This is a genomic window from Streptomyces sp. NPDC104814 (genome assembly GCF_055583185.1).
Map to the genome: position 1 here is coordinate 218400 of NZ_JBVJOL010000002.1, position 56597 is coordinate 274996.

Here is a 56597-nt window from a genome sequence, read left to right on the forward strand (position 1 = left end):
CCCCGTCCCCGCTGAGGGCAGCGTTCCTCTCGGGAAACAGGGGGGAACCCGACGGGAAACACCCGCACCGCACGCTCGGTGGCATGACCTCGAAAACGCGTGTGGTGGTGATCGGCGCCGGGCTCGCGGGCGTACGTCTCGCCCGGCGGCTCGGTGAGCTGGGCGTGGCCGCCACGCTGGTCGGCGAGGAGGAGCACCGGCCCTACAACCGGGTGCTGCTCGCCGAGGTGCTGGCCGGGCGCTACAGCCCCGACGTGATCACCCTCCCCGCGCCCGCCGGCCTGGTCCGCGCCCGCGTCACCGGCATCGACCGCGCCGAGCGCACCGTGCGCTGCGCCGACGGCACGCAGATCGCCTACGACACCCTGGTGCTGGCCACCGGCTCCAACTCCGTGCTGCCCCCGCTGCGGGGACTGTTCACACCGGATCGCGAACTGCCCGCCGGCGTACACGCCTTCCGCACCCTGGACGACTGCCTCGGGCTGTCCGGGGCCGTACGGCCCGGCGTGAAGGCCGTCGTCATCGGCGGCGGGCTGCTCGGCGTGTCCGCCGCCCGCGCGCTCGCCGTCCGCGGTGCGCAGGTCGTCCTCGCCCAGCAGGCCGAACGGCTCATGGAACGCCAGCTCGACCCGAACGCGTCCGCGCTGGTCCATCGGCACCTGACCGGCCTCGGCGTCGAGGTGCACACCGAGTGCCGGGTGCGCGACGTGCGCTGCGTCGGCGGCGCGGTGCGCTCCGTGGAGATGGCCGACGGCTTCGCCCTGGACGCCGAACTCGTCGTCCTCGCCTGCGGGGTGCACCCGCGCGTCGGGCTCGCCAAGGACGCCGGGCTCGCCGTGGACAAGGGCGTCCTCGTCGACGACCGGCTCCGCACGTCCGATCCCCGTATCCACGCCCTCGGCGACTGCGCGCAGCACGACGGCACCGTCTACGGTCTCGCCGCTCCCGCTCTCGAACAGGCCGACGTCCTGGCCGAGTCGATCGCCGGGGACGGCAGTGCCCGCTACGCCGGCACCCGTTCGCTGACCCGTCTCACCCTCGCCGGTCTCGACCTCGCCGCGTTCGGCGAGCCCGTCGCACTGCCCGGCGACGACGTCGTGCAGCTCGCCGACGCCACCCGCGGCACGTATCGCAAGGTCGTCGTCCGCGACGACCGCCTGGTCGGCGGGGTCCTCGTCGGCGAACTCGGCACCGTCGGCGCGCTCGCCCGCGCCTGGGAGGGAGCAGAGCCGCTCCCGACGAACGGCGGCCCCCTGCTCCACCTGCTCACCCATGACGGAGGCTCCTGAATGACCGCCAACCCGGGGCCCACGCCCACGAACACCCCCACGAACACCCCCGCGAACACCGCCACGGACACCCCCACCGTCGTGCTCGTCGGCCACGGCATGGTCGGCCAGCGCTTCCTCGAAGCGCTCGCCGAGCGCGGGCTGACCGCCACCCACCGCGTGGTCGTGCTGTGCGAGGAGCCGCGTCCCGCCTACGACCGCGTCGCCCTCACCTCGTACTTCTCCGGCCGCACGCCGGACGACCTGTCCCTGACCGACCTGGAGTTCATCGCCACGCACGGCATCGAGCTGTACGTCGGCGACCCCGCCGTCACCGTCGACCGCCAGGCGAAGAAGGTCACGTCCAGGTCGGGGCAGGTCTTCGGCTACGACACCCTCGTCCTCGCCACCGGCTCCTACCCCTTCGTCCCGCCCGTCCCCGGCAAGGACGCCACCGGCTGTTTCGTCTACCGGACCATCGAGGACCTGCTCGCCATCGAGGAGTACGCCGGCAAGAAGGCGTCCACGGGCGCCGTCGTCGGCGGCGGGCTGCTCGGTCTGGAGGCCGCCGGCGCGCTCAAGGGGCTCGGCGTCGACACACACATCGTGGAGTTCGCGCCGCGGCTGATGCCCGTGCAGGTCGACGACGGCGGCGGCGCGGCCCTGCTGCGCACCATCGCGGACATGGGGCTCACCGTGCACACCGGCGTGGGCACCCAGGAGATCCTCGCCGGTGACGACGGCGCGGTCACCGGCATGAAGCTGTCCGACGGGTCCGAGATCGCCACCGACATGGTGATCTTCTCCGCCGGTGTCCGGCCCCGCGACCAGCTGGCCCGCGACTGCGGGCTGGCCGTCGGGGAGCGCGGCGGCATCAGTGTCGACGCCCAGTGCCGTACCGTCACCGACCCGGATGTCTTCGCGATCGGCGAGTGCGCGCAGGCGGTCGACGGGCGGGTGTACGGGCTGGTCGCGCCGGGGTACGAGCAGGCCGAGACCGCCGCGGCGACCATCGCCCGGGACGAGGCCGCCTTCACCGGTGCCGACCTGTCAACCAAGCTCAAGCTGCTCGGCGTCGACGTGGCCTCCTTCGGCGACGCGCACGGCACCGCCGAGGACTGCCTGGACGTCGTCTACTCCGACTCCCGCGCCGGCCTGTACAAGAAGCTGGTCATCGGCCGCGACGGCACCCTGCTGGGCGGCATCCTGGTCGGCGACGCGGAGGCGTACGGCACCCTGCGGGCGCTGACCGGCTCCGTCCCGCCCGTCGCTCCCGAGTCCTTGGTGCTGCCCGCCGGCGCCGGCTCGGGCGCCCAGCTCGGGCCCTCCGCGCTGCCCGACGACGCCATCGTCTGCTCCTGCCACAACGTCACCAAGGGCACCATTCGCGGTGCGGTCACCGACCACCGGTGCACGACCGTGCCCGAGGTGAAGAAGTGCACCAAGGCCGGTACCGGCTGCGGCAGTTGCGTCAAGGTGCTCGGACAGCTGGTCACCGCCGAGCTGGAGGCGTCCGGCGTCGAGGTCGACAAGGGCCTGTGCGGCTGCTTCTCCCAGACCCGCGAGGAGCTGTACGAGATCGTCCGCGCCCTGCGCATCCCCTCGTACCAGGAACTCCTCGACCGCTACGGCCGGGACGGCGCCCGGGGCGGCGACGGCTGCGAGGTCTGCAAGCCGGCCGTCGGCTCGATCATCGCCTCCCTCGCCCCGGCGATCGGCGCGAGCGGCTACGTCCTCGACGGCGAACAGGCCGCGCTGCAGGACAGCAACGACCACTTCCTCGCCAACCTCCAGAAGAACGGCTCGTACTCCGTCGTACCCCGCATCCCCGGCGGTGAGATCACCCCGGAGAAGCTCATCGTGATCGGGGAGATCGCCCGCGACTTCGGCCTCTACACGAAGATCACCGGCGGTCAGCGGATCGACATGTTCGGCGCCCGCGTCGAACAGCTGCCGCTGATCTGGGCGCGCCTGGTGGACGCCGGCTTCGAGTCCGGGCACGCCTACGGCAAGGCGCTGCGCACGGTGAAGTCCTGCGTGGGCTCCACCTGGTGCCGCTACGGCGTGCAGGACTCCGTCCGCATGGCGATCGACCTGGAGCTGCGCTACCGGGGCCTGCGCTCCCCGCACAAGCTGAAGTCGGCGGTCTCCGGCTGCCAGCGCGAGTGCGCCGAGGCCCAGTCGAAGGACTTCGGCGTCATCGCCACGGCGGGCGGCTGGAACCTGTACGTCGGCGGCAACGGCGGCGCCACCCCGCGCCACGCCGACCTGCTCGCACAGGACCTGTCCGACGCCGAACTGGTCCGTCTGATCGACCGGTTCCTGATGTTCTACATCCGCACCGCCGACCGGCTGGAGCGCACCAGCACCTGGCTGGAGCGCATCCCTGGCGGCCTGGACCACGTACGGGACGTGGTCGTGCACGACTCGCTCGGCATCTGCGACGAGCTGGAGGCGCTGATGCGGGCGCACGTCGCGCACTACCGCGACGAGTGGGCCGAGACCGTCAACGACCCGGAGAAGCTCGCCCGGTTCGTGTCCTTCGTGAACGCCCCTGACACCCCCGACCCGGTGGTCGCCTTCGTCCCCGAACGCGACCAGATCAAGCCCGACCTGCCGCTGCTGACCCTCGGCATGCGGCCCCCCGCAGACCATGCAGACGTCCTGGAAGGAAGCGCCCAGCGATGACCCTGGCACTCGAGACCACCGACCTGAAGGTCCAGCTCCGGCTCGCCGACGACTGGTTCACGGTGTGCGACCTGAGCGCCCTGATCCCGGGCCGCGGAGTGGCGGCGCTGCTGCCCGACGGCCGGCAGGTGGCCGTCTTCCAGGACCGCTCCGGCACGCTGTACGCCGTCGACAACCGCGACCCGTTCACCGGTGCGGCCGTCCTCTCCCGCGGCCTGACCGGCACCCACCAGGGCCGCCCCTTCGTCGCCTCCCCGCTGCTCAAGCAGCGCTTCGACCTGGCGACGGGCCAGTGCCTGGACGACGAGACGGTCCGTGTGACGGCCTACGAGGTCCGCTCCCGCTGACGGGGCGCGTGCCCGCGGGTCCGGGGGTGGGGTAAACCGAACCCCCGGGTTCCGTGGCAGCACCCTCGTTCGGGACGCCTCCGGGCGGGAGGCTGGACGCACCGCATCCAGCAGCCCTTCCGGAGGCATCCGTCATGGCCTACGCGCATCGCACCCCCTCCGCCGACTCCGCCGCCGCGCTCGTGTGGCGCGTGGTCCGCGAACCCTTCACGGCCGCGACCTGGCGGCGCAGCGCCTACGCGCTGCTCGCGCTGCCGGCCGGCCTGGTCTGTGTGCCGCTCGCCCTGCTGGGCGCGCCCACCGGGCGTCTGCAGCGGGCTCTGCTGCGCCGTCTGCTCGGCGCCGACCTGCCCGAGGGCTCCCGGGCGGGCCTCGCGCACGCCCTGCTGTCCACCCCGCTCAATCTGCTCGTCGCCGCCGTCACGTTCTACGGCTGGTCCCTCGTGCCGATGAACCTGCTCTGGCCGCTGCGCGCCGGTGACGACTACGCGGGCGCCTGGGGCGGTCCCACCTTCGCCGGGGCCTGGGCCTTCCACGCGGTCGCCGGCGGGATCGGGTTCCTGCTGCTGACGCCCTGGCTCGTGCGCGGGCTGACGGCGGTGCAGCGCCGTCTGGCCGCCGCGCTGCTCGGCTAGATTGGGCTTCCGTGATCCCCGTGCGCGCCCAGGTCGCCGCCACCTTCGGGCGCCGTGCCCTGACCGCGCTGCTCTACGCGCTCGTGTCCTTCCCGCTCGCCCTCGCCGGTTTCCTGCTCACCCTGGCGGGCCTGGTGGTGGGCGGCCTGCTGTCCGTGACCACGCTCGGCCTGTGGGTCATGGCCGGAACGGTCCGTGGCGCGCTGGCACTGGGCGCGCTGCAGCGGGCCCTGGCCCGTGCGCTGCTCGATCTGGACATCGAACCGCCGGAGGGCGTGGGGGCGGGCGGCCCGCTGCGGTGGCGGCGGGCCGTACTGGGGGAGCGGACGGGATGGCGGGCCGTGGGGTCCGCGCTGCTCACCCCGTTCACCGCCGTCCTCGGGCTCCTGGCCGTCCTCATCGGATACGTCTACGGTGTCCTGCTCACGCTCCATCCGCTGCTCGCGCGCGTCGACTACGTCACCGTGCACCGGCCGGACGGCACGACCCGGCATGTGTCGCTGGAGCTCTTCGGCATGCAGGTCGACACCTGGCCGCGCTGGCTGCTCCCCGTCGCCCTCGGACTGCTCCTCCTGGCCGCCGCGCCCCACCTGGTACGGCACGCCCTCGCACCCCACCGCGCCCTGCTGGCCGCGCTGCTCGGACCCGACACCGCCGCCCGCCGCATCCGCACCCTGGAGGAGACCCGGGCGCACGCCGTCGAGGACGCCGCCGCCACCCTGCGCCGTATCGAACGCGATCTGCACGACGGCACGCAGGCCCGCCTGGTCGGGGTCGCCATGCACCTCACCCTGATCCGCGAACTCATCACCGCGGGCGCCGGCCCCGACCGCCTCCTGGCCGCCGTCGGCACCGCCCAGTCCCACGCCACCCAGGCCATCTCCGACCTGCGCCACCTGGTCAAGGGCATCCACCCGCCCGTCCTCGACCAGGGCCTGGACAAGGCGCTGGCCACGCTCACCGCCGACAGCCCCCTGCCGGTGCGGCTCACGACGCGTCTCGCCACCCGGCCCGGCCCCGCGGTCGAGTCCATCGCCTACTTCTGCGCCGCCGAACTGCTCGCCAACGCGGCCAAGCACAGCGGCGCCGAGGCCGTCGAGGTGAGCGCCGGCACGGACGGGGAGCGGCTGCGGCTGACGGTCGCCGACGACGGGCGCGGCGGCGCGGTGATCGGCGCCGGCTCCGGGCTCACCGGCCTGCTGGCCCGGGTACGCACCGTCGACGGCACGCTCGTCTGCGACAGTCCGCCCGGCGGCCCTACCGTGGTCACCGTCGAACTGCCCCTGTGACGGAGGTCGGATGCGCGTCGTCATCGCCGAGGACTCGGCCATCCTGCGCGACGGACTGGTCCAGCTGCTCCAGCTGCGCGGCGTCGAGGTGGCCGCCGCGGTCGCCGACGCGGACGCCCTGCTCACGGCCGTCGCCGGGCACACCCCGGACGTCGCCGTCGTCGACATCCGGCTGCCGCCCACGCAGACCGACGAGGGGGTGCGGGCCGCCGTACGGCTGCGTGAGGAGCACCCCGGCACCGGGGTGCTGCTGTTCTCGCAGTACGTCGAGACGGCGCACGCGGCGCGACTGCTGGGCAACCCGTCCGGGGTGGGCTATCTGCTGAAGGAACGGGTCGTCGACATCGGCGAGTTCGTCGCCGCGCTGGAACGGGTCGCGGCCGGCGGCACCGCGCTCGACCCGGAGGTGGTGGCGCAGCTGTTCGGCGCGAGCCGCCGCCGCAGCGCGCTGGACGCGCTCACCCCGCGCGAGCGGGAGGTACTGGCGCTGATGGCTCAGGGCCGCACCAACCACGGCATCGCCACGGCCTTCACGGTCTCCGAGCGGGCGGTGGAGAAGCACGTGGCGAACATCTTCACCAAGCTCGGCCTGCCGCCCTCCGAGGCGGGTCACCGCCGGGTACTGGCCGTGCTGCGCTATCTGGAGGACGCCGGCTGACCTGCGCGGGGGCGGCGCGGCCAACCGCAGAAGCCCCTCAGACGCATGGACGCCACACCTTTCGCAGACCCCGCTCGGGTCGGCCGAGACGCACCGCAACTCGAGGCCGGCCAGCGGCCCCTGGTTCAGGCGTTCGTGCGCAGCAGGTCGATCAGGCCCGTGGTGCCCTCGTCGCCGTGCCCGTCCTCGAGGCGGCGCCGCATCAGGGCCAGGACCGGGGTGAGCAGTTCCGCGCTGACGTGCTGCTCCTTCGCGGTCCGCAGCAGAGTGGCGCTGCCGGCGACCTGCATGGCGAGCTGGGACACGACGCCGGTGCGGTAGTCGCCGCTCGCCAGCTGCTCCGCCGTCTGGTGCGCCATGGGGGCCATCGCGCCCAGCCACGACACCAGCAGCGGCGCGAACTCCTTCGGTTCGACGTCCTCCTCGCGGATCAGCGCGAAGGCGTGCGTGATCCCGGCGAACATGCCGTACATCGCGCTCAGCAGCGCCACGTCGTGCAGTGCGGCGAAGCCGGGGTCGGCGCCGACGTACGCCGTGCCGGCGGGGACGGCGAGCGCGTCCCGGTGCTCCTCGAACAGCTCGGCCGAGCCGCTGTAGAAGACGTAGGCGCCACTGTCCGGCAGGCCGATCATCGGCGGTACGGCCATGATGCCGCCGTCCAGGAAGCGGGCGCCGCGCTCCTTCGCCCACCGTGCGCGGGAGCGGGCGTCGGCCGGGGTGCCGGTGGTGAGGTTCACCAGGTCGCGGCCGGTGAGGTCGGCTTCCTCGAGGGCCTCGCCGACGGAGGCGTCGTCCAGCAGGCAGGCGACGACGAGCCGGCCGGCGGCCACCGCCTCGGCGGCGCTCGCGGCGACGGCGGCGCCCTCGGCGGCCAGGGGTGCGGTGCGGGCGGAGGTACGGTTCCAGACGGTGACGGGATGGCCGGCGGCGAGCCAGGCGCGGGCCAGTGCGGTGCCCATGTCGCCGGTGCCGAGCAGGGTGATCGGGGAACGCTTGGGGTCGGTCATGACGTCAAGGCTGGTGGGAGGGGACACCGCGCTCAAGTACGTACTTTCGAGTGGGTGGTTACCACCGGGAAAGCGACCAGGCAGGAAAGGGGAAGGCATGCCGATCGGGCGGCGGCCGGGGGCGTACCAGTGCGGGATCGACGCGGCGATGGATGTCATCGGCGGGAAATGGAAGGTGCTCATCCTGTGGGCGCTGGAGCAGCGCTCGCACCGTTTCGGTGAGCTGCGCCGGGCGCTGCCCGGGGTGACGGAGAAGGTGCTTGCCTCGCATCTGCGGGAGCTGGAGGCGGACGGCATCGTGCACCGCGAGGAGTACGACGAGGTGCCGCCGTGCGTGGAGTACTCCCTGACGGCGCGCGGAAAGGCGCTGAACGCCGCGCTGGCCCCGCTGGGCCTGTGGGGCAAGGAACATGTGCTGGGGTCAGCGGCGGCTTCCGGTCAGGTGGGCGAAGACGACCACGTTGCCCTGGTAGCCGGTGGCGCGGGAGTAGCCGCCGCCGCAGGTGATCACGCGTAGCTCGGGGCGGTGGGCGGCGCCGTAGACCTTCTCGTCGGGGAAGTCCTTGTCCTGGTAGACCTCGACGGCGTCGACGGTGAACACGGCGGTGCTGCCGTCGCGCCGGTCCACCTCGATGGCGGCGCCCTTCTTCAGCGCGCCGAGGTCGTAGAAGACGGCGGGGCCGTCGGCGTTGTCGACGTGCCCGGCGACGATCGCGGTGCCGCGCTCGCCGGGGCTCGTCCCGGCCTCGTACCAGCCGGCGAGGTTCTTGCGGCCGGCGGGCGGGACGTCGAGACTGCCGGACGCGGTCAGGGCCAGGCCCATCAGCGGGGCGTTCACCCGGATCGACGGTATGCGGATCCGGTCGGGCGGGGACGGCGGCAGCGCGGGTGCCGCGGAGCCCTCGGCGCCCGGGTCGGCTGACGCCTCGGCGGCCGACGGCTGCGGCGGGGCGTGCCCGGCGGTGCCGCTGTGCAGCAGCCAGGCACCGGTGCACAGGGCGGCGGCGGTGACCGCCGCTATCGCGGTGTTGCCGACCCGACGCATGTCAGACCCCTCTCGACGAAACGGCCGCGGACGCGCCGGCGGCATCAACGAACCGGTGGCCTGCGCGGGGTGGTGAGCAGACCTCGCCCCCGGAGGGACATCGCCCCGTGCCCCCCTCCGGGCCGCGAGGGGCGTCGGACCCGGAGGGGGAGGGGACCTGCGGTACCGCGGACGGACAGCGGAGGGTGTCCGTCAGATCCCGTCGCCTCTCGCCCGGCGATGCAGGAGCCAGGTACCGCCCGCGGCGGCGACGGCGAGAGCCGCCACACCTGCCGCGGTCTGTACGGGGTCGGGGCCCAGTGCGCCGCCGACCCCCGTCTTCACACTTCCGTGCGGCTGCAGCTGCCCGCGTTCGGGCGTCAGCGCCACCATCAGGTCGCCCCGGACCACGCGGTCGCCCTCCGCGCACGTGGCGACGATCTCGTACGTCCCCGGCTGCGCGCTCGGCGGCACCCGGAACTGCCCGATCGCCTCGCCCTGGTGCGTGCTCGGCGCCAGCGTGAACCGGCCGGCGCCGACCGCACCGGCGTCACCCGCCGCCACGCCGCCGTCGCCGCACGCCGCGGTGTTCACCGTGACGTCGGCGCCGGGCGCCACGGTGGTCGGGTACACCTCGAGGCCGCCGGCGTCCGCCGCGTACCCGGGCGCGGCGAGTGCGCCCAGAGCGGTGGCGGCGAGCGCGGCAGCGGTCAGCACGCGGACGGTGCGTCGCATCGGTGCTCCTTCGAGCGGTTCGGTTGCCCCTGCCCTTTCGAGGTAAGGCCCCGCACGCCGCGCCCGCTCTTCGAGGCCCTGCCGAAAACGCGGCGAACGGGTGCCCGCGAGCGCCTCCCCGGGCCCGCTGCCGAGGTCGTTTCAGCAGGTCAGCGACGGGGTGAGGGGGTGTCGTACAAGTGCACCCCGATGGGCGTGGCCCACAGGTGTGAACGGGTGAGCCGACGACATCGGCGACGACGGCGGCTCGCCCTCCCGATCGCCCGCCCGGCGCCACGGCCGGTCCGGGCACGCGCGACGGCCGCCCCCGCAGGGGCGGCCGTCGGTCCGGGCTCGAACGCCGTGAGGTCAGTTGACGTTGACGGCACTCCACGCCGCCGCCACCGCGTTGTACTCCGCGCTGCCCGCGCCGTAGAGGTCCTTCGCCGCGTTCAGGGTCGCCGTCCGCGCGCCCGCGTAGTTCGTCGACGACGTCATGTAGACGGTCAGCGCGCGGTACCAGATCTTGCCGACCTTGTCCCGCCCGATCCCGGTCACGGCGGCGCCGTTGTACGTCGGCGAGTCGTAGCTGACGCCGTTGATGGTCTTCGCGCCGCTGCCCTCGGCGAGCAGATACGCGAAGTGGTTGGCGACGCCGGACGAGTAGTGCACGTCGAGGTTGCCGACCGTACTGCTCCAGTAGTCCGCGGAGTTGCCGTCCTTGGAGGGCTTGTCCATGAAGCGCAGGGCTGCCTTGCCGAAGCCGGGCTTCACGATCTTCTCGCCGATGAGGTAGTCACCGGTGTCGGAGGCGTTGTTCGCGTACCACTCCACCATCGTGCCGAGGATGTCCGAGGTGGCCTCGTTGAGCCCGCCGGACTCCCCGGAGTAGGTCAGCGCGGCCGTCTTCGAGGTGACGCCGTGGGTCATCTCGTGCCCGGCGACGTCGAGGGCGACCAGCGGACCGAAGGTGGTCCCGTCACCGTCGCCGTAGGTCATGCAGAAGCAACTGTCGTCCCAGAAGGCGTTGTTGTACGCGTTGCCGTAGTGGACGCGGTTGTAGGAGCCCTTGCCGTCACCGGCGATGCCGTTGCGGCCGTGCACGTTCTTGTAGTAGTCCCAGGTCTCGTTGGTGCCGTACTGGGCGTCGACGGCGGCCGAGGCGCGGTCGGCGGTGGCGCCGGTGCCCCAGTGGTTGTCGGCGTCCGTGAAGACCGTCGAGGGCGCCCGGCTGAAGCAGATGTTGAGGAAGCACACGTCGGTCTTGTTCGCCGCGTCACCGGTGTAGGTGTTGCCGCGGGTGGCGTCCTTGAGCTGGTACGACGAGCCGGACTGGGTGGTCTCCAGCGGGACCGTGCCGCTGTAGAGCGACTTGCCGTCGCCGCTGATGTGCTCCAGGGAGTCCCAGGCGTCGATCTGGGTGCCGCTGGTGGCGTCGGTGAGGACGGTGCGGGCCACCGGGTTGCCCTGGGCGTCCTGTGCGACGGCGTTGGTGCGCCAGGCGAGCTTCGGCGCGCCGTGCAGGGCGTCGACGACGAGTTCGGGCTTGGCGGTCAGCTTGCGCAGGGTCTCGCCGAGGTTCACCGCGCGCAGCGCGTTCGCCGCGAGGTCGGCGGCCTTGGGTCCGGCGACCTTCGGGGTGACGGTCGGCAGGGAGACGGTGGACCTCGTCGCCCGGGAGGCGCTGCGGTAGCTGCCGTCGGGGGCGAGGTGGACCACGAAGTCGCCGCCCAGTACGGGCAGTCCGTGGTAGGTGCGGTCGTAGCGCACGTGCTGGGTGCCGTCCCTGTCCACGATCACGTCGCGGACGGTGGTCCTGACGGCGCCGGTCAGGCCGAGGGCGGTCGCGTGGGAAGCGAGGACGTCCGTGGCGTGGGCGATCGCGGTGGCCCGGCTGGGACGGTCGGCCGCCTGCGCGGCGGGGGAGAGGGCGGCGGCCAGCAGGGCCGCGGTGGTGGCGGCCACGCCAGCGGTGGCGAGACGGGATCTGCGGGAGCTGCGGTGGGTGCGGGACTCCGGGTCGTGCTGCCGTATCCGACTCATCGTTCTCCTCGGAAAGGCGCCTGGGGGCGCGTGGGGGCGGCGCAGATGCTGACCCAGATTTAAGAGGCCATGACATGTCATGTCCATAGCGCGTACGGGGAGGTGTGTGAGGAGTCAGAATCGTTTCTGTGACCCTCCCGCCCCCGCCGCACCTCCCGTTCTTCGTCTACGGCACCCTGCGCCCCGGCCAGCCCAACCACGATCTGTTCCTGCACGGCCGCACGGCGAGCGAGGAACCGGCACGGATGACCGGCCTGAGGCTGTACGACGGACCCGGCTACCCGTACGCCGTCGAGGAGCCCGCGGGCGCGGTGAGCGGCGAACTGGTGACGGCCCGGCCGGAGGTCTACGGTGAACTGCTGCTCGCGCTGGACCGGTTGGAGGACTGCGTCCCGGGTGACCCGCGCAGCCTGTACGACCGCGTCGCCAGGCAGGCCGTGCGGGAGAGCGACGGCACAGCGGTGCGTGCCTGGGTGTACGTCGCCGCGCCCGCGGTCGCGGCACGACTGCGGGCGCGGGGAACGCCGATCGAGAGCGGGGACTGGCTCGCCCGCAGGTGAGCTACGCGGGCCCGTCCGCCTCCAGCCGTGCGGGGCCGTCCGCTTCCCACTGTGCGGGCCCGGCCGCTTCCAGCCGTACCGCGCACACCTTGAACTCGGGCATCCGCGAGGTCGGGTCGAGGGCCGGGTTGGTCAGCGTGTTGGCGCGGCCCTCGCCCGGCCAGTGGAACGGCATGAACACCGTGTCCGGGCGGATCGCGGTGGTGACCCGGGCCGGTGCCACCGCCCGCCCGCGCCGTGACACCACGGCCACCGGGTCGCCCTCCGCCGCGCCCAGCCGGGCCGCGAGCCGCGGGTGCAGCTCCACGAACGGCCCCGGCGCGGCCCGGTTCAGCTCCTCCACCCGGCGGGTCTGCGCGCCCGACTGGTACTGGGCGACGACCCGGCCCGTGGTCAGCAGCACCGGGTACTCCTCGTCCGGCTCCTCCGCCGCCGGCCGGTGCGACACCGGCACGAACCGGGCCCGGCCGTCGGGCGTCGCGAACCGGTCGAGGAACAGCCGGGGCGTGCCCGGATGCGGGCCGGGCACCTCGCGGGCCGGGTCGTCGTCCCGCAACGGCGCGTCGGCAACGGCGTCCTCGCCGTCCTGGAGGTCCGGCGCGTCCTCGCCCGGCGCCGGACACGGCCAGAACACGCCGTCCTCCTCGGCCAGTCGCCGGTAGGTGATCCCGGAGTAGTCGGCCGGCCCGCCCGCACTCGCCCGGCGCAGCTCCTCGAAGACCTCCTCCGGGTCGGCCGGGAAACCCTTCTCCACCCCGAAGCGGGCCGCCAGTTCGTGCAGCACCTCCAGGTCGCTGCGCACTCCCTCGGGCGGTGTGAGCGCCCGCCGGCGCAGCAGCACCCTGCCCTCCAGGTTCGTCGTCGTGCCGGTCTCCTCCGCCCACTGCGTCACCGGGAGCACGACGTCCGCCAGGGCCGCCGTCTCCGACAGCACGACGTCGCACACGGCCAGGAAGTCCAGCGACCGCAGCCGCTCCTCGATGTGCGCGGCACGGGGCGCCGACACCACCGGGTTGGAGCCCATCAGCAGCAGGGCGCGGATGTCGGTGCCGAGCGCGTCCAGCAACTCGTAGGCGCTGCGCCCCGGTCCCGGCAGCGTGTCCGGGTCCACGCCCCACACCGCGGCCACATGCCGCCGGGCCGCCGGATCGTCCAGCTTGCGGTAGCCGGGCAACTGGTCGGCCTTCTGGCCGTGTTCGCGCCCGCCCTGCCCGTTGCCCTGCCCGGTCAGACACCCGTACCCGGACAGCGGCCGCCCCGCCCGCCCCGTCGCCAGGCACAGGTTGATCCACGCGCCCACCGTGTCCGTCCCCTTGGACTGCTGCTCCGGGCCGCGCGCGGTGAGCACCATCGCCGCCTCGGGCTCGCAGAACATCCGTACCGCCTCGCGCAGTTCGGGAACGGACACGCCCGTGAGCCGCTCCACGTACTCCGGCCAGTGCGCCATCGCCGCGGCGCGCGCCTCCTCCCAGCCCGCGGTGCGTTCTTCGACGTACGCCTCGTCGACGCGTCCCTCGGCGACGACCAGGTGCAGCAGTCCCAGCGCCAGCGCCAGATCGGTCCCCGGTCGGGGCGCCAGATGCAGGTCGGCCTGCTCGGCCGTGCGTGTGCGGCGCGGGTCGACGACGATCAGCGTCCCGCCGTTCTCCCGCAGCTCCTGGAAGTACCGCAGCGCCGGAGGCATGGTCTCGGCGAGGTTGGAGCCGACGAGGATCACACAGCCGGTCTTCGGGACGTCCTCCAGCGGGAACGGCAGCCCCCGGTCCAGACCGAACGCCTTCGTCCCGGCAGCGGCCGCCGACGACATGCAAAAACGCCCGTTGTAGTCGATCTGGGAGGTCCCCAGCACCACCCGCGCGAACTTGCCGAGCGCGTACGCCTTCTCGTTCGTCAGGCCGCCCCCGCCGAACACGCCCACCGCGTCCGGACCGCTCCGCACGCGTGCGTGGCGCAGCGCCCCGGCGATCCGGTCCAGCGCCTCCTCCCAGGAGGCGGGCACCAGCGTGCCCCCGGCGGAGCGCACCAGGGGCGAGGTCAGGCGCACCCGGGAGGACAGCACGGCCGGCGCGGTGCGCCCCTTGCCGCACAGCGCGCCCCGGTTCACCGGGAAGTCCGCGCGCTCCGTCACCTCCACCGTCCCCTGCGGGGTGGGCGTCAGATTCATCCCGCACTGCAGGGCGCAGTACGGGCAGTGCGTGGGCGTCGCGGTGTTCTGCATGCCCTTCAGGCTGCGTCGGCCGTGTTACGGGCCCGCACGGCGTGGTGTTACACGGCCCGAACGGCGACCTCCCCGCGCCCGACCGCGCACGGTGAGGCGCCCGTCGCGACCGACCGGGCGGGGCGGTCGTGGACCGGGGCGGGCCGGGTGGGGCGCCGGCCGGGCAGGGGAGCGGCGGCCGTCGCCGGCCCGGCAGGCGGCGGGGCGGCGGTCAGCGGCTGCTCGCCAGGGCGCGGGCCACGCCCGGCTCCTTCGGGCCGAGGAAGCGCGGGTCCGGGCGGAACAGGGCGTCCAGCGCCGCCTTGCCGGCCGCGAAGACCTCCCGGGTCCCGCCGTAGTACCAGGTCACGTCGTGCGATTCGTCCACGCCGACGCCGTACGACGTCACCCCCGCCGCCTCGCACAGCGCCACCGCCCGCCGGATGTGGAAGCCCTGGCTGATCAGCACGGCGCGGTGCACCCCGAAGATCTTCCGGGCCCGCACACAGGAGTCCCAGGTGTCGAAGCCGGCGTAGTCGCTGACGATCCGCTCGGTCGGCACCCCGTGCCGGCGCAGATACGCCCGCATGGCGTCCGGCTCGTCGTAGTCGACGCGGCTGTTGTCGCCGGTCACCAGCACGACCTCGATCCGCCCCGCCCGGTACAGCGCGGCCGCCGCGTCCAGCCGGTGCGCCAGATACGGCGACGGCTCCCCGTCCCACAGGCCCGCGCCGAAGACGACGGCGACCTCGGTGCGCGGCACGTCGGCCGCACCGCGCAGCCGGTCGCCCGTGACGGCGTACAACCAGGTCGGCGGAAGCAGCGCCAGCACGCACACGGCCATCACCGCCTGCACCAGCCGGCGCTGTCCGGTCCGCGTACGGGGCAGTCTCCAACGGCGCATCGTTTCTCCGGCCCCTCCTGATCGGTCCCGATCCATCAGGACGCGCCGGCTCCCGATCCGGTTCGCCGACCTCACGCATGGACCGGGTTCGCTCACCTCGCGCACGGGCCCGCCGTGAGCCTGACGAAAAGACAGCCGTCACGGCCTCGCAACAGGGGCGCAACCTCACCCGGCCAGGATCCTTCCATGACGGCGTCGAACCCTTCCCGCGACGAAGCCCGCCTCGACACCACGGCGCACCTGATGACCGCGATCGGCACCGAGCTGGCCGGCCGGCTGCGCCTGGTCCGCCCCGACGGCCGGCGCCGCCCCGCCCCGCCCGCCCTGGTCCTCGTGGCGCACGGCAGCCGCGACCCGCGCGCCCTGGACACCGTCCGGGACCTGCTGGAACGGGTCCGCGAACTGCGTCCCGCGCTGCCCGTGCGCCTCGGCCACATCGAGCTCAACGCCCCCCTGCTCCCCGACACCCTCGCTGCCCTGGGCGACACGGAGGCGGTCCTGGTCCCGCTGCTGCTCACCCGCGGCTACCACGTCAAGCAGGACATTCCCGAGCTGGCGGCCGCCTCCCCGGTCCGCGCCCGCGTGGCGGCCCCGCTGGGCCCCCACCCGCTCCTGGTGGAGACCCTCTACGCCCGCCTCACCGAGGCCGGCTGGCCGGCGCGGACGACGGAGCGCGAGCGCCGGACGAGCGCCGTGGTCCTGGCCGCGGCCGGCTCCCGCGACCCCGGCTCGACGGCCGACACCCGCCGCACGGCCCGCCTCCTCGCCGACCGCCTGGGCGTCCCGGTCGTCGCGGCGTACGCCTCGGCGGCGGCCCCGACCGTGGAGACGGCCCTGCGCGCCCTGCGGGCGAGGGGCCGCCACCGCATCGCCGTCGCCTCCTGCTTCACGGCCCCCGGCCGCTTCGCGACGCAGTGCGCGGCGTCCGCCCCCTGGATCGCGTCCCGGCCGTTGGGGGCCCACCCGGCGATGGCGCGGCTGGTGCTGCGGAGGTACGAGCAGGCGCTGCAGATGCCCGCGACGACGGCCGCCTAGCGTCGCGAGCCGGTGAACCTTTCCGGTCGCAGCACTAGAAATCCGCAGCCGGGAAACTCGGTCGGAGCCCCGACCGCGCCGGACGTCCGCTCGTCGTGCAGGCGGCACCGGTCACCCTGTGCAGGCTGTGCGCGAGGCGTCGAGCGCATAGGTGGTGCCTACAATGGATCTGCATCCTTGTGATCCATGTCACAGCAGGAGACGCACATGAGCACCCCCACCTCCGAACAAGGAAAGATCGCCGACCCCGGTCCGCTCGGCCTGGCCGCCTTCGCCGCGACGACCTTCGTTCTCAGCACCTTCAACGCGAATCTCATCCACGACAAGACACTCGTCGCCGTGGTCCTGCCGCTCGCGCTCTTCTACGGCGGGCTCGCACAACTCCTCGCCGGCATGTGGGAGTTCCGCAAGGGCAACACCTTCGGCGCCACCGCGTTCGGCTCCTTCGGCGCGTTCTGGCTGTCGTACGCCGCCTACGCGAAGTTCGTCGGCCCGGGCCTGCCGGCGTCCACCGCGCACCAGGCGACCGCCCTGTTCCTGCTGGTGTGGGCGGTCTTCACGGTCTACATGACCGTCGCGGCGACCCGCACGACGGGGGCGATCCTCGCCGTGTTCGTCACGCTGTCCGCGACGTTCATCGTCCTCACCATCGCCGAGTTCGCGCAGTCCCCGAACACCACCAAGGCCGGCGGCTGGCTGGGTCTGCTCACGGCGGTGTGCGCCTGGTACGCGTCCTTCGCCGGCGTCACCAACTCCACGTACCAGCGTGCCGTCATGCCGGTCTTCCCGAACCTCGGTGAACACCTGCGGCCGCACCGCACGCACCACCGCGGACCCTTCGGAGCCCACGCATGACCGACTCCGGTGGCGAGACACTCTCCAACCTGCTCCACGAGGAGCGACGCTTCCCGCCGCCCCCGGAGCTGGCCGACGCGGCGAACGCCACCGTTGCGGACTACGAACGCGCCGACGCCGACCGCCTCGCCTTCTGGGCCGAGGCGGCCCGCCGGCTCGACTGGGCACGGCCCTTCGACGAGGTTCTGGACTGGAGCCGTGCCCCGTTCGCCCGCTGGTTCACCGGCGGGCGCCTGAACGCGGCGTACAACTGCCTCGACCGGCACGTGGCGGCCGGACTCGGCGAGCGGGTCGCCTTCCACTGGGAGGGCGAGCCCGGTGACACCCGCACGATCACCTACGCCGACCTGACGGCGGAGGTCTGCCGGGCGGCCAACGCGCTGCTGTCGCTCGGCGTGCGCACCGGCGACCGGGTCGCGATCTACATGCCGATGATCCCGGAGACGGTGGTGGCGATGCTGGCCTGCGCCCGCATCGGCGCCCCGCACACCGTGGTCTTCGGCGGGTTCTCCGCCGAGGCGCTGCGCGGCCGGATCCTCGACTGCGACGCGCACGTGGTGATCACCGCCGACGGCGGCTACCGCAGGGGCAAGCCCTCGGCGCTGAAACCGGCGGTCGACGAGGCGCTGCGCGAGTGCCCCGACGTACGCAGCGTCCTGGTCGTCCGGCGTACCGGACAGGAGGTCGACTTCACCGAGGGCCGGGACGTTTGGTGGCACGACGTGGTGGACGCGCAGCCCGCCGAGCACGAGGCCGAGGCGTTCGACAGCGAGCATCCGCTGTACATCATGTACACCTCCGGGACGACGGCCCGCCCGAAGGGCATCCTGCACACCACCGGCGGTTACCTCACCCAGGTCGCCTGGTCGCACTGGGCGGTGTTCGACGTCAAGCCGGAACGCGACGTGTTCTGGACGGCGGCGGACATCGGCTGGGTCACCGGCCACTCGTACATCGTCTACGGGCCGCTCGCCAACGGCGTCACCTCCGTGATGTACGAGGGCACCCCGGACACCCCGCACAAGGGCCGCTGGTGGGAGCTGGTCGAGAAGTACCGCGTGTCGATCCTCTACTGCGCCCCGACCGCGATCCGCACCTTCATGAAGTGGGGCGGTGACGTCCCGGCCGAGTTCGACCTGTCGTCACTGCGCCTGCTGGGCTCGGTCGGTGAGCCCATCAACCCGGAGGCGTGGATCTGGTACCGCAAGCACATCGGCTCCGACCGCTGCCCGGTCGTGGACACCTGGTGGCAGACGGAGACCGGCGCCCAGATGATCAGCCCGCTGCCGGGGGTGAGCGTCTGCAAGCCCGGCTCGGCCCTGCGCCCCCTGCCGGGCATCGCGGCCGACGTCGTCGACGACAGCGGCAAGCCGGTGCCCGACGGCTCCGGCGGCTACCTCGTCCTGACCGACCCGTGGCCCGGGATGCTGCGCACCATCTGGGGCGACGAGCAGCGCTACATCGACACGTACTGGTCCCGCTTCCCCGGGATGTACTTCGCCGGGGACGGCGCCAAGAAGGACGAGGACGGCGACATCTGGCTGCTGGGCCGGGTCGACGACGTCATGAACGTCTCCGGGCACCGCATCTCCACCACGGAGGTCGAATCCGCCCTCGTCTCCCACCCGATGGTCGCGGAGGCGGCCGTGGTCGGCGCGAGCGACCCGACGACCGGGCAGGGCGTCGTGGCCTTCGTCATCCTGCGCGCCGACGCGGGGCAACCGGGGGACGGCGGGGAGGCCGGTGCACAGGAGGCGGCCGCCGAACTGCGCGCCCACGTCGCCAAGGAGATCGGCCCGATCGCCCGGCCCCGGCAGATCATGGTCGTCGCCGAACTCCCCAAGACCCGCTCCGGGAAGATCATGCGCCGCCTGCTGCGGGACGTGGCCGAGAACCGGGCGCTCGGCGACGTCACGACGCTCACGGACTCCTCCGTGATGGACGAGATCCGCGACCGGCTGCCCTCCGCGGGCTCGGGAGGAGAAGAGGAGGCGTAGGCACGGCGCACACGGCCGTGTCACCCCGGCCGCAGCCGGACCCCGGCAACGGGTGAACCGGACCCCGGCAACCAGAACCGGAAAAGAGAAACTCGGCAGACGCGTAGGCGCACGTTTGTCACACCCCCCGCTTACTGTCGAGACATGCCGTACGACGCGCAGGACACCGAACGCTGGGCCCCCGAACCGGAGAAGCGCCCCGGCCGCACCGCATTCCAACGCGACCGGGCCCGGGTCCTGCACAGCGCGGCCCTGCGAAGGCTCGCCGGCAAGACCCAGGTCGTCACCCCCGGCGGGACCGGTTCGTCCGCGTGGGACGCCAGCCCCCGCACCCGCCTCACCCACTCCCTGGAGTGCGCCCAGGTGGGCCGGGAGCTCGGCGCGGCCCTCGGCTGCGACCCGGACCTCGTGGAGGCGGCCTGCCTCTCGCACGACCTCGGTCACCCGCCCTTCGGCCACAACGGCGAACAGGCGCTGAACGAGTTCGCGCAGGACTGCGGCGGCTTCGAGGGCAACGCGCAGTCCCTCAGGCTCCTCACGCGGATCGAGCCCAAGCGGTTCACCGAGGAGGGCTCCGTCGGCCTCAACCTCACCCGTGCCGCCCTGGACGCGGCCACCAAGTACCCCTGGCCGCGCGGCGCCCACCCCACCGACCCGGCCTCCGGGAAGTTCGGGGTGTACGAGGACGACCGCCCGGTCTTCGACTGGGTCCGCAAGGAGGCCCCCACCACGCGCACCTGCTTCGAGGCGCAGGTCATGGACTGGTCCGACGACGTCGCGTACTCCGTGCACGACGTCGAGGACGGACTGCACGCCGGCCACATCGACCCCGTCTGCCTGCACGCCGAGCCGGAGCGAAGGGACGTCTTCCAGGTCGCGATCGGCCGGTACGTGCCGGCGGACACCGCCCCCGAGGAGCTGGCCGCCGCCCTCGACCGCCTCCAGGACGAGGAGTGGTGGCCGCACGGCTACGACGGCTCGGCCGTCGCCCAGGCCCGGCTGAAGGACGCCACCAGCCAGCTCATCGGCCGGTTCTGCCTGGCCGCCGAGGGCGCCACGCGGGAGGCGTACGGCGGCGGCCGGCTCACCCGGTACGCCGCCGAACTGGTCGTGCCGTGGGAGACGCGGCTGGAGTGCGCGGTGCTGAAGGCGGTCGCCGACCGGTACGTGATGCAGCGCGACGAGCAGGAGCGGCTGCGCGCCGACCAGCGCATCGTCGTCCTGGAGCTGGCCGCGGCGCTCACCGCCCGCGCCCCCGAGGGCCTGGACCCGCAGTTCCGCGCCCTGTTCGACCGGGCCGGCGACGACCGGTCACGCAAAAGGGTGATCGTCGACCAGATCGCCTCCCTCACCGACGCATCGGCGCGTTCCCTTCACGCCAGGCTGACGAGACAGGCGTGACACTGGAAGGCGCATGTGCCGTGGACACCCATCCGTACGCAACCCCATGTGACCCTCCGTGGCCTGATCGGGCCACACCCCCTTCCCCCATCACGCTCCGTGCGGGACGCTCCCCTGTGGCGGCACCCTTACGAGGAGGCATCAAGTGGTCGACGCGGACCAGACATTCGTCATCGTCGGAGGCGGCCTGGCCGGCGCCAAGGCGGCCGAGACGCTCCGGGCGGAGGGCTTCAACGGGCGCGTGATACTGATCTGCGACGAGCGTGACCACCCCTACGAGCGCCCGCCGCTGTCCAAGGGCTACCTCCTCGGCAAGGAGGAGCGCGACAGCGTCTTCGTGCACGAACCCGCCTGGTACGCGCAGAACGACATCGAGCTGCACCTCGGCCAGACCGTCGACGCCGTCGACCGCGCCGCCAGGACGGTCCGCTTCGGCGACGACGGCACCCTCGTCCACTACGACAAGCTGCTGCTGGCGACCGGCGCCGAGCCGCGCCGGCTGGACATCCCCGGCACCGGCCTGGCCGGCGTGCACCACCTGCGCCGCCTCGCGCACGCCGAACGGCTCAAGGGCGTGCTCGGCGCGCTCGGCCGGGACAACGGCCACCTCGTGATCGCCGGCGGCGGCTGGATCGGCCTGGAGGTCGCCGCGGCGGCCCGCGAGTACGGCGCCGAGGTCACGGTGATCGAACCGTCGCCGACCCCGCTGCACGGCGTCCTCGGACCCGAACTGGGCAACGTCTTCGCGCAGCTGCACCGCGAGCACGGCGTCCGCTTCCACTTCGGCGCGCGGCTCACCGAGATCACCGGCCAGGACGGCGTGGTCCTGGCCGCCCGCACCGACGACGGTGAGGAGCACCCGGCGCACGCCGTGCTGGCGGCGATCGGGGCGGCCCCCCGCACCGGCCTCGCCGAGGCGGCGGGCCTGGAGATCGCCGACCGGGCGCACGGCGGCGGGGTCGTGGTGGACGAGCGGCTGCGCACGTCGGACCCCGACATCCACGCGGCCGGTGACGTCGCCTCCTTCCCGCTCGCCCTGTTCGGCACCCGGCTGCGGGTGGAGCACTGGGCGAACGCGCTGAACGGCGGCCCCGCGGCCGCCCGCGCGATGCTCGGCAAGGAGGTCGTGCACGACCGGGTGCCGTACTTCTTCACCGACCAGTACGACCTCGGCATGGAGTACAGCGGCTGGGCGCCGCCGGGGACGTACGACCAGGTGGTGATCCGCGGGGACGCGGGCAAGCGGGAGTTCATCGCCTTCTGGGTGAAGGAGGGCCGTGTACTGGCCGGGATGAACGTGAACGTGTGGGATGTCACAGAGCCCATCCAGAAGCTGATCCGCTCCGGCACGCCGGTGGACCTGGAGGCCCTGGCCGACCCGCACGTCCCGCTCGCGAACCTCGCATCGTGAGTGCCCCCGGGAGTGCCGGCTCGGCCCCGTAGAATCTCCACGTGGCAGGACGGATCAGAGACGAGGACGTGAAGGCTGTTCGGGACGCCGTCCCGATCGACGCCGTCGTCTCGGAGTACCTCCAGCTGCGCAACGCGGGCGGCGGCAACCTCAAGGGCCTGTGCCCCTTCCACGACGAGAAGTCGCCGTCCTTCCAGGTCAGCCCGAGCAAGGGACTCTTCCACTGCTTCGGCTGCCAGGAAGGCGGCGACACCATCGCCTTCGTGATGAAGGTCGACCATCTGACCTTCTCCGAGGCCGTCGAGCGCCTCGCCGGCCAGGCCGGCATCACCCTGCGCTACGAGGAGGGCGGCTACAACCCCGCCCACCAGCGCGGCGAACGCATCCGCCTGGTCGAGGCGCACAAGGTCGCCGCCGAGTGGTACGCCGAACAGCTCGCCACCAGCCCCGAGGCCGACACCGGCCGGATCTTCCTCGCCGAGCGCGGCTTCGACCAGAACGCCGCCCTGCACTTCGGCGTCGGCTACAGCCCCCAGGGCTGGGACCACCTGGTGCGCCACCTGCGCGGCAAGGGCTTCAGCGACAAGGAGCTGCTGCTCTCCGGTCTCGCCCAGGAGGGCCGGCGCGGCCCCATCGACCGCTTCCGCGGCCGCCTGATGTGGCCGATCCGCGACATCGGCGGCGACGTCGTCGGCTTCGGCGCCCGCAAGCTGTACGACGCGGACAACGGCCCGAAGTACCTCAACACCCCCGACACGGCCATCTACCGCAAGAGCCAGGTGCTGTACGGCATCGACCTGGCGAAGAAGGACATCGCGAAGTCCTCCCGCGCGGTCGTCGTCGAGGGCTACACCGACGTCATGGCCTGCCATCTCGCCGGGGTCACCACGGCCATCGCCACCTGCGGCACCGCCTTCGGCAGCGACCACATCAAGATCCTGCGCCGGCTGCTGATGGACAACGGCAGCGCGCGGGTGATCTTCACCTTCGACGGTGACGCGGCCGGGCAGAAGGCGGCCCTGCGCGCCTTCGAGGACGACCAGAAGTTCGCCGCCGAGACCTACATCGCGATTGCCCCCGACGGCATGGACCCGTGCGAGCTGCGCCTGATGAAGGGCGACGAGGCGGTCGCCGACCTGGTCGAACCGCGCACCCCGCTGTTCGAGTTCGCGCTGCGCCAGATGGTCGCCCGCTACGACCTGGACACCCCGGCCGGCCGCGCGGCGGCCCTCGACGAGGCGGCCCCGGTCGTCGCCCGCATCAAGAACAGCGGCGCCCAGCACGAGGTCGCCGTGCAGCTCGCCGGGATGCTCGGCATCCTCGACACGCAGTTCGTCGTCAAGCGGGTCGCCCAGCTGGCCCGCTGGGCCCGCGACCGCGGCGGCAAGGGCCCCGCCCCGGCCGCACAGCCGGACCGCCGGCAGTGGGCGGCCACCGGCGGCCCGGCGTTCTCCGGCCCGGCCCTCACCCTGCGCAACCCCGTCTACGCCACCGAACGCGAGCTGCTCAAGCTCGCCCTGCAGCGCCCCGAACTGGTCTCCCCGGCCTTCGACGCATACGGCGTCGACGAGTTCACCGCCCCGCCCTACGCCGCCGTACGCCAGGCGATCCTGGACGCGGGCGGTGCCGAACAGGGGCTGTCGGACGCGCAGGAGTACCTGGTCCGCGTCCGTGAGGCCGCCCCCGACGACCGGGTCCGGGCGATGGTGACGGAGCTGGCCGTCGAGGCGATCCTGCGCCGCACCGTCGACGAGACCTACGCCGGCACGGTCCTGGTCACCGTCCGCCGCCGTGCCGTGGAACGCCGGATCACCGAGGTCCAGTCCCAGCTGACCCGCCTCGGCGCCGCCGGCGACCCCGCGGCGCTGGCCGCCGTACAGAACGAGCTGTGGGTGCTCCAGCAGTACGACCAGGCGCTTCAGGCGCACGGGGCCGCGGCCCTCTGACCCGGCGCGGCCCCCCGCGGGCGCGCCGCTGCGGCCCCGGCAGGGCCCGGTCCGGCCGCCGCGATCACCAGCCGGTCACGGTGCGAACGCAAAAAGTCATCGCACGCCCCTCGTTTCCGCGATGTGTCGTACTCCACACTGGGGTGCGGTGCCTGAGTCCCCGGAGCGCGGCCGAACCGTCCCCTCGCGTCCCACCCCCGCGCGGTCCGCTCACCTCAGCAGCGTTCCCCCCTGGAGGTCGCACCCGTGCAGACCCAGACCCTCGTCCAGAACGACAGTACCGACGGCGCGGAAGCGGACGCGGAGGCCGGCCTGCTGGCCGCCGTCCCGCCGCAGAACCCCGCCGCGCACCACCCCGAGGCCATGCCCGGTCCCGGCGAACCGCCGGCCGAGGCCCTCGCCGAGGCGGAAGCCGACGTGGACGCCGGGGACGAGACCCCCGCGGTGCCCGCCCGGGCCGAGAGCACCGGACCCTCCGCCGACCTGTTCCGCCAGTACCTGCGGGAGATCGGCCGTATCCCGCTGCTCACCGCGGCCGAGGAGGTCGACCTCGCCCGGCGCGTGGAGGCCGGCCTGTTCGCCGAGGAGAAGCTCGCGAACACCCCGGACCTGGACAGCCGGCTGGCCCACGACCTGGACCGGCTCGTCGTCATGGGTCGCCTCGCCAAACGGCGGCTCATCGAGGCCAACCTGCGTCTCGTCGTGTCGGTCGCCAAACGCTACGTCGGCCGCGGGCTGACCATGCTCGACCTGGTCCAGGAGGGCAACCTCGGGCTGATCCGGGCCGTGGAGAAGTTCGACTACGCACGCGGCTACAAGTTCTCCACCTACGCCACCTGGTGGATCCGCCAGGCCATGTCCCGGGCGCTCGCCGACCAGGCCCGCACCATCCGGGTGCCCGTCCACGTCGTCGAACTCATCAACCGGGTCGTGCGGGTGCAGCGCCGCATGCTCCAGGAACGCGGCTACGAGCCCACTCCCGAGGAGGTCGCCAACCAGCTCGACCTGCCGCCGGAGCGGGTCGGCGAGGTGCTGCGTCTCGCTCAGGAGCCGGTGTCGCTGCACGCGCCGGTGGGCGAGGAGGAGGACGTCGCGCTCGGCGACCTCATCGAGGACGGCGACGCCGCCTCCCCCGTGGAATCGGCCGCGTTCCTGCTGCTCAGGGAGCATCTGGAGGCGGTGCTGTCGACGCTCGGGGAGCGCGAGCGCAAGGTCGTCCAGCTGCGCTACGGGCTGATCGACGGCCGCCCGCGCACCCTGGAGGAGATCGGCCGCCTCTTCGGGGTGACCCGGGAGCGGATACGGCAGATCGAGTCCAAGACCCTCGGCAAGCTCCGCGACCACGCCTTCGCCGACCAGCTGCGGGGCTATCTGGACTGAAGCGGCGGGTCGCCCGGCGCCGGGCGACCCGCCGGACGGTCAGTCGACCTCGGCGACCGCCTGCGCGAACTGCGCCTGGTACAGCCGCGCGTACGCCCCGCCGGCCGCGAGCAGCTCCCCGTGCGAGCCCTGCTCCACGATCGAGCCGTTCTCCATCACCAGGATGGTGTCCGCGTCCCGGATCGTGGAGAGCCGGTGCGCGATCACGAACGACGTCCGGCCGTGCTGGAGCTTGGCCATCGCCTTCTGGATCAGCACCTCGGTACGGGTGTCGACGGAGCTGGTCGCCTCGTCGAGGACCAGGATCACCGGGTCGGACAGGAACGCCCGCGCGATGGTGATCAGCTGCTTCTCACCGGCGCTCACGCCGGTGCCCTCGTCGTCGATGACGGTGTCGTAGCCGTCGGGCAGGGTACGCACGAACCGGTCGGCGTGCGCCGCCCGCGCCGCCTCCTCGATCTCCCCGCGGCTGACCTCGCGCGCCGCGCCGTAGGCGATGTTCTCGGCGATGGTGCCGCCGAACAGCCAGGTGTCCTGCAGCACCATGCCGATCCCGGCACGCAGCTCGTCCCGGGACATCCGGGCGATGTCGACGCCGTCGAGGGTGATCCGCCCACCCGTCACGTCGTAGAACCGCATCAGCAGGTTGACCAGCGTGGTCTTGCCCGCGCCGGTCGGGCCGACGATGGCGACCGTCTGCCCGGGCTCCACCTTCAGCGACAGGTCCTCGATGAGCGGCTTGTCCGGCTCGTAACGGAACTGCACGTGCTCCAGCTCCACCCGCCCGCGCAGCTCGGCCGGCTTCTCGGCCGGCACCGGGTCGCTCTGCTGTTCCTCCGCGTCCAGCAGCTCGAAGATCCGCTCCGCCGAGGCCACGCCCGACTGCACCAGGTTCGCCATCGACGCGACCTGCGTCAGAGGCATGGAGAACTGGCGGGAGTACTGGATGAACGCCTGCACGTCACCGATGGACAGCGCACCCGAGGCGACACGCAGCCCGCCGACCACGGCGACCAGCACGTAGTTGAGGTTCGACACGCACATCATCAGCGGCTGCATGATCCCGCTGTTGAACTGTGCCTTGAACCCGGCCTCGTACAGCGCCTCGTTCTGCTCGGCGAACTGCTGCGCCGACTCCTGCTGCCGGCCGAACACCTTCACCAGGGTGTGCCCGGTGTACATCTCCTCGATGTGCGCGTTCAGCTTGCCGGTGGTGCGCCACTGCTGCACGAAGTGCGGCTGCGAGCGCTTGCCGACGCGGGTGGCGACGACGAACGACAGCGGCACGGTCACCAGCGCGACCAGCGCGAGGATCCAGGAGACGTAGAACATCATCGCCAGCACGCCGATGATCGTCAGCAGCGAGTTGATGAGCTGGCCCATCGACTGCTGGAGCGTCTGCCCGATGTTGTCGATGTCGTTGGTCGCCCGGGACAGCACCTCGCCGCGCTGCCGCTTGTCGAAGTACGACAGCGGAAGCCGCGACAGCTTCGTCTGCACGTCCTCGCGCAGCCGGAACATGGTGCGGTTCACCGCCCGGTTGACCAGACGGGTCGCGACCGCCATCAGCAGACCGGCGATCAGGAACGTGCCGAGCGCGAGCAGCAGGACGTGGCCGACCGCGCCGAAGTCGATGCCCTTGCCCGGAGTGAAGTCGGTGCCGCTGAGCATGTCGGCGATGCCGCCCTGCCCGTGCGCCCGCATCGAGTCGAGGACCTGCTCCTTGGTCGCCCCGGCCGGCATGCGCCGGCCGATGATCCCGGCGAACACCAGGTCGGTGGCCTTGCCGAGGATCTTCGGGCCGACCACGTTCAGCCCGACGCTGACCACCACGCACGCCAGCAGCGTGTAGATGGTGACGCGCTCCGGCCGGAACTGGGAGACGAGCCGTTTGCCCGAGTTCTTGAAGTCCAGCGAACGGCTGTCGGGGCCGCCCCCGGCCATCATCCGCCCCATGGGCCCGGCCATCAGGCAGCCTCCGCTTCCGTCAGCTGGGAGAGCACGATCTCCCGGTAGGTCTCGTTGTCCGCCATCAGTTCGTGGTGGGTGCCGCTGCCGACGACCCGGCCCTCGTCGAGGACGACGATCCGGTCGGCGTCGCGGATGGTCGCCACCCGCTGGGCGACGATCACCACGGTCGCCTCCGCGGTCTCCCGGCCCAGCGCGGCACGCAGGGCCGCGTCGGTGGCGTAGTCGAGCGCGGAGAAGGAGTCGTCGAAGAGGTAGATCTCCGGCCGCTGCACCAGGGTCCGGGCGATCGCCAGGCGCTGGCGCTGACCGCCGGAGACATTGGTGCCGCCCTGCGCGATCGGCGCCTCGAGGCCGCCCTCCAGCTTGGTGACGAAGTCCTTGGCCTGCGCCACCTCCAGCGCGTGCCACAGCTCCTCGTCGGTGGCGTCCGGATTGCCGTAGCGCAGGTTGGAGGCGACCGTCCCGGCGAACAGATACGGCTTCTGCGGCACCATGCCGACCGTGCGGGCCAGCAGCTGCGGCTCGACCTCGCGCACGTCCACGCCGTCCACGAGGACCTCCCCGTCGGTGGCGTCGAACAGCCGCGGGACCAGGCCGAGCAGCGTCGACTTGCCGCTGCCGGTGGAGCCGATCACGGCGGTCACCTCACCGGGCCGGGCGACCAGGTCGATCGCCTTCAGCACCGGCTCCTCGGCACCCGGGTAGCGGAAGCCGGCTGCGCGGATCTCCAGATGCCCGTGCCGGCGCAGCTCGCTGACCGGCGCCGACGGCGGCACGACGCTGGACTCGGTGCCCAGCACCTCCTCGATGCGCTCGGCGCACACCTCCGCGCGCGGCACCATCATGAACATGAAGGTGGCCATCATCACGGACATGACGATCTGCATCAGATAGGCGAGGAACGCCGTCAGATCACCGATCTGCATCCCGCCGCTGTCGATGCGGTGCGCGCCGAACCACACCACGGCGATCGACGACAGGTTCACCACCGTCATCACGATCGGGAACATCAGCGCGAGCAGGTTGCCGGTGCCCAGCGCCATCGCGGTGAGATCGGTGTTGGCCTTGCGGAAGCGCTCCTGCTCGTAGTCGTCGCGCACGAAGGCGCGGATGACGCGGTTGCCGGAGATCTGCTCGCGCAGCACCCGGTTCACCGTGTCCAGCCGCACCTGCATGGCGCGGAACAGCGGCCGCAGCCGGCGCACGATCAGCGTGACGCAGATCGCGAGCACCGGGACCACCGCGACCAGCACCCCGGACAGCGGCACGTCCAGACCGAGCGCCAGGACGATGCCGCCCACACACATGATGGGCGCCGACACCATCAGGGTGAACGTCATCAGGGCCAGCATCTGGACCTGCTGGACGTCGTTCGTCGTACGGGTGATGAGCGAGGGCGCGCCGAAGTGGCCGACCTCGCGGGCCGAGAAGGACTGCACCCGGTCGAAGACGGCACCGCGCACGTCCCGGCCGAGCGCGGAGGCGGTCCGCGCACCGAAGTACACGGCGCCGATGTTGCACACGACCTGTGCCAGCGAGATGCCGATCATCAGGGCGCCGTGGCCGAGGATGTAACCGGTGTCGCCGTTGACGACACCGTTGTCGATGATGTCCGCGTTCAGGGTGGGCAGGTACAAGGTGGCGCAGGTCTGCAGGAACTGCAGCCCCACCAGTAGGGCGATCGGTTTCTTGTAGGGCCTGAGATAGGTCCGCAGGAGTCGTATGAGCACGCTGGGTTCTCTCGGAAGTCGGCGACGGGGGCGGTTCGGTTGCCCGTGGCCCCTATCGTCGGACACTCCCCCTGCGTTACCTCAACCGATTAACCCGAACCGGGCCCGGTCACGGCCGCATCGCCCCCGGATGGGTCTGCTCCCGCACCGACACGTACTGCTGGCGCACCGCCTGGCCCACCGCCAGGTCCTCACCGGGCTCCAGCACCTGCGCCGCCGCGCCGTGCCAGGCCGGGGGATCGCGCGGGTCGAGGGTGCCCTGCGACACCCCGAGCGCCCACGCGGCCTGCCGCGCCGCGCCGATCGCCGCGTAGTCCGCGGGCTGCGGTACGACGACCTGCGCGCCGAACAGCGACGGCGCCGCCGCCTGCACGGCCGGCAGCTCGGCCGCCGCGCCCAGCAGGAAGATCCGCCGCACCTCCACGCCCCGGCCGCGCAGCACGTCGAGCGCGTCCGCGAGCCCGCACAGCATCCCCTCGAACGCGGCCCGCGCGAGATGCTCCGGCTTCATCGACTCGCGCCGCAGCCCGGCGAGGGTGCCCGCGGTGTGCGGCAGATGAGGCGTCCGCTCACCTTCCAGATACGGCAGCAGCACCAGCCCGTGCGCGCCCGGCGTCGACTTCATCGCGAGCTCCGACAGGCCCTCCAGGTCCGCCAGCCCGAGGAGTTCGGCGGTACCGCGCAGGGCCCGTACGGCGTTGAGGGTGGTGACGACGGGCAGGTGCATACCGGTCGCGTCGGCCAGTGACGTGATCATCCCGGTGCTGTCGACCAGGGCCTCGGGGTGGACGGCCATCACGGACCCCGACGCGCCGAGCGAGACGACCGCGTCGCCCAGTCCGATCCCGAGCCCGAACGCGGCCGCCATGGTCTCGCCGGTTCCGGCCGAGATCAGCAGGCCCTCCGGTGTCGTACCGGCCGCCTCGGCGGGGCCGATGACCTCCGGCAGCATCGCCTGGTGGCCGAGCGCCAGCTCGACCAGGTCGGGCCGGTAGGCACCCGTGGCCGCCGACCAGTACCCGGTGCCGGAGGCGCCGCCGCGGTCGGTGGTCCGGCGCACCGGCCGGCCCAGCAGCTGCCACACCAGCCAGTCGTGGGCCTGCATCAGCACCGCCGCGCGGCGCGCGTTGTCGGGCTCGCTGCGGGCCAGCCAGCGCAGCTTGGTCACCGGCTGCGCGGCCTGCGGCACACATCCCACGGCCTGCGCCCACGCCTCGCGCCCGCCGAGGGCGTCGATCAGATCGGCGGCCGCGACCTGCGCCCGCTTGTCGCCGCCGGCCAGCGCCGGGCGCACGGTGGCGCCCTGCGTGTCCAGCGGGATCAGCGCGTTCTGCTGCGCGGACACGCCGATGGCCTGCACGCCCTCCAGCAGCCCTCCGCCGGCCGCCTCACCGAGGGACAGCAGCCAGGCCTGCGGGTCCACGTCGCTCGGGCGTCCCTCCAGGGGATGCGGGGCGTATCCCTGGCGCAGTACGGCACCGGTGTCCGTGTCGCAGACCACGATGCGCGTGAAGTCCGGTGAGCTGTCCAAGCCGGCGACTATCCCCATGGTCACCGATTGTGCCGTAGCGCTGCGCCGGCTCGGGCGGGGGGCGCGTTATCGGGGCGGGCGCCTGGTCTTCGCCGGGCGGGTGCGGGCTGTGTGCGGCCGGCCGCACCCACGCGGCGGAGCCGCACATCGACACAGCCCCGCGCCCCTGACGGCGTTGCCCTTCCCGGCGCCGGCAAGGCGCCCTACGTGTTGCTGGTGCCCCAGTCGTCGCTGCCGCCGCCGTTGTGGGCGCTGCGGGCTCGCAGGGACTTGACCCGGTGGGCGACGGAGTCGGGGACGTGGACGTGGTCGCCGACCTTGTCGCTGACGGCGTGGTAGGCCTTGCCGGCGAACTGGCGGCCCTGCATGGCGGCCGTCTCGGCGGTGTTGCGCACGGCCGGGTTCTGCGTGACCTGGCGCGCGGACTTCTTCAGCTGCTCGTAGCGTTCGCGTCCGGCCTTCGTGCCCAGCACGTAACCCAGGGCGAGTCCGGCGACGAATGTGAGCCGGTAGCGCATGGCGGCAACCCTTCCTCGTGTGTCTCCTGCGGTGCGGCGGCGGCGCCGGGGGTACCGATTGGCGGAGCACCCCCCTGCTTGCGCTAATGTATGTGTCGCAGCGAGCGAGCGCCCCCTGGCGAATACCCCAGGAGGTCCGTTCGATGCGAACGAGGCATTCCTCCGTAGCTCAATTGGCAGAGCAGCCGGCTGTTAACCGGCAGGTTACTGGTTCGAGTCCAGTCGGGGGAGCTCGGTCCTCCGTAGCTCAATTGGCAGAGCAGCCGGCTGTTAACCGGCAGGTTACTGGTTCGAGTCCAGTCGGGGGAGCATGCTGAACGAGGACCCCGATGGGGTCCTTTTTCATGTGCGCGGGAACCGCGGCCACGGCGTCGTGGTCCTCATGGACGTGACGTGGTCGTGGCGGCATGCGAGATCGCCCCTGCGAAGCAGGAGATCGTATGAGCGGCTATGCTGCGGCACACGGCGCGTACACATGTACGCGACACGCCGCTATGGGGCGGTAGCTCAGCCGGTTAGAGCAGCGGACTCATAATCCGTCGGCCGTGGGTTCGAGTCCCACCCGCCCCACCAGCACCCGGCACACCTGCGTTTGTATCCGCGCCGACGACGGCGAAGGCCCGGCACGCCGACGTGCCGGGCCTCCTTCAGTCTCCTGGCGCAACCGCGCCGCCCGCCCGGGCAGGTCCCGGCGGGCTCTCACGCCAGGACGGCGGAGACGGCGGCCGGGTCCCAGTAGTAGGGACGGATCTCCCGGATGCGCCCGTTGCGCACGGTCATCTCCTGCACGATCCGGGTGTCCAGCTCCCGGCCCGTCCCGCGGGCCGTGAGCCGGACCCGGTTGGTGACGACGATCTCCTGCCCGTCGACGAAGCGGCGCTGCTCCAGGAACTCCATGCGCTCCCACATCTCGCCCATGACGGCCATGAACCGCTCGATCCCCTCCGGCCCCTGCCAGGTGCCCGAGTAGGGGAGCCCCGGGGCCTGGTGCAGGGTCACGTCGGGATCGAGGCACCGCGCGATCTCGTCGAACGCGGCGTGCCCCGGGCCGCCCGCCGCGACGTAGTGCGCCTCGGCGTCGTAGAACCGCTCGAGCAGTTCGGTGGTGCTGTTCTCGGGTGCCGTCATGGCCGTCCCTGTCGCTGTGTCGCTGCCGTGAGTGATCATCGGCCGGACCAACGAGGGGCCGCGCGGCTGGGTTACTGCGGGGCGCCCACCACGTTCCGGTGGATCTCCAGTGTCGCGGGGGACCGGTTGAGGGTGATGTAGTGCAGCCCCGGCGCGCCCTCGTCCAGCAGCCGCCGGGCCATGGCGCTGGCGTGCTCCACCCCGATGCGGTGCCCGTCGGCCGGCCGGTCCCGGGCGGCCTCCAGGCGCCGGGCGAGCGACGGCGGGAACGTGGCGTTGGACAGCTCGGCGAAGCGGGTGATCTGCCGGACGTCGGTGGCCGGCATGATCTCGGGGATGACCGGGGTGTGACACCCGGCCCGGGCGAGGCGGTCCCGCAGGCGCAGATAGTCCTCCACGTCGAAGAACATCTGGGTGATGGCGAAGTCGGCGCCGGCGCGGCACTTGGCGGTGAAGTGCCGGACGTCGCTCTCCCAGTCCGGTGAGCGGGGGTGCCGCTCGGGGAAGGCCGCGACCCCGACGCTGAAGTCGCCCAGCTCCCTGACCAGGCGCACCAGGTCGACCGCGTGGGTCAGACCCCGGGGGTGCGGCGTCCACGGGCCGCCGGGGTCGCCCGGCGGGTCCCCGCGCAGCGCGAGGACGTCCCGCACTCCCGCGTCCGCGTACCGGCCGATGATGTGCCGCAGTTCGCCGACCGAGTGGCCCACCGCCGTCAGATGGGCGACCGGGCGCAGCGTCGTCTCCGTGGCCAGGCGCCGGGTGACCTCGACGGTGCGGTCCCGGGAGGAGCCGCCGGCGCCGTAGGTGACCGAGACGAAGGTGGGGGCGAGCGCCTCGACGCGCCGGATCGCCTGCCACAGGGCGGCCTCACCGCGTTCGGTGCGGGGCGGGAAGAACTCGAAGGAGAAGGACCGCAGGCCCGAGGCGAGGTGCTCGCGCAGGGACGCCGCGGGCCGCACGCCGGGGCGGGGCGAGGCCGTGAGCGCGGTCACGGCGCCTCCCGCAGCAGCGGCGCGAGGGTGGCGGCCGTCGCGGTGCCGTAGGCCTGCCCGATCCGGTCGAGGAGCTCCCCGGGGACGACCTTGTAGTCCTGGGTGCCCACGGCCTCCAGCACCAGCGTGGCGAGCGCGCACCCGAGGTGCGCCGCCGGCTCCGGGGCGAGGCCGCCGGCCACACCGGCGAGGAAGCCCGCTCGCAGCGCGTCGCCCACGCCTGTGGGATCGGCCGGCTGCCCGGCGGGCAGCGCGGGGATCCGCCGCGGGTCCGCGTCCCGCCGCAGGAGTACGACGCCGTCCGCTCCCCGGGTGGAGACCCACAGGCCGACTTCTTCGAGCACCTCCCCCTGCGTCCAGCCGGTGCGTTCGAGCAGCAGGGCGCTCTCGTACTCGTTGGTGAACAGATACCGCGCGCCGCTGACCAGGGCGCGGGTCTGCTCGCGGTTCAGCCGGGCGAGTTGCTGCGAGGGGTCGGCCGCGAAGGGGACGCCGAGTGCCCGGCACGCCCGGGTGTGCCGGAGCATCGCCTCGGGATCGTCCGGGGCGACGAGGACCAGGTCGGGCGTGCCGACGCGGCCGAAGACCTCCTCCAGCGCGATGGTGCGGGCCTCCGCCATGGCGCCGGCGTAGAACGTGGCGATCTGGTTGTGCTCGGCGTCCGTCGTGCACATGAACCGGGCCGTGTGCCGGGTCTCGCTCACATGCAGCGCGGTGTCGACGCCGGTGGCGCCCAGCCAGGCGGCGTACTCCGTGAAGTCCCGGCCGACGGCCCCCACCAGCAACGGGGTCAGCGCGAGCCGGGCGAGGCCGACCGCGACGTTCGCGCCCACGCCGCCGCGCCGGATTTCAAGGGTGTCGGCCAGGAACGACAAGGAGACGTGGTCGAGCCGGTCGGGCATCAGCTGGTCGGTGAAGCGGCCCGGGAAGACCGCCAGATGGTCGGTGGCGATCGAGCCGGTGACGGCGATGCGCATGAAAGACCTCCGGTCGGGGGTGACGGTCACACGCCGGCCGCGGCGCGCAGCTGCCGCACCCGGTCCGTGCGCTCCCAGGTGAAGTCGGGCAGCTCACGGCCGAAGTGGCCGTAGGCGGCGGTCCGGGCGTAGATCGGGCGCAGCAGGTCCAGGTCGCGGATGATGGCCGCGGGACGCAGGTCGAACGTGGCCCGGATGGCCCGCTCGATCCTTTCCTGGGCGACGGTGGCGGTGCCGAAGGTCTCGACGAACAGGCCGACCGGCTGGGCGGTGCCGATGGCGTAGGCGACCTGCACCTCGCAGCGGGCGGCGAGGCCCGCGGCGACGACGTTCTTCGCGACCCAGCGCATCGCGTACGCCGCCGAGCGGTCCACCTTGGAGGGGTCCTTGCCGGAGAAGGCGCCGCCGCCGTGGCGGGCCATGCCGCCGTAGGTGTCGATGATGATCTTGCGGCCGGTCAGGCCGGCGTCACCCATCGGGCCGCCGATCTCGAACCGGCCCGTGGGATTGACCAGCAGACGGTGGTCGTCGTACTCCAGCTTGACTCCGTCGTCGGCGAGCTCGGCGAGGACCGGTTCCACGACGTACTCGCGGATGTCGGGGGTGAGCAGCGCCTCGATGTCGATGTCCGCCGCGTGCTGGGCGGAGATCACGAGAGTGTCCAGGCGGACCGGGCGGCTGCCCTGGTACTCGATGGTCACCTGCGTCTTGCCGTCCGGGCGCAGGTAAGGAAGGGAGCCGTCACGGCGCACCCCGGACAGGCGCTGCGCCAGGCGGTGGGCCAGCTCGATCGGCAGTGGCATCAAGGAGGGCGTCTCGTCGGTGGCGTAGCCGAACATCAGGCCCTGGTCCCCGGCGCCCTGCCGGTCCAGCTCGTCCTCGGCCGCTCCCGCGGCGGCGCCCTCCACCCGGGTCTCGTAGGCGCTGTCGACTCCCTGGGCGATGTCGGGCGACTGGCTGCCGAGGGAGACCGAGACACCGCACGAGGCGCCGTCGAAGCCCTTGGTCGACGAGTCGTAGCCGATGGCCAGGACGGTGTCGCGGACCAGCTGCGCCACCGGGACCCGGGCCGTGGTGGTGACCTCGCCCGCGAGATGCACCTGACCTGTGGTGAGCAGTGTCTCCACGGCGACCCGGGCAGTGGGGTCCTCGCGCAGCAGCGCGTCGAGAACGGCGTCGCTGATCTGGTCGGCGATCTTGTCGGGGTGGCCCTCGGTGACGGATTCAGAGGTGAACAGACGACGCGGCATCACAGCTCCTGAACGAGGCGGGAATCGGGCGGGGACATGGAGAGCGCACGGCTGGTCAGGGCCGGTGCGCCGCCCACGTACGCGGTGGGGTCGAGCAGGTGCGTGAGTTCCTCGGCGGTGTGATGCGCGGTGATCTCCGGCATCGCGCTCACCACCGTCGGCAGGGGGACCTGATCGCGGTCCGCGACGTGCGAGGCCCGCGCGACCAGGTCCTTCGCGCGCTCCCTGCCGAGCTTCGGGGCCAGCAGGGCGGCCAGTCGCTCACTCACGATGCGGCTCCCGGTCAGGGCGAGATTGCGCAGCATGCGGGCGGGGTCGGGGGTGAGGCCCTCGGCCAGTTCGGCGGCCGTGTGGGCGGCGCCGCCCGCCAGGCGCAACGCCTCGCGCAGCAGCAGCCACTCGGCGTGCCAGACGCCCGCGGAGCGTTCGTCCTCCGTCACCAGACACTGGGTGAGGCCCGAGGTCAGCGCGGGGACCTGCAGCGCGGCGCTGCGGATCAGGGTGGACAGCACGGGGTTGCGCTTGTGCGGCATGGCCGAGGAGCTTCCGCGTCCTGCGACGGCGGGCTCCGCGACCTCGGCGATCTCCGTACGGGCCAGCACCTGCACGTCGGCTGCCATCTTGCCGAGCGCGCCGGTGGTGAAGGCGAGCGCCGCCGCCGTGTCCGCGATCGGGGTGCGCAGCGCGTGCCACGGAAGGGCGGGGCGGGCCAGCCCGGTCTCGGCGGCGAAGCAGTCCACGAGCCGGTCCAGGTAGAGGTGCGGGGGCGGCGCGGTGGATCCGAGGCCGGCGAACTCCAGGTAGCCGGCGAGGGTTCCGGCGGCCCCGCCGAGGGACACCGGCAGGGACCGGTTCGCCCCCTCGACCCGGACGGCGGCGTCCAGCACCAACTGCCGCCAGCCCGCCGCCTTGAGCCCGAACGTGGTGGGCACCGCGTGCAGGGCCAGGGTACGGCCCGCCATGACGGTCTCCCGGTGCCGATGGGCCAGCGCCGCCAGCGCCCCGGCCGCGCGACGCAGGTCTTCGAGCATCAGGTCCAGTGCCCGCCGGCACACGAGCATCATGCCCGTGTCCAGTATGTCCTGACTGGTCGAGCCGCGGTGCACGTACTCGGCGGCCGGGCCGTCCTCGGCGGCCACCGCCTCGGTCAGAGCGCGGACCAGGCCCACCACCGGGTTGGCGCTCTCACGCCCCGCCAGGGCCAGCGCCCGGGCGTCGAACCGGTCGGCCCGGGCCGACCGGGTGATGGCGTCGGCCGCCGAGGGCGGCAGGGTACCGAGGTGGGCCTGCGCCCGGGCGAGCGCGGCCTCGGCGTCCAGCATGGCCTGCAGCCATGCCGTGTCGCTGACGGCCTTCTCGACGGGTGTTCCGACCCGCACGGGGGACAGCAGCCCGGAGTCCGGGCCTGCGTCGGGGACGGTGGGGCGGGTCATGGCGTCATCTCCAGAGCTGGGGCCGGGGGGCCGCCGGGCGCCGGCGCGGCGGGCCGTGCCGGCGCGAGGGCGAGCAGGGCCCGGGCGATGGCGTCCGAATCGCCGAGGATCACGGAGTTGACACCGGGCCGTATGCCGGCCGCCGTCACCCAGTGCACGGACTCGGTCGGCACGCCGTAGGCGAAGCGCCTCGGATGTGCCCGTCCGCGAGCGTCGACGGTCCGGTACGGGCGTGAAGTCACCGCGAGTCCACCCGACTCGAAGCCGGTGCCGCGCGGCCCGGCGAGCCGGTAGGGGACCGCCTGGCCGGTGGCGAGCAGGTCCTGCAGCAGGGTGTCCGCGCTGCGGCGCACGTCGGGTTCCGGCAGCCGCGCTTCGATCAGCACGGACGCGGTGACCGGCTCCGCGTCGACGTGACGCGACGCGGCCACGAAGCCGGGCCGGCCGTGGTGCGTGCTCAGCGCGATCTGCGTCTGCGGGCCCAGCAGTTGGACCACCCCCGCTTCAACCAGCGCGTGCAGCTCCTCGATGCGGGACAGGGGCGGGCCGATGGACAGGAAGGCGTTGAGCGGTGTGTACCAGTGCTTGAGATCGTCGCGGTAGGAGTCGCCGTCCAGACCGCCGTGGTCGACGGCCAGCCGGATCTCGTTGCGCAGGTCCCGCAGGACGTCCAGCGCCGCTTTGAGCGGCCCGTTGACGTTGCCGGCCCGGGCTTCTCGGATGTCCTTCGCCAAGTGGTCGAGCAGCCAGCGCTCGAAGCTCGCCCGATCGGGGAAGTGCCGTCCCCGCGTCGGGTGTTGGACCGCATTCCAGTCCCATCGTTCGCTCGGGCCGACGCCGTGGGCGTCCAGGACCCGCGACCGGGCCCGCGCGGTGGGAGCGCCGAGGTAGTCGGACACGAACGTCCCGTGGGCGCCGCCCCGGTTGCGCAGCAGCGTCTCGTAGTAGACGCTCTCCACCTCCAGGGCGATCAGCGGCCACAGGTCCGTGCCGAAGCGGACCCGTCCCCCCTGCCGCCGGCGCCGGCGCAGCCCGTCGATGACCTCAGGGGTGAGCAGGCGTGGCTCGTGGCGTCCGAAGGCGCCCTTCTCGTTCTCCCCGCGCGCGTGATACGGGACGCCGCGCCGGGAGCCGGCGAAGATCCGCGGCTCCCTGCCGGAGGGCAGGTAGCACAGCTTGCCCGAGCGGCGAACGAACGTGCCGCCCCGGCCGCGCGTGAGCAGCGCCATCTGGTCGAAGAAGTTGAGCCCGAGCCCGCGTACCAGCACGTTCCGGGCCGGGGGTACGGCGGAGAGGTCCAGGTCGGCGGGGTTGGCCGGCCTGATGTAGGTCAGCCCGTGGCGCGCGGCCGTCCGCGCCCAGGCGGATTCCTCGGGGGACGGACGCTCCGGGAGGTGTCCCTGGGCGAGGACCACGCCGTCCAGGCCGTGCAGGCGGGTGCCGTCCGCCAGGGTGAGGACCTGCGGGCCGCCCGGCACCTCCCCCTGGTCCCGCAGCGCCACGGCCCGGGTACGGTGTTCAACGATCCTGCAGTTGTCGGGTGCCCGCCCCGTGATGCGCCGGTAGGCGTCCTCCAGGTAGCACCCGTAGAAGGCGCGGGAGGGGTAGGCGTCCGGCCGCAGCGACGCGGCCTCGGCGTACGGCGTCTCGCCGAACCGGGAACGGGGGGAGCCGAGGACGACGGAGCGGGCCCACTCGTACAGGTTGGGGCCCGGTTCCACCGGTCCGTCCATCTCCACCGTGTCGTCGGTGAACACCGTCACCTGGGCCGCCACCGTGTTCATCAGCAGCAGCCGCGACTGGCTCGTGCGCCATACCCGCCCGGCCCCGGGCGGGTAGGCGTCCACGAGATGGACAGTGACCCGGCGGGGCGATGGATCCGCCCGCTCGTTGGCGCAGATCCGTTCCAGAACGGACAGGCCGCGCGGACCCACCCCGACGATGCACAGCTGCAGGTGCTCGGCGGTCATGACGCGGTCCTCGATCCGGTCACCCGGGCGATCAGCTCCGCCGGGTCGGTGGGCGGCCGGTTGCCGCGCCAGGCCACGTGCTGGTCGGGGCGCACCAGGACGAGGTCGCGTCCGTACAGGTCGCGGGCTTCGTCGTGGTCGACGTCCAGCACGGTCAGCGGCACGCCCTGCGCCTGGGCGGCGGCCTGCAGGCCCTTGCCGTCCGGGGCGCGTCCGCCGATCCGGAGCAGGGTGAACCCCGGCCCGAGCCGGTCGAACAGGGAGCCGCCGTGCCCGTGCCAGTCGTCCAGCCACAGGTGGGGCGTACGGCCGCCGGGGACACTGGAGGGCGTGTACGTGCCCCACGAGTCCGCGGGCGGATCGCCGTCCCCGGCGACGATGGGGGAGCCGTCGTACCGCGCCCCGAGCTGGACACCCAGCGAATGGGTGCGCTCGCCGTAGCAGCGCAGCAGGTCGCCGACGCGGGCGCGGGCCTCCTCGCCCCGCGCGCCGTCCTCCTCCAGGGCGTCGGGCCGCTCCACCGCGCCCAGCCCGGCGTTGAGTTCGCGGGCCGCGGTGGTGTTGCGGCGCGCGATGGGACGGCGTTCGCTCTCATACGTGGACAGCAGCCCCGGACCGCCCCAGCCCTGCAGCAGGGCGGCCAGTTTCCACGCCAGGTTGGCGGCGTCGTCCACACCCGTGTTCATCCCGAACCCGCCGTTCGGTGTGAACAGATGGGCGGCGTCCCCGGCCAGCAGCACCCGGCCGCTGGTGAAGCGCTGGGCGACCAGCGCCACTCCGGGCGTCCAGGGGCGCCTGCCGAGCACCTCCACGGGCAGCGGCGCTCCGGCGGCCCTGCGCACGAGGTCGGCGATCGCGCCGGGGCCGGCCGTGTCCGGGTCGACGGAGCTGGTCAGCAGGAAGAACTCGTCCTCCCCGTTGAGGGCGATGAGGTTCATCACGAGTTCGCTGTTGAGCGCCCAGTAGCTCCAGGCCCGGCGGCCGGTCACCGCGTCCCGGTGGAAGGTCGGCAGCCGCAGGTGGGCCGCGGTGGCCCGGCGGCCCAGGACGTCCTGGTCCAGTGCGCCGGCCCCCTCGTAGTGGACGCCCAGCGCGCGGCGCACGAAGCTGCGCCCGCCGTCGCAGCCCACGGCGTAGTGGGCGGCCCAGTGCTCGGCGCGGCCGTCCGCGCGCTCCGCCCGCAGCTCCACCCGGTTCGCGTTCTGCCGCAGCCGGGTGATGCGCCGGCCGGGGCACAGGGTGATGCGGGGCCGGGTACGGGCGTGTTCGACGAGGAACGCCTCGACGTACATCTGGTTGGCGCGGTGCACCGGTTCGGGGGTCTGGTCCGTGGCCGGGGCGGTGGCGGTCTGCCGCATCCGCTCGGCGCGTGAGGCGAGCCGCAGCCGGGACAGCTCGGTGCCGGTGTAGCGGGTGAAGTAGGCGATGTCGGCCGGGTGGTCCGCCGGCAGGCCCAGCCGGCGGATCGGCGCCGAGATGCCCAGCCGCCGGTAGTGCTCCATCGTGCGGGCGTTGTGCGTGTTGCCGCGCGGCTCGAAGGGCTGGCTCTCCTGCGCGTCGAAGACCACGCTGGGCACACCGTGGCGGTCCAGGAACAGGGCGAGCAGGAGCCCGACGGGACCGCCACCGACGATCGCCACCGGCGTGTGCGGGGCACCGGCCGGGAGCGGGGCGCCGGCCGGCAGTGGCCCGTCGCCGGGCAGGGGGCCGCCGGGCGCGCGCAGGGCGGCGGGCGGCGGCGTGGCAGCGGGGCGCTGCCCGGCGCCGGACGGAGGAGGGGTGCGCTCGTCAGGCATCCGCCGCACCCCCCGGCGCGTTGGCCGCATCCCCCGCCCCGGCCGCCGTCGCGCCGAGGCCCAGGCCGGTGGCCAGGGCGTCCTGCAGCCAACGTGCGGGGTCGGGACGGCCGGTGCGGCTGCGCGCGGCCACGAATCCGTCCGGGCGCACCAGGACCGCGCCGTCCTCGTCGTGCCCCCGCAGCTGCGTCCACCGTCCGTCGGCGGACTCCGCCTCGCCCGCGGCGCCCACGGCATGGACGTCGATCCGCACGCCGAGCCGCTCGGCCAGCACGCTCGCGGCCTCCCGCCACCCGGTGCCCCGGGCGCCGGTGAACAGCAGGAACGAGCCGGGCACCGTGTGCAGTTGATGGGTCGACACCCGCCGGCCCCGCAGGCGCAGCCAGGCGTGCGGCAGCCGGGAGCCGGGCCGGGCGGTCTGCCGGTACTCCAGCCCCAGCGGATCGGCCGGCGGCTGCGGCGACCCGTCGGGGACGACGAAGCCGGCGTCCGCGTAGCTGTAGCCCATCTCCAGGCCGAGGTGCGCGGTGGTGATGCGGTTGGTGTCGAAGTACTCGCGCAGGACCGTGCGCCGGGTCTCGCCGTCCGGCGTGGCCGAGAACAGGGCCGTCATCTGGGCGCGGTTCCACTCCGGACGGGCTCCCTGGACGACACCCGTCCCGGCCGTGAACGCGATCTGGTTGAACAGCGAGTACACGGCCCGCTCGACGACCCGCTGCGCCACCGGGCGCCGTTCCGCCTCGTAGCTGTCCAGCAGCGCCTCACCGGCCTGCCCGCCGAGCACCAGGGCGAGCTTCCAGGCCAGGTTGTGCGCGTCCTGGATGCCGGTGTTCAGGCCGAGCGCGCCCGAGGGCGGATGCCGGTGGGCGGCGTCGCCGGCCAGGAAGACGCGGCCCGAGCGGAAGCGCTGGGCCACGGTGCCCTCCACCGGCCACCGGCTGATGCTCTCCACGTCCATGACGTGGTCGTCGGGCAGCTTGAGCGTCCGGCGCACCATCTTGACGATCGTCTCGTCGTCGAGGTCGGCCGCCCCGCGGGCACCGGGCGGACGGGAGAACATCAGCGTCCACTCGCTGGAGTGCCGGCCCCACCGGTCCGGGCCCATCGGCACCACGCCGCAGTGTTCCAGCGTGCCGTCGTCCGAGAGGCTGGAGACCCGGTTGACGACCGCGTCGTCGTACGGCAGGAGGCCGGAGAAGTCGGTGCGGACATGGAGGTTGATCCAGTCGAGGAAGGTCGGCGTGCCCTCCATCGGGATCCCGCGCAGACGGCCCACCGTCTTCCCGCCGTCCGCCGCGATCACGTACGCGGCCCGCACCAGGAGGGTGCGCCCGCTCCCGCGGTCGACCACGGTGGCGGTGACTCCCGAGGCGTCCTCCTCCAGGTCGATCAGCTCGTGGTGGAAGAGCACGGCGCCGGGAGCGCGCTGCTCGGCGTGGCGGCGCAGCAGCGGCTCCAGCCAGCGCTGCCCGAGGTTGGCGTGCGGCTGCGCGGAGGCCGCGGCGTACCGCTCGGCCAGGTCCCCGCCGCCGTAGGCGCTCGTCCGGTACAGCACCTTGCGGTCGTAGGGCGCGTCGCCGCCGAGGCTCGTCAGCCACACCATGGCGCCGCAGTTCTCGGCGGGCGCGCCCTCGCGGTAGACGTCGTCCGCCACCTTGTGATGGGCGAATATCTCCATCGTCCGGGCGTTGAGGATGTGGGCCTTGGGCTGGACGGACGTCGAGGGGTGGCGTTCCACCAGCAGCGACTCGACGCCGAGGTCCGACAGGGCGAGGGAGGCGGTCAGGCCGGTACCGCCGCCGCCCACGATCAGCACGGGGACCCGGCGGTCGGCCGGCTGCCCTTCCCGGGTGCGGGTCACTTGTCGTCCTCCGAGGGGGCAGCGACCAGCAGGCTGGTCTCCAGGGGGAGCCGGTGGACGGCCTCCAGACGCAGGCCGGCGCCGCCGAGCAGGGTGCGGTAGCCGTCGAGGGTGCGCTCGCGGCCCCCGGCCGCCATGAGCAGGTGCAGGTCCCACAGCAGGGGCAGCAGCGACTGCCCGTCGTCGGCGACGACCCGCTCGACGACGAGGAGCCGGGCGTGGGCCGGCATGGCCGCCCGGACGTTGCTCAGCAACTGGTGGCAGCGGGTGTCGTCCCAGTCCTGCAGCACCCGCGACAGCAGATAGACGTCGCCGCCGGCCGGTACCCGCTCGAAGAGGTTCCCGCCGACGGTGCGGAACCGGTCGGCGCCGAGCGTGCGGCCGAGGCTCTCCTCGGCGAACACCGTCACGTGCGGAAGGTCGAACAGGATGCCGTCGAGTCCGGGACGGGCGTGCAGGACCGCCGCGAGCAGCGCGCCGGCGCCCCCCGCCACGTCGACGACCGTCCCCGTGGCCGGGAAGTCGTGGACGGCGGCGACGTCCTGGAAGAACACGTTGCCGGCGTTCATCGCGCGCTGGAAGCGGGCGGCCGCCTCCGGATCGGCCGCCAGGTGCTCGCGCAGGGGGACGCCGAAGGCGTGCTCGAACCCCGAAGTGCCGGTGCGCAGAGCGGCGGTGACGGCGCCCCAGGCGCGGTGGAACTCCTGTCCGTAGACGATCGCCATGTCCCGCATGGAGCGCGGGTGGTCCGTGCGCAGCAGGTCACCGGCCGGGGTGAGCCGGTAGCCGGTGTCGGCGGTGCCGGTGAAGACGCCGGTGGCGGTCAGCAGGCGCAGCAGACGCTCCACGGCGTCCTTGTCGCAGTCGGTGGCGGCGGCCAGGGCGGCCGCCGTGGTGTGTCCGGCGTGGATGTGGTCGGGGATGCCGAGCGCGGCGGCCGCATGGAGCGCCTGGGCCTGCCAGGCGCCGGTGAGGATGTCCACGACGCGGCGTTCGGGGTGGCCGTCGGCCATGTCTCGAGCCTTTCGCTGTCTTCGTTCGGCTGGGTGGGAAGCGGTGGCGGAGTGCCGCACCGTTCGCTGGGTCCGGCGGCCGTCGGTGCGGCCGCGGAGCCCGTCGGCTCACCGGTCGCCGGTCGCCGCCGTCCCGGTCACCGCGCGGGTGTGGGCGGTACCGGGCCGAGGGGGCTCGCCGAGGAGGAGCCGGTGCCGTTCGCGCAGCGACCGCTTGAGCACCTTTCCGGTCGGTCCGACCGGCAGGTCCTCGCGGTCCGCGGCGACGACCAGGGCGCCGAGGGGGTGCAGGCCCTTGCGGCGCAGGGCGGCGTTGCACGCGTCGAGCAGACACTGCGGCGACCGTTCGACGGCGTCCCGGTACAGGACGACGGCGGCGGGCAGCGACGTCCCGGGGCGGTCGGGGTCGTCGACGGCGACCACGGCCGCGTCCAGTGCCTGCGTGGTCAGCAGTACGGACTCCTCCAGCGGCAGGCTGTAGACCGGGCCGTCGGCCGTGCGGATCACGTCCGGGGTGCGGTCGAGGTGGTACCAGCGGCCGTCCGGGTCGCGCCGTACGACGTCCCCGGTGAGGAAGTAGCCGTTCACCAGGCTGTCCTGGCTGAGCACGGGGTCGTCCCAGTAGCCGGGGGTCACACTGCGGGTGACCACGCCCAGCAGGCCCGGTTCGCCGTCGGGCAGTTCACGGCCCTGTTCGTCGAGTACGGCGGCCCGCTCCACGGCCTTGATGGGCTGTCCGATCAGCCGGTCGTAGCGGGAGGTCTGCGGGGTGTGCACGCTGCGGAAGAGGACCATGCCCATCTCGGAGGAGCCCAGTCCGTCCACGTAGGCCGAGCCGGCGACCTTCCTGCGTCCCTCGCGGCGCATGCCCACCGCCGTGAGCGGCCGGATGTGGCGTTCGTGGGAGGCGTCGCCCATGCCGTTCCAGGTGTGGATGCCCTGCGCGGCGTACGGGGTGATCCGGGTGACGTCGACCTCGGCCAGGGTCAGCGGGAACCCGAGGACGAACGTCGGGCGGAACCGGTTGACCGCGCGGGTCAGCGACGCGCCGTCGGTGGCGTCGAGGACGAGCGAGGGTATCCCGAGCAGCAACGCCATGGTCAGATGGCTGATGCCCGCCGAGTGGCTCTGCGGCAGCGCCGTCAGCATCCGGTCCGAGCGCAGGGACGGGAAGCTCCACAGGCGGGCGCGCCGGCCGCCGAAGAACGAGGCGTGGGTGAAGACGGGGGCCTTGGGCCGGCCGGTGGTGCCGGAGGAGTGCGAGATCATCACCAGGTCGTCGTCCCGGTGGCGGTGCGGGAAGGCGGGCAGCGGGCCGCTCGGCCGGGGGGCGGTCGCGTCGAGCCGGCGGATGTCCTCCGTCACGATCGCCTTGGCGCGGTTGCCGTCCGGCCCGGCCCATGCCTCGGTGCAGGCGGCCAGCAGATCGGCGTCCGCCACCAGGACGGCGACGCGGGTACGGGTGAAGTACTCGGCGGCGGTGGGCGCCGCCATGCGGGGGTTGCAGTGCACCACGACGGCGCCGAGGCTGGTCACCGCGATGTGGTGCAGCAGCCCGTACAGGCCGTTGCGCGTGCAGACGCCCACATGGGTGCCGGGCAGGACGCCGTGGCTGCGGTACCAGTGGGCGTAGCGGATCACCGTGCGCCGGATGTCGTCCAGCGAGTACCCGGGCAGTTCGCCCTCGTCCCAGTCCTCGGCGGTGACGTCCGGGTGGAAGACCAGCGGCCGGTCCCGGTCGGCGGCCACCCGCCAGGCGTGCCAGAAGACGTTCCCCGCCCCGAGCCGCGGGTCGGCGGTGAGGCGCAGCCGCTGCGCTACGGACCGGTGGGTCCCCAGGATGTTCATGAAGGTGCCTCTCGGAATCGGTTGCCCGGTCCGGGCCGGGGGGTGAGGAGCGTGCGCAGCCCTCCTTCGAGCGCTCTGCTCTCGACGTCCGGCGGGAGGGCCGTGCCGGAGTGCGGCGGAACGCGCCGCACGGCCTGCGCCAGCCGGCGGGCGAGGGGGACGTCGGGTGTGAGCGCCGGCGCCGCCCAGTAGCGGGCGCGCAGCCGGCGTGCCAGCGCGTCGCCGTCCGGGCCGCGCAGCACGCAGGCGACGCCGGCCGGGGAGGCGCCCACGAGCAGGGCGCCGTGTGCGTGCGGGACGACGGCGTAGCGCAGGGGCACTCCCCGGCCGCCGTTGCGGTACGCCGTGGGCGTCATGCCCAGCAGGTCCCGGGTCAGCGCGTAGAAGGTGCCGGTGGAGTTGAAGCCGCTTTCGTAGATGGCGTCGGTGACGGTCCTGGTCCGGGCCAGCGCCTGCCGCAGCCGTTCCGCGCGGCAGGCGAGGGCGTAGGTCCGTGGTGTCACCCCGGTCGTCGCGGTGAACAGCCGGTGGAAGTGGGCCCGGCTGAACCCGCTGCGTGCCGCGAGGGCGTCGAGGGAGAGATGCCCCGGTTGTTCCAGCAGCCGGCAGGCGTGGAGCACGGCCCGCCGACCGGCCGAGGGAGCGGGCCGGTCGCCGGGCCGGCAGCGCCGGCAGGGGCGGAAGCCGGCGCGCCGTGCCTCCTGCGGTCCGGGGAAGAACACCGTGTTGCCCCGGTCGGGCAGGCGTGCCCCGCAGGAGGGGCGGCTGTAGACACCGGTGGTCAGCACTCCGTAGCAGAAGTCCCCGTCGGCCTGCGCGTCCCGCGCCACCACGGCCGCCCAGCGGGCCTCGTCGAGGTCCCGCGCCCACGGGTCCGTGGCCCCGGGCGGCGTGGTGCCCGCGCGCGGACGGCCGGCGGTCGCCTGCCGGGCGGGGCTCACTTCTCCAGGCAGAACTCGTCGATCGGGTAGCCGACGTGCCGGTCGGCGACGGGGAGGTAGCCGAGCACCTTGTCCCCGGGCTTCAGCTCGGTGCTGTTGAGGACCGTGCCGCCGGGGCCCAGCACCCGCACGTGCCAGTCGTCCTGGAGGATCAGGTTGGCGGTGCGGCCGTCGGGGCCGACGGCGTCGATGGAGATCAGCGGGCGGCTCTCGATCTTGACGCGGCCCACGGTGACCAGGCGGGTCCTGCCGTGGATGTCCACCGCGGTGACCTTGCTGCCGGCCTTCAGCTCGCTGAGGTAGTTGGTCCGCTCGTCCTGCCCGAGGGTGTACGAGTGGATGGCCCCGGCGTTGACGCGGAACGGCCTGGTCGGCATGTAGGGCAGCGGGTGCGTCTCGCTGACGCACAGGATCATGCCCTTGGAGTGGGAGCCGACGAGGATGCCCTCGTCCTCGCGGAAGTAGGTCGCCGTGTCCACGCAGGCCCGGTCGCCCATGCCGACGTGGGCGGTGGCGGTGATCTCCAGCTCCACCAGCTCCAGGTCGGGTACGTCCGTCTCGGCCGCCCGGCGCAGGGCGGTGGCGTCGCCGACTCCGGCCGGCGCCATCAGCACACCGTCCGAGCCGTGCTCCAGAACACCGAAGATGATCTCGGCCTCCTCGGTGTCCTGGGCCACCGTGACCAGGCTGCCCTCGGAGCGGGCCGCCGCGGCGATCACGATCTCCAGCGGGATCTTGGTCGGGTCCTTGAAGTACAGCAGGCTCCATGTGTCGGTGCGGGCGGAGCGACAGGCGTCCTCGAGGGTGTCCGCGTCGACGATCTCCACGTACCGGCCGAACTCCAGCTCCGGGTGGCGCAGCGCCAGTTCGGCCGGGTCGCCGTGCTTGCCGGGTTCGACGATGACGATGTCGGCCGGTGCGAAGTCCTCGGGCAGCGGACGGCCCTGCGGGAAGAGGATCTTGCGGACGGTGGGCGGCAGGCCCGCCAGGTCGGCGGGGTCCGCGGCGAGGATGCCGTCCACGCGTGCGTGGAGCGCCTCCTCCACGACCGCGTCCTTGGCCGATCCGACGGAACGTATGTCGATCCAGCTGAGCTTCACAGCACACCTGCCATTCGCGAGGAGGAGGAGGGGACCAGCGGGTCGCCGGCGCCGTGGATGATGCGGGCCAGCTCGGTGACGGTGGCGCGGGGGTCCGGGGAGCCGAAGACCCGGCGCCCGACGGCGATGCCGCGGCATCCCGCCGCCAGGGCCGCCGTGGTGAAGTCGGTGAGACTGGAGGTGCCGGCGCCGCCCGCCACGATGATGGGCAGCGGCGAGTGGTCGACGACCTCGGCCATGCGCTGTGCCGGCGAGGCGAAGACCGTCTTGACGACGTCCACGCCGAGGTCGGCGGCGATGTTGACCACGTGCGAGACGAGCAGCGGGTCGTAGGGGTCGGTGACACGGGGGCCGCGCGGATAGATCATGGCCAGCAGCGGCATGCCCCAGCGGTCGCAGGCGGCGGCCACGGTTCCCAGGTCGGCGAGTTGGGCCGCCTCCGTGTCGGCGCCGATGTTCACGTGCACGCTGACGGCGTCGGCGCCCAGGCGCAGGGCCTCCTCGACGTCGCCGACGAGGACCTTGGCGTTGACGTCGGGGCTGTGCGCGGTACTGGCGCTCAGATGGACGACCAGCGAGCAGGAGGCCAGCAGGCCCGGGTCGATCGAACGGGCGCGGCCCTTGTGGACCACGATGCCGTCGGCGCCCCCGCCCACGATGTCGTGGACGAGCTTCTCGAAGCCGCCGGCCGTGGTGATGGGGCCGTCGGAGACCGAGTGGTCGAGCGGTACGAGCAGGTAACGTCCGTCCCCCGTCCCGGACAGTCGTGCCAGGCGTAACGATTTTCCGGTCAGAGCTGTGGTTGTCATCGGGCACTCCGGTGTGGCGCGGGTGGGCGCCGTCGTGGGTGTGCGACCGCTCGGCCCCCGGTTCGCGGGAGCGGCGGGCGAGTCGGCCGTCAGGCCTTCTTGCGGACCAGTGACACACCGTCACCGATCGGCAGGATCACCACGTCGACGCGGGCGTCGGCGGCGATGTGTGCGTTGACCCGGCGCATGAGCGCGCCCTCGCCCTCGGGGTCGTCCACGACCGAGGAGAACCAGAGGACGTTGTCGACGAGAAGGGCGCCGCCGGGGCGGATGCGCGGCACCAGCTCCTCGTAGTACGCGAGGTAGTTGTCCTTGTCGGCGTCGATGAACGCCAGGTCCCAGTCGGGCGTCGCCGGCAGGGAGCGCAGGGTGTCCAGGGCGGGACCGATCCGGGAGTCGATCAGGTCGGCCACCCCGGCCTCCTTCCACGCCTCCTGCGCGATGGCCGCCCACTCCTCGTTCACGTCGCAGGTGAGGAGCCGGCCGTCGGCGGGCAGGCCCTTGGCGATGGCCAGGGCCGAGTAGCCGGTGAACGTACCGACCTCGATGACCGCCCGGGCCGACATCAGCTGGGTCAGGAGCGTGAAGAGCGTCCCCTGGGCGGTGCCGATCTGCATGCGCGAGCGTTCCCCGACCCGCGCGGTCCGCTCGATCAGGCGTTGCTGGAATTCGTCGACCGGACTGCTGTTCTCGACGATGTAGTCGTACAGCGCCTCTGATACCAATTTCGGCCTCATGAAAGGAGCCTCCCATTGCGCGCACCAGATCCTCACCAGAGCCGGTACAGGAAACCGGACCAACCAATTCCCGGCCGGAAAAAGGAGACGGCGTCACGGGCCCGGCGGGGCCCGTGACGCCGTGGTAGTCCTTTTGTCGCGCCGCGGGGTGCGGCGCCCTGCTCAGTAGTGCCAGGCGGCCACTTCCTCGGGAAGCGGTTCCAGTTCCGCGGTCACGTCCGGCTTGCGCTGGAGGTACTCGGGATTGCAGCCCCGGTAGCCGGCGAGGCGGGCGATGGGTGCCAGCACCCCGAACAGCAGGCGCTGCACCGGCCAGGCCGGCGAGGTGAAGCGCAGGACGTCCTGGAACTCCATCGTGGTGACGGCCTGCTGGAGCAGGTGCGGCATGCCCTCGGGGGTGGTCCGGCCGTCCTGGGCGAGCCCGAACAGCTGGCGCAGCACGAGCTGTTCGAACCGGTCGGCCCGGCCCTTCAGCTCGCACACGTGCCGGGACTCCACGTCCCCCGCGTTCCACCAGCGGTGCTTGGCGCCGGGCGGTATGAGGATGCTCTGACCGGGCTCGCTGAGCACCGTCTCGCGTCCGTCGACCAGGAACGCCACCCGCCCGCGCACCAGCGTGAACCGTTCCTCGCTGAGCGGGTGGACATGGGCACCGGAGACCGCACCGCCGGGCTGGACGTAGACGTCCATGATGGTGCGCTCCCCGCCGGTCTCGGCCGCGGGCGTGCGGATCACCACCCGCTCGCGGCACCTCGGGTTCTCGTAGACCTCTCCTTGCGCGACCGTCATGCTGGATCTCCTCGCTCGTCAGGACGGGCGCGTCGCCGTCCACCGGTCAGAGCCGTGCACCACCGCTCGCCTCGATGACCTGGCCGGTGACCCAGCGCGCGCGGTCGGACGCGAGGAAGGCGATCACGTCCGCCACGTCCTGCGGCTGTCCCACGCGCCGCAGGGCCGCCTGCTGCGCGACGAGCCGCTGCGCGTCGGGAGCACCGCGCAGCCAGCTCGCGTTGACATCGGTGTCGATCGTTCCGGGGGAAACCGCGTTCACGGTGATGCCGCGCGGTCCGAGTTCCTGCGCGAGGGTCAGCGTGAGCGTGTTCAGCGCCCCTTTCGTCAACGCATAGGCGATGACTTCCGGATAGGCCGTCCGGGTCACGGCTGACGACACGTTAACGATGCGACTGCCGTCGCGCAATCGTTCCAGCGCCTCTTGGACGAGAAAGAACGGGGCCCTCACATTGACCGCGAACATGCGCTCGTAATCGTCCGGCTTGGTTTCTTCCAGGGTGGCCCGCACGGAAGTCGCCGCATTGTTCACCAGGATGTCCACACCGGTATTCGGCGCGAACTCGACGACCTTCTCCTCGAACGCCGACCACAGCAGCCGCGGACCCTCCGGCTCGGCCAGGTCGGCTCCCACGGCGAACGCCGTGCCCCCGGCCGCCCGGATGCCGGCGACCACGTCGTCCGCCGCGCCGGCGGCGGAGGCGAAGTGGACGCCGACCACGGCACCGTCCGCCGCCAGGCGCTGCGCCGTGGCCCGCCCGATGCCGCGGCTCGCGCCCGTCACCAGCGCGGTCCTGCCCGTCAGTTCCCCCATCAGGCACCCGCCTCGGCTTCGGCGGCGGCCCGGCCACGGCCCAGGAAGAGCCACACGATCAGCGCGGACAGCAGCAGGAACGCGGAGAGCGCCGCCACACCCGCGTGCACGCCGCCCAGCATGGCGTCGGCCGCCGACCGCCCGTCGAGAGCGGACGCCCGCGCCGTGATCACGGCGCTGATGACCGGGATGCCCAGCGTGATGGCGATCTGCATGCTCATCGTCGTCAGGCCCGTGGCGAGCCCCTGCTCCTCGTCCGGCAGCCCCGAGGTGGCGCTGACCATGTAGGACACCAGGCTGTAGGCGTGCCCGAAGAAGCCCACCGACAGGGCCACCAGGACCAGCACCACGCCGGTGGCCGAGGCGTCGCCGAGCAGCAGCAGGACGCCGTAGCCGACGCACTGCACCACGAGCGACAGGGCCAGCACCGCCGGCGGCCCGATGCGGCCGAGCAGGCGCGGCGCGATGGTTCCGCCGAGCACCGTCAGCAGACCGGGCAGACCGATCACCACACCCGTGGTGAACGCCGGGAAGTCCAGCACCTTCTGCATGTACAGGGTGGTGGAGAACGAGGTCGCCGTCGTCATGGCGATGGACGCGAAACCGCCGAAGTTGCCCCACCGGACGGTGCGCCGCTTGAGCACCCGCACCGGGACCAGGGGCGTGGCGCTCTTCAGCTCGACGAACCAGAAGGCCACCAGCAGTACGGCCGCGGCGGCCAGCCACGCGTACACCTGACCGTCGGCCCAGCCGTCCTCACCGGCCCGGGTGATGCCGAAGACCAGCGCCAGCAGACCGGCCGTGACGGTGGCCGCGCCGGGGACGTCCAGCCGGGTCCGGGTGCGCGCATGACCTTCGGGCAGCACCGCGAGCGTACCGATCAGGACCAGCACGGCCACCGGCACGTTGATCAGGAAGGACCAGCGCCAGCTGAACAGCTCGGTCAGCGCGCCGCCGATCACCGCGCCGGCACTGAAACCACCGCCCAGCAGGGCGCCGTTGAGGCCCAGCGCACGCTGCCGCAGCGGCCCCTCGGGGAAGGTGGTGGTCAGCAGCGCGAGCGCGGACGGCACGGAGATGGCGGTGGCCGTGCCCTGGATCACCCGGGCCGTCAGCAGCACACCGGGCGACTGCGCCACGCCGCCCAGCAGCGAACCGGCGGCCAGCAGCCCGATGCCGAGGAGGAACACCTTGCGGCGCCCGACCAGGTCGGCGATGCGGCCGAACAGCAGCGTGAAGCCCGCCGCCGGCAGGGCGAAACCGGTGGTGATCCACTGCAGCTGGTCCAGCGAGAAGCCGAGCGAGTCGCCGATCACCGGCAGGGACACGGTCAGGATGGAGAAATCTGCGGCCAGCATGAACTGAGCGCCCAGCAGGACCGCCAGCGCCAGTTTCTGCCGGCCCGTCATGCGATCCGGTACGGCCGGAGCGCCGACCCTGGAGCCGGTCATCTCCCCCACGTCGGACATGTCGTCCCCTTCGGTTCGGTTGCCTGTCGCAGGGGGAACACCGCCCGGCGTCGCCGGGTTGCAGAGAATTCGAGCGCACTGTCCCGAGCGCTTCCGCCCGCCCGCAGCGGTTAGCGTCCCCGCCGGCCACCCGAGGCGGGCGGCCGTGAGGCGACGAGACGAGGGGACAGGACATGGCCGCAGAGCAGCCCACCGGAGGAACGCGCCGGCGCAGATTCCTCACCGCGTCGGCCGGAGCCGGCACCGCGGCCGTGCTCGCCGCGGGACCCGCCGCCGCCCTCGGCCGGGGACCGGATACCGAGCCGGACGCCCTGCCGCCGCAGACCGTGACCCCGCAGGACCGCCGCTACACCGAACTGGTGCGCGGCTGGAACCAGCGCTGGGTCGCCGCGCCCCGCGCCGTCCACCTGGCGCACACCCCCGCACAGGCCCTGGCCGCCGTGCAGGAGGCCGTCCGGTCCGGGCAGCGGCTGTCCGTGCGCAGCGGCGGGCACTGCTACGAGGACTTCGTCTACCACCCCGACGCGCGGCTGGTCGTGGACCTCTCCGGGATGAACCGCGTCGGCTACGACCCCGGGCACCGGGCCTTCGCCGTCGAGGCCGGGGCGCGGCTGCTCGACGTCTACGAGACGCTCTACCTGAACTGGGGCGTGACGGTCCCCGGCGGGATCTGCTTCTCCGTCGGCGCGGGCGGTCATGTCGCGGGCGGTGGCTGGGGCATGCTGTGCCGGCGCGACGGCCTGGTCGTCGACCACCTGTACGGGGTGGAGCTGGTCGTCGTCGACGCGGCGGGCACGGCACGTCTCGTCACCGCGACCCGCGAACCCGACGATCCCCGCCGCGACCTGTGGTGGGCGCACACCGGGGGCGGCGGCGGCAACTTCGGCCTGGTCACCCGCTACCTCTTCCGCAGCCCGGGCGCCGACCCGGCGGGCGACCCCGGCACGCTGCTGCCCGTGCCCCCGCACGAGGTCCTGCTCTCCACGTCGGCCTGGTCGTGGCAGGAGCTGGACCACGCCGACTTCGTGACGCTGGTCGGCAACTACGCCCGCTGGCACGCGGCACACCGCGCCCCCGGAAGCCCCTACGACGCGCTGTGCAGCTATCTCGTGCTCGGTCACCGCTCGAGCGGGGCGGTGGCCCTCACCACCCAGGTCGACGCCACGGTGCCGGGCGCCGAGGCCCTGCTGGAGTCCTTTCTTGCGCAGATCGGCGCAGGCGTGCGGGCCCGGCCGAGCGGCGCCGGCCTGCCCGCCGGTGAGCATCCGGTCCCGGCCGGCTTCGCCCCCGCCCGCCGCCTGCCCTGGCTGAACGCCACCCGGCTGCTCGGCACCACCAACGCCCTCGTCAACGACCCCAGCCAGTACAGCGACTTCAAGTCGGCGTACTTCAAGAGCGCCTTCACCGCGCAGCAGATCGAGGCCCTGTACCGCGCCCTGGCCCACGACGACCGGGGCAACGCCACCACCGCGGTCACCCTGAGTTCGTTCGGCGGGCAGGTCAACGCCGTCGCCCCCGACGCGACGGCGTCCGTGCACCGCGACTCGGCGTTCAAGGCGCTGTGGGGAGTCTTCTGGACCGACCCGGCGCGCGAGGCGGACTGCCTGGCGTGGATCCGCGGCGCCTACGGCGACGTCTTCGCGGCCACCGGTGGCGTGCCCGTCCCCGGCGCGGCCACCGACGGCTGCTACGTCAACTACCCGGACGCCGACCTGAGCGATCCGCGCTGGAACACCTCCGGCGTGCCCTGGCACCGGCTCTACTACGGCGAGAACTATCCGCGCCTGCAGCGCGTGAAGCGGACCTGGGACCCCGGGGACGTGTTCCGCCACCGGCAGTCGGTGCGGCTGCCCGGCCAATGAGCGGCCCCCGCCGCCCGATGCAACCCTTTGCGGCACCGTGGTGTTCTGGACGGTGATGGAAGAGATGGCCGAGCAGCTGACCGAGCGCCTGGCAGTGGATCTCGACGACGGCTTCACGGAGCTGGTCCGGGTCCACGCCACGGCGGTCCGCGCGTTCCTGTTCCGGGTCTCCGGATCCGCCGCCGAGGCGGACGACCTGGCGCAGGACACCTTCCTGCGCGCCTACACCGCGCTGCGGGGCTACCCCCCACAGCGCCGCCGGGACCTGCGCCCCCGGGCCTGGCTGATGACCATCGCCACGAACGTGTGGCGCAACCACGTCCGCACGAGCGTGCGCCGTCCCGTGGCGGTCACGACCGCGGAGGACGCGTGCCTGTCGTGGCCCGACGGCAGCCCGGGGCCGGAGGAACGGGCCGGCACGGCCGACGACCGGGGGCGCCTGGTGACCGCGCTGACGCAGTTACCCGAGAGCCCCCGGGTGGCTGTCGTGCTGCGGCACGTGGTCGGGCTGAGTTACGGCGAGATAGCCGAGGCCCAGGGATGCCCGGTGGGCACGGTGAAGGCACAGGTGTCCCGGGGCATCGGTAGCCTTCGGACCCTGCTGGAGACCGAGGACCCACCCCCGAGGGAGGTGCTGAAGTGAGTCCGAACGACGAGGGCCTTCCGCCTTCGGAAGCCGACGTGGAGGGTGCGCTGGCCGATCTCACTTCTCCCGCGCCGCTGGATTTCGGGCTGCGGGTGCTGCGGCACGTGGGAATCGCACAGGACCGCTACGACCAGTACGTGCGCCTGGAGACGGACAGCGGAGGGCTGTACGTGGCGTTCAGCCCGCACGCCGTCACCGGCGCCGTACTGGAGACGATGGTCGTGAGCACGCAGATGTTCGAGGAGCTCCACTGGAGCCGGACCGGGCGGACCGCGATCCGTGCCACCGTTCCGCTTCCAGGACTGCGTACGGCTGTGCGGACCAGGCGTGCCAGGAAGCTGGCGATCGATCTGGGAGACATGTCCGCCGCCCAGCGCGCAGTCCTGGAAGCGGTGCGGAGTGTCCCGGTGGGGCAGCTGCGGCCGGTGAGCTGGATCGCGCGGGAGGCCGCGGTCCCTGACGCCTCCGACGTCGTCGAGGCGCTGCGGGCCAACCCGGTGATCCTGCTGGTGCCCTGCCACCGGGTGACCCACGACGACGGCGCCCCGTGCGACGCCGCGTACCTGCCCGGCACCGGGCGGGCCCTGCGAGCCGCCGAGGGCATCGACATGGAGCGCCTCGCGCGGTTCACCGAGGAGGGCGCCGTGCTCCTGGGCAGCGACACCACGCGCATCTTCTGCCACCCGACCTGTGCGCACGCCCGGCGCATCACACCGCAGCACCAGCGTCCGTTCCACAGTGCCGTCGAGGCCCGCCGGGCCGGCTACCGCGCCTGCCGCGTGTGCCGTCCCGTCGCGGCCTGACGGCACGGCGACGACCGACAAGGAGGGCCTCATGGCCAGCGACGTGACGTCCGGTCCGCTACCGGTCTCGATCGTCCGGCACCGCACACCCCTGGGCACGCTGACGCTCGCCGCGTCGGACGAGGCCGTGCTGTACTGCGCCTTCGCCGACGCGGACGAGGCCGGACGGTACCTCGCCGCCTGCGCCGGGGCCCGGGTGGACGCACCGGGACCGGCCCGCGGGCTGCTGCTGGAACAGGCGGCCGAGGAGCTCGACGCCTATCTCGACGGCCGGGTGCGGGCCTTCCGTGTGCCGGTGGACCTGCGCGCCGCCTCCCCGTTCGTCCGCTCCACCGTGACCGCGCTGGACGGCTTCGTCGGCTACGGCCACACCCGGACGTACGGCGCGCTCGCGGCGCGGCTCGGCAGACCCGGAGCGGCCCGCGCGGTCGGACGCGCCCTGGGTGCCAATCCCGTGTGCGTGATCCGGCCCTGTCACCGCATCGTCGCCGCCTCCGGCCGGCTCAGCGGCTACGCGGGCGGCGCACAGGCCAAGCGCCACCTGCTCGACCTCGAGACGCACCACCTCCCGTGACCCGCCGGCCCCCGGACCGGGACGGGCAGTGACATCCCCCGCGCTGCCCGTCCCCGCGGACCGTTCGTCCCGCCCGCCCCGGCGGGCGGGACGAACGGCCCCGCGCCGCTCACGCAAGACGTTCACCCTCCGTGCGTGCCGTCGAGGACGGCACCGGTCCCGACGACGAGTGGAACGAGCATCTCCGTGCGTGAAACCTCCCACGACGCGCCCGACTGGTGGGGCGCCCACCTCATCGCCCGGCCACCCGACCACGCTCCCTGGGCAGTGGCCGGCCACCCGGTGACCTACGGCCGACTGCGGGCCCAGTTCACCGCCCTGCGCCGGCTCTTCCTCGCCCACGGCATCCGCCCGGGGGCCACCGTGGCCCTGCGCGGATCCCCGAGCTTCTCGCAGGTGTGGTCGGTGTTCGCGCTGTGGTCACTGGGCGCCCAGGTGTGGCTCATGGGGCCCTGGATCAGCGGCCGTGAACTGGGCCGGCTGCTCGACGCCGGGCGGCCCCAGTTCCACGTGGCCTTCGCCGCCGGCCCGGCGCCCGACGTCTTCCGCGACGAGTGCGAGATCCTGGTCCGCCGGCTGCGCGGAGGCCGTCCCGCGGTCACCGACCACTGCCTGGTGCAGTTCTCCTCGGGCAGCACCGGCTTCGCCAAGGCGATCGGGCGCGACCCCGCCTCGC

General features: G+C 73.1%; 47 protein-coding genes and 3 tRNA genes (1 of these 50 only partly in view). 23 read left to right on the plus strand and 27 right to left on the minus strand.

What is annotated here, in order from left to right; all coding sequences use genetic code 11:
* The first annotated feature begins 83 nt into the window (after positions 1 to 83).
* The 6 genes from ACZ64A_RS09565 (at position 84) to ACZ64A_RS09590 (ending at position 6885) form a co-directional block, all read left to right on the plus strand.
* On the plus strand, positions 84 to 1289 hold the full coding sequence (locus ACZ64A_RS09565; RefSeq protein WP_469809341.1) for an NAD(P)/FAD-dependent oxidoreductase: 1206 nt from the start codon (positions 84 to 86) through the stop codon (positions 1287 to 1289).
* Complete coding sequence (gene nirB, locus ACZ64A_RS09570) at positions 1290 to 3956, plus strand: nitrite reductase large subunit NirB (RefSeq protein ID WP_469809342.1); 2667 nt, start codon at positions 1290 to 1292, stop codon at positions 3954 to 3956.
* Positions 3953 to 4303, plus strand: a complete 351-nt coding sequence (nirD, locus tag ACZ64A_RS09575) for a nitrite reductase small subunit NirD (RefSeq protein ID WP_469809343.1) — start codon at positions 3953 to 3955, stop codon at positions 4301 to 4303. The genes nirB and nirD overlap by 4 nt, the downstream gene beginning before the upstream one ends.
* Before the next feature lie 134 nt (positions 4304 to 4437).
* A complete protein-coding gene (locus tag ACZ64A_RS09580) occupies positions 4438 to 4938 on the plus strand; it encodes a hypothetical protein (protein WP_469809344.1) in 501 nt (166 codons plus the stop codon).
* Between the two features lie 11 nt (positions 4939 to 4949).
* The gene (locus tag ACZ64A_RS09585) at positions 4950 to 6227 is read left to right on the plus strand and encodes a sensor histidine kinase (RefSeq protein ID WP_469809345.1); all 1278 of its coding nucleotides are present in this window, start codon (positions 4950 to 4952) and stop codon (positions 6225 to 6227) included.
* A gap of 10 nt (positions 6228 to 6237) precedes the next feature.
* Complete coding sequence (locus ACZ64A_RS09590; RefSeq protein ID WP_469809346.1) at positions 6238 to 6885, plus strand: LuxR C-terminal-related transcriptional regulator; 648 nt, start codon at positions 6238 to 6240, stop codon at positions 6883 to 6885.
* Between the two features lie 125 nt (positions 6886 to 7010).
* Here ACZ64A_RS09590 and ACZ64A_RS09595 read toward each other — a convergent pair whose 3' ends face one another.
* Positions 7011 to 7892 (minus strand): NAD(P)-dependent oxidoreductase, encoded by an 882-nt coding sequence (locus ACZ64A_RS09595; RefSeq protein ID WP_469809347.1) that lies wholly within the window; start codon positions 7890 to 7892, stop codon positions 7011 to 7013.
* 97 nt (positions 7893 to 7989) lie between these two features.
* Here ACZ64A_RS09595 and ACZ64A_RS09600 point away from each other — a divergent pair, with 97 nt between their 5' ends.
* On the plus strand, positions 7990 to 8409 hold the full coding sequence (locus ACZ64A_RS09600) for a winged helix-turn-helix transcriptional regulator (RefSeq protein WP_469809349.1): 420 nt from the start codon (positions 7990 to 7992) through the stop codon (positions 8407 to 8409).
* On the opposite strand, the gene ACZ64A_RS09605 is transcribed toward ACZ64A_RS09600, so the two are convergent.
* The 3 genes from ACZ64A_RS09605 to ACZ64A_RS09615 form a co-directional block, all read right to left on the minus strand.
* Positions 8314 to 8937: a class F sortase gene (locus tag ACZ64A_RS09605; RefSeq protein WP_469809351.1), complete on the minus strand. Its 624-nt coding sequence runs from the start codon at positions 8935 to 8937 to the stop codon at positions 8314 to 8316. The genes ACZ64A_RS09600 and ACZ64A_RS09605 overlap by 96 nt on opposite strands.
* A gap of 192 nt (positions 8938 to 9129) precedes the next feature.
* Entirely contained in the window at positions 9130 to 9651 is a 522-nt protein-coding gene (locus ACZ64A_RS09610) for a hypothetical protein (RefSeq protein WP_469809352.1), read from the minus strand.
* A gap of 348 nt (positions 9652 to 9999) precedes the next feature.
* Complete coding sequence (locus ACZ64A_RS09615; protein WP_469809353.1) at positions 10000 to 11673, minus strand: M4 family metallopeptidase; 1674 nt, start codon at positions 11671 to 11673, stop codon at positions 10000 to 10002.
* A 128-nt stretch (positions 11674 to 11801) separates the two neighbouring features.
* Here ACZ64A_RS09615 and ACZ64A_RS09620 point away from each other — a divergent pair, with 128 nt between their 5' ends.
* Positions 11802 to 12233: a gamma-glutamylcyclotransferase family protein gene (locus ACZ64A_RS09620; RefSeq protein WP_469809354.1), complete on the plus strand. Its 432-nt coding sequence runs from the start codon at positions 11802 to 11804 to the stop codon at positions 12231 to 12233.
* Between the two features lies 1 nt (position 12234).
* Here the strand turns inward: ACZ64A_RS09620 and ACZ64A_RS09625 are convergent, their stop codons facing one another.
* Together ACZ64A_RS09625 and ACZ64A_RS09630 are read right to left on the minus strand one after the other, a co-directional pair.
* Positions 12235 to 14451 carry a molybdopterin oxidoreductase family protein gene (locus ACZ64A_RS09625; protein WP_469809355.1) on the minus strand — a complete coding sequence of 739 codons (2217 nt, stop codon included), beginning with the start codon at positions 14449 to 14451 and terminating at the stop codon, positions 12235 to 12237.
* A 211-nt stretch (positions 14452 to 14662) separates the two neighbouring features.
* Positions 14663 to 15334, minus strand: a complete 672-nt coding sequence (locus ACZ64A_RS09630; RefSeq protein ID WP_469809356.1) for a SanA/YdcF family protein — start codon at positions 15332 to 15334, stop codon at positions 14663 to 14665.
* 186 nt (positions 15335 to 15520) lie between these two features.
* Between ACZ64A_RS09630 and ACZ64A_RS09635 the strand changes: the two genes are divergently transcribed.
* The 7 genes from ACZ64A_RS09635 to ACZ64A_RS09665 all read left to right on the plus strand — a co-directional run bounded on the left by ACZ64A_RS09635 (position 15521) and on the right by ACZ64A_RS09665 (position 25359).
* A complete protein-coding gene (locus ACZ64A_RS09635) occupies positions 15521 to 16369 on the plus strand; it encodes a sirohydrochlorin chelatase (protein ID WP_469809357.1) in 849 nt (282 codons plus the stop codon).
* Between the two features lie 207 nt (positions 16370 to 16576).
* Positions 16577 to 17224, plus strand: coding sequence for an acetate uptake transporter (locus tag ACZ64A_RS09640; protein ID WP_469809358.1), 648 nt, complete (start codon positions 16577 to 16579; stop codon positions 17222 to 17224).
* On the plus strand, positions 17221 to 19221 hold the full coding sequence (gene acs, locus ACZ64A_RS09645; protein WP_469809360.1) for an acetate--CoA ligase: 2001 nt from the start codon (positions 17221 to 17223) through the stop codon (positions 19219 to 19221). The genes ACZ64A_RS09640 and acs overlap by 4 nt, the downstream gene beginning before the upstream one ends.
* Before the next feature lie 144 nt (positions 19222 to 19365).
* Positions 19366 to 20622 carry a deoxyguanosinetriphosphate triphosphohydrolase gene (locus ACZ64A_RS09650; RefSeq protein ID WP_469809361.1) on the plus strand — a complete coding sequence of 419 codons (1257 nt, stop codon included), beginning with the start codon at positions 19366 to 19368 and terminating at the stop codon, positions 20620 to 20622.
* A 145-nt stretch (positions 20623 to 20767) separates the two neighbouring features.
* On the plus strand, positions 20768 to 22033 hold the full coding sequence (locus tag ACZ64A_RS09655; protein WP_469809362.1) for an NAD(P)/FAD-dependent oxidoreductase: 1266 nt from the start codon (positions 20768 to 20770) through the stop codon (positions 22031 to 22033).
* 41 nt (positions 22034 to 22074) lie between these two features.
* Positions 22075 to 23979, plus strand: a complete 1905-nt coding sequence (gene dnaG, locus ACZ64A_RS09660; RefSeq protein WP_469809363.1) for a DNA primase — start codon at positions 22075 to 22077, stop codon at positions 23977 to 23979.
* 231 nt (positions 23980 to 24210) lie between these two features.
* Positions 24211 to 25359 (plus strand): RNA polymerase sigma factor, encoded by a 1149-nt coding sequence (locus tag ACZ64A_RS09665; protein WP_469810147.1) that lies wholly within the window; start codon positions 24211 to 24213, stop codon positions 25357 to 25359.
* A gap of 39 nt (positions 25360 to 25398) precedes the next feature.
* Here the strand turns inward: ACZ64A_RS09665 and ACZ64A_RS09670 are convergent, their stop codons facing one another.
* The 4 genes from ACZ64A_RS09670 to ACZ64A_RS09685 all read right to left on the minus strand — a co-directional run bounded on the left by ACZ64A_RS09670 (position 25399) and on the right by ACZ64A_RS09685 (position 31109).
* Positions 25399 to 27327, minus strand: coding sequence for an ABC transporter ATP-binding protein (locus ACZ64A_RS09670; RefSeq protein WP_469809365.1), 1929 nt, complete (start codon positions 27325 to 27327; stop codon positions 25399 to 25401).
* Positions 27327 to 29060 (minus strand): ABC transporter ATP-binding protein, encoded by a 1734-nt coding sequence (locus ACZ64A_RS09675; protein WP_469809366.1) that lies wholly within the window; start codon positions 29058 to 29060, stop codon positions 27327 to 27329. Before ACZ64A_RS09675 ends, ACZ64A_RS09670 begins: the two co-directional genes overlap by 1 nt.
* A 109-nt stretch (positions 29061 to 29169) precedes the next feature.
* Positions 29170 to 30609 carry an FGGY family carbohydrate kinase gene (locus tag ACZ64A_RS09680; protein WP_469809367.1) on the minus strand — a complete coding sequence of 480 codons (1440 nt, stop codon included), beginning with the start codon at positions 30607 to 30609 and terminating at the stop codon, positions 29170 to 29172.
* A 185-nt stretch (positions 30610 to 30794) separates the two neighbouring features.
* Positions 30795 to 31109, minus strand: a complete 315-nt coding sequence (locus tag ACZ64A_RS09685) for a YtxH domain-containing protein (protein ID WP_469809368.1) — start codon at positions 31107 to 31109, stop codon at positions 30795 to 30797.
* Positions 31110 to 31267: 158 nt separating this feature from the next.
* Between ACZ64A_RS09685 and ACZ64A_RS09690 the strand changes: the two genes are divergently transcribed.
* The 3 genes from ACZ64A_RS09690 to ACZ64A_RS09700 all read left to right on the plus strand — a co-directional run bounded on the left by ACZ64A_RS09690 (position 31268) and on the right by ACZ64A_RS09700 (position 31682).
* Positions 31268 to 31340 (plus strand) — tRNA-Asn (locus tag ACZ64A_RS09690).
* 5 nt (positions 31341 to 31345) lie between these two features.
* Positions 31346 to 31418, plus strand: a tRNA-Asn gene (locus tag ACZ64A_RS09695).
* Positions 31419 to 31605: 187 nt separating this feature from the next.
* Positions 31606 to 31682: transfer RNA gene (locus tag ACZ64A_RS09700), tRNA-Ile, on the plus strand.
* Positions 31683 to 31808: 126 nt separating this feature from the next.
* Here the strand turns inward: ACZ64A_RS09700 and ACZ64A_RS09705 are convergent.
* The 17 genes from ACZ64A_RS09705 to ACZ64A_RS09785 form a co-directional block, all read right to left on the minus strand.
* Positions 31809 to 32237, minus strand: coding sequence for a nuclear transport factor 2 family protein (locus ACZ64A_RS09705; protein WP_469809369.1), 429 nt, complete (start codon positions 32235 to 32237; stop codon positions 31809 to 31811).
* Between the two features lie 71 nt (positions 32238 to 32308).
* Positions 32309 to 33154, minus strand: coding sequence for a methylenetetrahydrofolate reductase [NAD(P)H] (gene metF, locus ACZ64A_RS09710; RefSeq protein ID WP_469810149.1), 846 nt, complete (start codon positions 33152 to 33154; stop codon positions 32309 to 32311).
* 71 nt (positions 33155 to 33225) lie between these two features.
* On the minus strand, positions 33226 to 34206 hold the full coding sequence (locus tag ACZ64A_RS09715; protein WP_469809370.1) for a carbohydrate kinase family protein: 981 nt from the start codon (positions 34204 to 34206) through the stop codon (positions 33226 to 33228).
* A 26-nt stretch (positions 34207 to 34232) separates the two neighbouring features.
* Positions 34233 to 35456 (minus strand): methionine adenosyltransferase, encoded by a 1224-nt coding sequence (metK, locus tag ACZ64A_RS09720; RefSeq protein WP_469809371.1) that lies wholly within the window; start codon positions 35454 to 35456, stop codon positions 34233 to 34235.
* Positions 35456 to 36889 carry a nitrosuccinate lyase gene (locus ACZ64A_RS09725; protein WP_469809372.1) on the minus strand — a complete coding sequence of 478 codons (1434 nt, stop codon included), beginning with the start codon at positions 36887 to 36889 and terminating at the stop codon, positions 35456 to 35458. Before ACZ64A_RS09725 ends, metK begins: the two co-directional genes overlap by 1 nt.
* Complete coding sequence (locus ACZ64A_RS09730; RefSeq protein ID WP_469809374.1) at positions 36886 to 38859, minus strand: FAD/NAD(P)-binding protein; 1974 nt, start codon at positions 38857 to 38859, stop codon at positions 36886 to 36888. The genes ACZ64A_RS09725 and ACZ64A_RS09730 overlap by 4 nt, the downstream gene beginning before the upstream one ends.
* Positions 38856 to 40655 carry an FAD-dependent monooxygenase gene (locus ACZ64A_RS09735; RefSeq protein WP_469809375.1) on the minus strand — a complete coding sequence of 600 codons (1800 nt, stop codon included), beginning with the start codon at positions 40653 to 40655 and terminating at the stop codon, positions 38856 to 38858. Before ACZ64A_RS09735 ends, ACZ64A_RS09730 begins: the two co-directional genes overlap by 4 nt.
* Positions 40648 to 42516, minus strand: coding sequence for an FAD-dependent monooxygenase (locus ACZ64A_RS09740; RefSeq protein WP_469809377.1), 1869 nt, complete (start codon positions 42514 to 42516; stop codon positions 40648 to 40650). The genes ACZ64A_RS09735 and ACZ64A_RS09740 overlap by 8 nt, the downstream gene beginning before the upstream one ends.
* A complete protein-coding gene (locus tag ACZ64A_RS09745; protein ID WP_469809378.1) occupies positions 42513 to 43529 on the minus strand; it encodes a methyltransferase in 1017 nt (338 codons plus the stop codon). Before ACZ64A_RS09745 ends, ACZ64A_RS09740 begins: the two co-directional genes overlap by 4 nt.
* Positions 43530 to 43637: 108 nt before the next feature.
* Positions 43638 to 45377, minus strand: coding sequence for a class I adenylate-forming enzyme family protein (locus ACZ64A_RS09750; protein ID WP_469809380.1), 1740 nt, complete (start codon positions 45375 to 45377; stop codon positions 43638 to 43640).
* Positions 45374 to 46318, minus strand: coding sequence for a bifunctional transcriptional activator/DNA repair enzyme AdaA (locus ACZ64A_RS09755; RefSeq protein ID WP_469809381.1), 945 nt, complete (start codon positions 46316 to 46318; stop codon positions 45374 to 45376). Before ACZ64A_RS09755 ends, ACZ64A_RS09750 begins: the two co-directional genes overlap by 4 nt.
* A complete protein-coding gene (locus tag ACZ64A_RS09760) occupies positions 46315 to 47418 on the minus strand; it encodes a 3-dehydroquinate synthase II family protein (protein WP_469809382.1) in 1104 nt (367 codons plus the stop codon). Before ACZ64A_RS09760 ends, ACZ64A_RS09755 begins: the two co-directional genes overlap by 4 nt.
* Positions 47415 to 48227 (minus strand): 2-amino-3,7-dideoxy-D-threo-hept-6-ulosonate synthase, encoded by an 813-nt coding sequence (locus ACZ64A_RS09765; RefSeq protein ID WP_469809383.1) that lies wholly within the window; start codon positions 48225 to 48227, stop codon positions 47415 to 47417. Before ACZ64A_RS09765 ends, ACZ64A_RS09760 begins: the two co-directional genes overlap by 4 nt.
* An 89-nt stretch (positions 48228 to 48316) precedes the next feature.
* The gene (locus ACZ64A_RS09770; protein ID WP_469809384.1) at positions 48317 to 48964 is read right to left on the minus strand and encodes an O-methyltransferase; all 648 of its coding nucleotides are present in this window, start codon (positions 48962 to 48964) and stop codon (positions 48317 to 48319) included.
* 162 nt (positions 48965 to 49126) lie between these two features.
* Complete coding sequence (locus ACZ64A_RS09775) at positions 49127 to 49753, minus strand: cupin domain-containing protein (protein ID WP_469809386.1); 627 nt, start codon at positions 49751 to 49753, stop codon at positions 49127 to 49129.
* A 46-nt stretch (positions 49754 to 49799) separates the two neighbouring features.
* A complete protein-coding gene (locus tag ACZ64A_RS09780) occupies positions 49800 to 50567 on the minus strand; it encodes an SDR family oxidoreductase (RefSeq protein WP_469809387.1) in 768 nt (255 codons plus the stop codon).
* Entirely contained in the window at positions 50567 to 52036 is a 1470-nt protein-coding gene (locus ACZ64A_RS09785) for an MFS transporter (protein ID WP_469809388.1), read from the minus strand. The genes ACZ64A_RS09780 and ACZ64A_RS09785 overlap by 1 nt, the downstream gene beginning before the upstream one ends.
* Before the next feature lie 173 nt (positions 52037 to 52209).
* Here ACZ64A_RS09785 and ACZ64A_RS09790 point away from each other — a divergent pair, with 173 nt between their 5' ends.
* From ACZ64A_RS09790 to ACZ64A_RS09810, 5 genes are all read left to right on the plus strand, one after another.
* Entirely contained in the window at positions 52210 to 53898 is a 1689-nt protein-coding gene (locus ACZ64A_RS09790) for an FAD-binding oxidoreductase (RefSeq protein ID WP_469809389.1), read from the plus strand.
* A gap of 55 nt (positions 53899 to 53953) precedes the next feature.
* Positions 53954 to 54541 carry an RNA polymerase sigma factor gene (locus tag ACZ64A_RS09795; RefSeq protein ID WP_469810150.1) on the plus strand — a complete coding sequence of 196 codons (588 nt, stop codon included), beginning with the start codon at positions 53954 to 53956 and terminating at the stop codon, positions 54539 to 54541.
* Positions 54538 to 55347 (plus strand): MGMT family protein, encoded by an 810-nt coding sequence (locus ACZ64A_RS09800; RefSeq protein WP_469809390.1) that lies wholly within the window; start codon positions 54538 to 54540, stop codon positions 55345 to 55347. Before ACZ64A_RS09795 ends, ACZ64A_RS09800 begins: the two co-directional genes overlap by 4 nt.
* A 31-nt stretch (positions 55348 to 55378) precedes the next feature.
* Positions 55379 to 55921: a methylated-DNA--[protein]-cysteine S-methyltransferase gene (locus tag ACZ64A_RS09805; RefSeq protein ID WP_469809391.1), complete on the plus strand. Its 543-nt coding sequence runs from the start codon at positions 55379 to 55381 to the stop codon at positions 55919 to 55921.
* Between the two features lie 186 nt (positions 55922 to 56107).
* On the plus strand, positions 56108 to 56597 hold the 5' end (the start) of the coding sequence (locus tag ACZ64A_RS09810) for a class I adenylate-forming enzyme family protein (protein WP_469809393.1). Its footprint extends 740 nt past the window's final position; the window shows 490 of its 1230 coding nt (coding positions 1–490); its start codon is at positions 56108 to 56110; its stop codon lies off the right edge, out of view.

What these genes read in the sequence shown, in the direction of transcription:
- ACZ64A_RS09770 (WP_469809384.1), bottom strand. Translation starts at nt 48,964, where the DNA reads ATGAGGCCGAAATTGGTATCAGAGGCGCTGTACGACTACATCGTCGAG.
- ACZ64A_RS09565 (WP_469809341.1), top strand. Translation starts at nt 84, where the DNA reads ATGACCTCGAAAACGCGTGTGGTGGTGATCGGCGCCGGGCTCGCGGGC.
- ACZ64A_RS09590 (WP_469809346.1), top strand. Translation starts at nt 6,238, where the DNA reads ATGCGCGTCGTCATCGCCGAGGACTCGGCCATCCTGCGCGACGGACTG.
- ACZ64A_RS09610 (WP_469809352.1), bottom strand. Translation starts at nt 9,651, where the DNA reads ATGCGACGCACCGTCCGCGTGCTGACCGCTGCCGCGCTCGCCGCCACC.
- ACZ64A_RS09765 (WP_469809383.1), bottom strand. Translation starts at nt 48,227, where the DNA reads ATGACAACCACAGCTCTGACCGGAAAATCGTTACGCCTGGCACGACTG.
- ACZ64A_RS09600 (WP_469809349.1), top strand. Translation starts at nt 7,990, where the DNA reads ATGCCGATCGGGCGGCGGCCGGGGGCGTACCAGTGCGGGATCGACGCG.
- acs (WP_469809360.1), top strand. Translation starts at nt 17,221, where the DNA reads ATGACCGACTCCGGTGGCGAGACACTCTCCAACCTGCTCCACGAGGAG.
- ACZ64A_RS09725 (WP_469809372.1), bottom strand. Translation starts at nt 36,889, where the DNA reads ATGACCCGCCCCACCGTCCCCGACGCAGGCCCGGACTCCGGGCTGCTG.
- ACZ64A_RS09625 (WP_469809355.1), bottom strand. Translation starts at nt 14,451, where the DNA reads ATGCAGAACACCGCGACGCCCACGCACTGCCCGTACTGCGCCCTGCAG.
- ACZ64A_RS09790 (WP_469809389.1), top strand. Translation starts at nt 52,210, where the DNA reads ATGGCCGCAGAGCAGCCCACCGGAGGAACGCGCCGGCGCAGATTCCTC.
- ACZ64A_RS09635 (WP_469809357.1), top strand. Translation starts at nt 15,521, where the DNA reads ATGACGGCGTCGAACCCTTCCCGCGACGAAGCCCGCCTCGACACCACG.
- ACZ64A_RS09670 (WP_469809365.1), bottom strand. Translation starts at nt 27,327, where the DNA reads ATGGCCGGGCCCATGGGGCGGATGATGGCCGGGGGCGGCCCCGACAGC.
- ACZ64A_RS09680 (WP_469809367.1), bottom strand. Translation starts at nt 30,609, where the DNA reads ATGGGGATAGTCGCCGGCTTGGACAGCTCACCGGACTTCACGCGCATC.
- nirD (WP_469809343.1), top strand. Translation starts at nt 3,953, where the DNA reads ATGACCCTGGCACTCGAGACCACCGACCTGAAGGTCCAGCTCCGGCTC.
- ACZ64A_RS09705 (WP_469809369.1), bottom strand. Translation starts at nt 32,237, where the DNA reads ATGACGGCACCCGAGAACAGCACCACCGAACTGCTCGAGCGGTTCTAC.
- metK (WP_469809371.1), bottom strand. Translation starts at nt 35,456, where the DNA reads ATGCCGCGTCGTCTGTTCACCTCTGAATCCGTCACCGAGGGCCACCCC.
- ACZ64A_RS09650 (WP_469809361.1), top strand. Translation starts at nt 19,366, where the DNA reads ATGCCGTACGACGCGCAGGACACCGAACGCTGGGCCCCCGAACCGGAG.
- ACZ64A_RS09780 (WP_469809387.1), bottom strand. Translation starts at nt 50,567, where the DNA reads ATGGGGGAACTGACGGGCAGGACCGCGCTGGTGACGGGCGCGAGCCGC.
- ACZ64A_RS09730 (WP_469809374.1), bottom strand. Translation starts at nt 38,859, where the DNA reads ATGACCGCCGAGCACCTGCAGCTGTGCATCGTCGGGGTGGGTCCGCGC.
- ACZ64A_RS09580 (WP_469809344.1), top strand. Translation starts at nt 4,438, where the DNA reads ATGGCCTACGCGCATCGCACCCCCTCCGCCGACTCCGCCGCCGCGCTC.
- ACZ64A_RS09595 (WP_469809347.1), bottom strand. Translation starts at nt 7,892, where the DNA reads ATGACCGACCCCAAGCGTTCCCCGATCACCCTGCTCGGCACCGGCGAC.
- ACZ64A_RS09630 (WP_469809356.1), bottom strand. Translation starts at nt 15,334, where the DNA reads ATGCGCCGTTGGAGACTGCCCCGTACGCGGACCGGACAGCGCCGGCTG.
- ACZ64A_RS09805 (WP_469809391.1), top strand. Translation starts at nt 55,379, where the DNA reads ATGGCCAGCGACGTGACGTCCGGTCCGCTACCGGTCTCGATCGTCCGG.
- ACZ64A_RS09750 (WP_469809380.1), bottom strand. Translation starts at nt 45,377, where the DNA reads ATGAACATCCTGGGGACCCACCGGTCCGTAGCGCAGCGGCTGCGCCTC.
- nirB (WP_469809342.1), top strand. Translation starts at nt 1,290, where the DNA reads ATGACCGCCAACCCGGGGCCCACGCCCACGAACACCCCCACGAACACC.
- ACZ64A_RS09745 (WP_469809378.1), bottom strand. Translation starts at nt 43,529, where the DNA reads ATGGCCGACGGCCACCCCGAACGCCGCGTCGTGGACATCCTCACCGGC.
- ACZ64A_RS09685 (WP_469809368.1), bottom strand. Translation starts at nt 31,109, where the DNA reads ATGCGCTACCGGCTCACATTCGTCGCCGGACTCGCCCTGGGTTACGTG.
- ACZ64A_RS09715 (WP_469809370.1), bottom strand. Translation starts at nt 34,206, where the DNA reads ATGCGCATCGCCGTCACCGGCTCGATCGCCACCGACCATCTGGCGGTC.
- ACZ64A_RS09735 (WP_469809375.1), bottom strand. Translation starts at nt 40,655, where the DNA reads ATGCCTGACGAGCGCACCCCTCCTCCGTCCGGCGCCGGGCAGCGCCCC.
- ACZ64A_RS09795 (WP_469810150.1), top strand. Translation starts at nt 53,954, where the DNA reads ATGGAAGAGATGGCCGAGCAGCTGACCGAGCGCCTGGCAGTGGATCTC.
- ACZ64A_RS09775 (WP_469809386.1), bottom strand. Translation starts at nt 49,753, where the DNA reads ATGACGGTCGCGCAAGGAGAGGTCTACGAGAACCCGAGGTGCCGCGAG.
- ACZ64A_RS09640 (WP_469809358.1), top strand. Translation starts at nt 16,577, where the DNA reads ATGAGCACCCCCACCTCCGAACAAGGAAAGATCGCCGACCCCGGTCCG.
- ACZ64A_RS09785 (WP_469809388.1), bottom strand. Translation starts at nt 52,036, where the DNA reads ATGTCCGACGTGGGGGAGATGACCGGCTCCAGGGTCGGCGCTCCGGCC.
- ACZ64A_RS09605 (WP_469809351.1), bottom strand. Translation starts at nt 8,937, where the DNA reads ATGCGTCGGGTCGGCAACACCGCGATAGCGGCGGTCACCGCCGCCGCC.
- ACZ64A_RS09615 (WP_469809353.1), bottom strand. Translation starts at nt 11,673, where the DNA reads ATGAGTCGGATACGGCAGCACGACCCGGAGTCCCGCACCCACCGCAGC.